The 40475-nt window shown below is 68.0% G+C and carries 28 protein-coding genes and 1 tRNA gene; 6 read left to right on the top strand and 23 right to left on the bottom strand.

Annotated features, from left to right (window positions below):
* Positions 1 to 144 precede the first annotated feature (144 nt).
* The 19 genes from HUA75_RS43060 to HUA75_RS42970 all read right to left on the bottom strand — a co-directional run bounded on the left by HUA75_RS43060 (position 145) and on the right by HUA75_RS42970 (position 24909).
* Positions 145 to 1128: an alpha/beta fold hydrolase gene (locus HUA75_RS43060; RefSeq protein WP_141647914.1), complete on the bottom strand. Its 984-nt coding sequence runs from the start codon at positions 1126 to 1128 to the stop codon at positions 145 to 147.
* A gap of 57 nt (positions 1129 to 1185) precedes the next feature.
* The gene (locus tag HUA75_RS43055) at positions 1186 to 2154 is read right to left on the bottom strand and encodes a nitronate monooxygenase family protein (protein WP_217446537.1); all 969 of its coding nucleotides are present in this window, start codon (positions 2152 to 2154) and stop codon (positions 1186 to 1188) included.
* A 137-nt stretch (positions 2155 to 2291) separates the two neighbouring features.
* The gene (locus tag HUA75_RS43050; protein WP_141647912.1) at positions 2292 to 2843 is read right to left on the bottom strand and encodes a TlpA disulfide reductase family protein; all 552 of its coding nucleotides are present in this window, start codon (positions 2841 to 2843) and stop codon (positions 2292 to 2294) included.
* 116 nt (positions 2844 to 2959) lie between these two features.
* On the bottom strand, positions 2960 to 3349 hold the full coding sequence (locus HUA75_RS43045; RefSeq protein WP_254614770.1) for an HPF/RaiA family ribosome-associated protein: 390 nt from the start codon (positions 3347 to 3349) through the stop codon (positions 2960 to 2962).
* Positions 3350 to 3470: 121 nt separating this feature from the next.
* The gene (locus HUA75_RS43040; protein ID WP_141647911.1) at positions 3471 to 4544 is read right to left on the bottom strand and encodes a hypothetical protein; all 1074 of its coding nucleotides are present in this window, start codon (positions 4542 to 4544) and stop codon (positions 3471 to 3473) included.
* Positions 4545 to 4550: 6 nt separating this feature from the next.
* A complete protein-coding gene (gene tssH / locus HUA75_RS43035; RefSeq protein ID WP_141647910.1) occupies positions 4551 to 7208 on the bottom strand; it encodes a type VI secretion system ATPase TssH in 2658 nt (885 codons plus the stop codon).
* 85 nt (positions 7209 to 7293) lie between these two features.
* Complete coding sequence (gene tssG / locus HUA75_RS43030) at positions 7294 to 8337, bottom strand: type VI secretion system baseplate subunit TssG (RefSeq protein WP_174458798.1); 1044 nt, start codon at positions 8335 to 8337, stop codon at positions 7294 to 7296.
* Complete coding sequence (gene tssF, locus HUA75_RS43025; protein ID WP_174458797.1) at positions 8301 to 10055, bottom strand: type VI secretion system baseplate subunit TssF; 1755 nt, start codon at positions 10053 to 10055, stop codon at positions 8301 to 8303. The genes tssG and tssF overlap by 37 nt, the downstream gene beginning before the upstream one ends.
* A gap of 28 nt (positions 10056 to 10083) precedes the next feature.
* Positions 10084 to 10479, bottom strand: a complete 396-nt coding sequence (tssE, locus tag HUA75_RS43020) for a type VI secretion system baseplate subunit TssE (protein WP_174458796.1) — start codon at positions 10477 to 10479, stop codon at positions 10084 to 10086.
* Positions 10480 to 10553: 74 nt separating this feature from the next.
* Positions 10554 to 11045: a type VI secretion system tube protein TssD gene (tssD, locus tag HUA75_RS43015; protein WP_141647907.1), complete on the bottom strand. Its 492-nt coding sequence runs from the start codon at positions 11043 to 11045 to the stop codon at positions 10554 to 10556.
* A gap of 117 nt (positions 11046 to 11162) precedes the next feature.
* On the bottom strand, positions 11163 to 12647 hold the full coding sequence (gene tssC, locus HUA75_RS43010; protein ID WP_141647906.1) for a type VI secretion system contractile sheath large subunit: 1485 nt from the start codon (positions 12645 to 12647) through the stop codon (positions 11163 to 11165).
* A gap of 24 nt (positions 12648 to 12671) precedes the next feature.
* A complete protein-coding gene (gene tssB / locus HUA75_RS43005) occupies positions 12672 to 13166 on the bottom strand; it encodes a type VI secretion system contractile sheath small subunit (RefSeq protein WP_141647905.1) in 495 nt (164 codons plus the stop codon).
* Positions 13167 to 13248: 82 nt separating this feature from the next.
* Entirely contained in the window at positions 13249 to 15105 is a 1857-nt protein-coding gene (locus HUA75_RS43000) for a TssA family type VI secretion system protein (RefSeq protein WP_174489735.1), read from the bottom strand.
* A 21-nt stretch (positions 15106 to 15126) separates the two neighbouring features.
* Positions 15127 to 16062, bottom strand: a complete 936-nt coding sequence (gene tagF, locus HUA75_RS42995) for a type VI secretion system-associated protein TagF (RefSeq protein WP_174489734.1) — start codon at positions 16060 to 16062, stop codon at positions 15127 to 15129.
* The gene (gene tssM / locus HUA75_RS42990; protein ID WP_141648213.1) at positions 16062 to 19775 is read right to left on the bottom strand and encodes a type VI secretion system membrane subunit TssM; all 3714 of its coding nucleotides are present in this window, start codon (positions 19773 to 19775) and stop codon (positions 16062 to 16064) included. Before tssM ends, tagF begins: the two co-directional genes overlap by 1 nt.
* The gene (locus tag HUA75_RS42985) at positions 19772 to 20503 is read right to left on the bottom strand and encodes a DotU family type IV/VI secretion system protein (protein ID WP_141648214.1); all 732 of its coding nucleotides are present in this window, start codon (positions 20501 to 20503) and stop codon (positions 19772 to 19774) included. Before HUA75_RS42985 ends, tssM begins: the two co-directional genes overlap by 4 nt.
* 15 nt (positions 20504 to 20518) lie before the next feature.
* Complete coding sequence (tssK, locus tag HUA75_RS42980) at positions 20519 to 21886, bottom strand: type VI secretion system baseplate subunit TssK (protein WP_141648215.1); 1368 nt, start codon at positions 21884 to 21886, stop codon at positions 20519 to 20521.
* A complete protein-coding gene (gene tssJ / locus HUA75_RS42975) occupies positions 21883 to 22443 on the bottom strand; it encodes a type VI secretion system lipoprotein TssJ (RefSeq protein WP_141648216.1) in 561 nt (186 codons plus the stop codon). The genes tssK and tssJ overlap by 4 nt, the downstream gene beginning before the upstream one ends.
* A gap of 201 nt (positions 22444 to 22644) precedes the next feature.
* Positions 22645 to 24909 (bottom strand): type VI secretion system Vgr family protein, encoded by a 2265-nt coding sequence (locus HUA75_RS42970; RefSeq protein ID WP_141648217.1) that lies wholly within the window; start codon positions 24907 to 24909, stop codon positions 22645 to 22647.
* A 257-nt stretch (positions 24910 to 25166) separates the two neighbouring features.
* On the opposite strand from HUA75_RS42970, the gene HUA75_RS42965 reads away from it, so the two are divergent.
* The 5 genes from HUA75_RS42965 (at position 25167) to HUA75_RS42945 (ending at position 34412) form a co-directional block, all read left to right on the top strand.
* Entirely contained in the window at positions 25167 to 27062 is a 1896-nt protein-coding gene (locus HUA75_RS42965; protein ID WP_174489733.1) for an OmpA family protein, read from the top strand.
* Positions 27059 to 32227, top strand: coding sequence for an Ig-like domain-containing protein (locus tag HUA75_RS42960; RefSeq protein ID WP_174489732.1), 5169 nt, complete (start codon positions 27059 to 27061; stop codon positions 32225 to 32227). The genes HUA75_RS42965 and HUA75_RS42960 overlap by 4 nt, the downstream gene beginning before the upstream one ends.
* 118 nt (positions 32228 to 32345) lie before the next feature.
* Positions 32346 to 32419, top strand: a tRNA-Arg gene (locus HUA75_RS42955).
* A 330-nt stretch (positions 32420 to 32749) separates the two neighbouring features.
* Positions 32750 to 33867 (top strand): IS3 family transposase gene (locus tag HUA75_RS42950; RefSeq protein WP_174489731.1). Its coding sequence is split into 2 segments (ribosomal slippage): positions 32750 to 33008 and positions 33008 to 33867, totalling 1119 coding nucleotides; the frame shifts between segments, so codons are not numbered across the junction.
* Positions 33868 to 34007: 140 nt separating this feature from the next.
* Entirely contained in the window at positions 34008 to 34412 is a 405-nt protein-coding gene (locus HUA75_RS42945; protein ID WP_174489730.1) for a hypothetical protein, read from the top strand.
* Between the two features lie 1062 nt (positions 34413 to 35474).
* On the opposite strand, the gene HUA75_RS42940 is transcribed toward HUA75_RS42945, so the two are convergent.
* Positions 35475 to 35897 carry a hypothetical protein gene (locus HUA75_RS42940; protein WP_174489729.1) on the bottom strand — a complete coding sequence of 141 codons (423 nt, stop codon included), beginning with the start codon at positions 35895 to 35897 and terminating at the stop codon, positions 35475 to 35477.
* Positions 35898 to 36079: 182 nt separating this feature from the next.
* Between HUA75_RS42940 and HUA75_RS42935 the strand changes: the two genes are divergently transcribed.
* Positions 36080 to 36901, top strand: coding sequence for a hypothetical protein (locus HUA75_RS42935; protein WP_174489728.1), 822 nt, complete (start codon positions 36080 to 36082; stop codon positions 36899 to 36901).
* Positions 36902 to 37081: 180 nt separating this feature from the next.
* Here the strand turns inward: HUA75_RS42935 and HUA75_RS42930 are convergent, their stop codons facing one another.
* The 3 genes from HUA75_RS42930 to HUA75_RS42915 all read right to left on the bottom strand — a co-directional run bounded on the left by HUA75_RS42930 (position 37082) and on the right by HUA75_RS42915 (position 39761).
* Positions 37082 to 37405, bottom strand: a complete 324-nt coding sequence (locus HUA75_RS42930) for a hypothetical protein (RefSeq protein ID WP_174489727.1) — start codon at positions 37403 to 37405, stop codon at positions 37082 to 37084.
* A gap of 42 nt (positions 37406 to 37447) precedes the next feature.
* Complete coding sequence (locus HUA75_RS42925; protein ID WP_174489726.1) at positions 37448 to 37768, bottom strand: hypothetical protein; 321 nt, start codon at positions 37766 to 37768, stop codon at positions 37448 to 37450.
* 1735 nt (positions 37769 to 39503) lie between these two features.
* The gene (locus tag HUA75_RS42915; protein ID WP_174489724.1) at positions 39504 to 39761 is read right to left on the bottom strand and encodes a hypothetical protein; all 258 of its coding nucleotides are present in this window, start codon (positions 39759 to 39761) and stop codon (positions 39504 to 39506) included.
* Positions 39762 to 40475 lie beyond the last annotated feature (714 nt).

Here is a 40475-nt window from a genome sequence, read left to right as displayed (position 1 = left end):
GCTGCGGCGAAGTCACAGACGGTATCCGCGTGCGGTGAAAATCAAGATGAGCAGCTACCCACGGAAGCGTCCCCGCCCGGACCGACGAGCACGCTCCCGCAGGCCCCTACGTCGCGTCCGTCCCTAAAGTGAACGGCATTGGCCCTAGCCCTGCTGTGCGGGCTGGAGCCGTGTCGCGGGCTCGTGGGCCAGCCGGGGCGACGTCTGCTGGAGGAAGTCCCGGACGACGGCCACCGTCTGGATGGGGTCTTCCTCCATGGGCACATGCCCCAGTCCTTCCATCATCACCAGACGGGACTGGGGGATGCGCGACTGGAACTGCCGCGCGTACTTGGGGAGGATCCACTCGTCGCGGCTGCCCCAGAGGATGAGCGTGGGGACCTTTATCTCCGACAGCCGCGCCTCGAGTGACGGGTCCCCGTCCTTCTGGGCGAAGCGTTGCCGGGTGGCCTCGCGATTGCCCTCGCGCAGGAGCATGTCCACGTAGAGGTCCACGGTCTCCGGTGTCACCCGCCGGGGGTCGCCGTACGTGCCCTTCACGGTGCGCTTCACCATGAAGCGCGGGGTCGTCCAGCGGACCACGCGGCTGAGCACGGGCGTCTCGTAGAGCCGCAGGGAGAACGGTATCGGCTCGTCGCGCCGCAGGCCGAAGGCGTCCACCAGGATGAGCCGCTCCACCTTCTCCGGATGGACCACGGTGTAGCGCCAGGCGAGGCCGCCCCCCATGGAGTTTCCGCCCAGCGTGAAGCGCTTGAGCCCCAGGGCCGACACGAAGGCGTCCAGCCAGGCGACCTCCTCCAGCGGACTGTAGCGGTTCTGGGGGTCCGGCCCGGTGAGGCCCTGTCCCGGCAGGTCCATGGTGATGACCCGGTACTCGCGCGTCAGCGCGTCCATCCATCCTTCCCAGGTGTGCAGCGACGCGTTGGAGCCGTGGAGCAGCACGAGGACCGGGCCGGTGCCCTGGTCCCGGTAGTGCGTCCGCAAGCCATCGACGTCGATGAACTTCGACGGCTTGCGTGCGCGTCGTGCCTCGATTTCACCCGCGGGGCGGTCCCGTCGAACCGCCAACGCGAGGGCCGCGCCCCCCGCAAGACCCAGACCGATCGCCCACTTCGCCGCGCGATTCATGAAGCCTCCGAGCGCGCCCGGTCCTCGTCACGAGTCCCGTTCATGCGCGCGCGGAAGCTAGGTCCGTAGACTCAGCCGCAGAAGTACGTCACCGGCCTGTCTGTCCATCTGCTCAAGTATCTGCGCCGCGGTGGGAATGTCTCGAATCAAGCCCGCGGCCTGTCCGACGGGGGTGTGTGCGATGCTGTAATCGCCCGCGGCCAGCGCGGCCTGGAACTTCGCGCGCTCCTCGTCGACGACGGCCAGCAGCTCCTCCTCGCGACCGGACCAGCGCTCCGTCATCGTGTTCTGGAGGGCACGGAAGGTGTAATCCTGTGGCCAGTGCAACCCGCGTAGGATATCGAACACGATGGAGCGGTCCGTCTGGTCTCCTGTCAAACGAACCGCCATCTCCTTGGAGGCGCTGTTCCCCAGCGACTCGCGGCTGGCCCACAGCCGGGAGCCCACCAGCGCGCCGTCCGCTCCCAGTGCCAGGGCCGCCGCCAGGCCTCTCCCGTCGGCGATGCCTCCGGCCGCGAGCAGGAGCGTGTCGGGTGAGCGCGCGGCGAGGATGTCGGCGACCTCGGGGACGAGGGTGATGGTCGCCCGGTTCGTCATGCCATGGCCGCCCGCCTCGCTGCTCTGCGCGACGATGATGTCCGCACCCGCCTCCAGGGCGAGGTCCAACTGGGCGAGTCGCTGAATCTGGCAAATCAGCGCCGCGCCCGACGCCTTGATTTTCGCGGCGTAGGGACGGGGATCTCCAAAAGACAGCATGAAGGCGCGCGGCTTGTGGGAGAGCGCCGCGTCGAGGACCTGGGGATTCTTGTCGAGCGACCAGGTGATGAGGCCGCCGCCCACGACGGCGTCACCGGCGAGGGCATGTTCCCTGGCAATCCAATCGGCGTCGCCGTAGCCCCCGCCAATCAGACCCATCGCACCGGCGCGACTGACGGCTCCCGCCAGGAGTCCGCCGGCCACCAGGGCCATGGGCGCGCAGACGATGGGATACTTCAGCTGGAAGCGTTCGGTGAAACGAGTCTTCATGACGAGGCACCGGGGGTCGGGGACACTGGCGCTCATAGGCCAATGTTGACGAAGCCGACAAAGGCCCCACGGTGCCGGTTGTTTATTGGCTGATACGTCGATGCCGCGCGCGAAATGTCTCGCCCGCCCCAACAGGGCTACAGCATCCACCGCCAGGACAGCCCCGCCAGGGTGGTGTAGCCCACCACGGAGCGCTCGATGCGTCCTTCGGGCGAGAGGAAGAACACCGTGGGGAACATGTTCACCCGCCATGCCTGCTGAAGCGAGTCGTCGCCGAGCAGCACCGGGTAGTCCACCGCGTGCTCTCGCGTGAAGCGTCGCACGGCCTCTTCGTCTTCGTACGCCAGCGCCACGGACACCACGTGCGCCGAGTCTCCCGCGAGCCGCCGCAGTTGCGAGAGGTTGGAGGACTCCGCGCCGCACACGCCGCACCAGGGCGCCCAGAAGGCGAGCACCACGGGTTTGCCGCGCAGCGACTGAAGCGACACCGTCTCGCCTTCGAGCGTGCGCAGCGTGAAGTCCGGCGCTGGAGCGCCCGAGCCTGGAAGGTGTCGCGTCTGCCAGGCGGCCACCGCCACGAAGACGAGCGCGAGCAACACCAGGTCCACGCCCCACCGCACCCACCAGCGCTGACGCGCTCGCGCCCATGCGGCACGCACGTTGGCCAGTGCTCCGGACCCGCTTTGCATCCAAGACCTCCACACACACCGTGCCGCGCGAGCGCCAGGGCTCACGCGGCACTGAATCATCCTGCCACCGTCAGGGCCCCTCCGGGTGGAAGGACCCTGACGCGGCTCAGCTCACGTCAGGAGGGACTTGGCAGCTCCTCGGGTTCCCAGGGCGCGGTCCTCACGCTCTCCCCATCGCTCCGGTGGGTGCGTCCCAGGGACTTGCCCACCGCGTGGCCCGCGCGCTCCAGGGCCCGGTCCACCGCCCCGGCGAAGCTCGCGTCCACGGCCTCCGCCGCGAGCTGCCCGCCCTGCTCGAGCTGGACCGTCACCTTGGCCACCTTGTCCACGCCGCCGCGTGGGCCGTTGATGTCCTCCAAGCGCACCATGACCTCACGAACCCTGTCGGACAGTCTCCCCATCGCGAAGCGCGCGCGGCGCTCCACGTGGTGACGCAGGGTGTCGGTGAGGGTGAAGTGTCGGGCTCGGATTTCGATTCGCATCCTCGGCTCCTTCTGGCCCACCATGGGCCTATCTCCTATCTGCAGGCCCGGGAGTTTCGGCGCCAATAGGAAAAGCCCCGGAGGACCCTCGAAAAAACGAAGGGTTCCGGGGCGGAATGAGGACGCGCGACGCGCTGTTCGCCCTTTACGGGCCGCCGCTCTTCGCCGCGGCCGGAGGCGCCTTCGCGGGCGGAGCCACGGGCTTGCTCGCGTCTCCGGGGGGCGTTGTCGCGGGCGCGGCTTCCGCCGTCGCCGGCTTGTTCTTCGGCGGCATGGGCACCAGCGGCTTCTCTGGCTCGATTTTCGCGCCGATGCGCACCTGCTGCTCCACCATGCGAGACCACAGCGACGCCTTGGTGCTCACCAGCGCGTTGTCCGCGAGCACCAGCGTCCGGGTGTCCTGGGCCCGGCGGTAGATGCGCGGCCCCACGTCCGGCTGCGCCGGGTCCGAGTCGCTCACCTGCACCTGCTCCTGCACGCCGATGCCCGCCTCGCTGAAGGACAGCGATGACGTCAGCTCGAACTTGCGGGTGAGGTTGTTGGGCAGCTTGAAGGTCAGCTCGCGCGACAGCGGGAACCACGCCGCGCCCAGACATGCGCGCTCCGGGTTGGACACCGACTCCGTGAAGAAGCGGTTGCGCCGCAGCGGCATGATGCGCGCGTGCCGGCGGCACACGTCCGTGCCGTCCGTGGTGCAGGCGTCGCCCTCCGCGACGAGGACATCCGTGCCGCCCACGCGCTCCAGCCGCAGCTTCGCGTTCTTCGGCATGGAGCGCAGCGAGCCCAGTGCCTCCACGCGGAAGCCCAGCTCCGTCGTCTCCACCAGCGCCACTGGCCCCAGGGCCTCGCCGTTGGTGAAGCGCCGCGTAATCACCCACGCCAGCCGCTGGCCGGCCTGGAGCGTCTCCAACACCAGGTCCTCCTCGGTGAGCTTCTGCGACGGCGGAAGGGGCAGGGCGTCGGGGCCGGCCTCCACGCACTCGTCGGTGGTCGGGTCCTGCCACCACACGGGCGCGCCCGCGCAGTCCACCGCGGGGTGCGGAGCCGTGCCGGCGTCCTTGTCATAGCCGTGCAGGAGCAGGGCGAACCAGGTGTCCGGCGTGGGGAACGAGCGTGCGTTGGGGCCCGCCTCGGCGAAGCACATCGCCGGCTTGGGCACGCTGGCGCAGCCGGCCAGGAGGGACAGCGCGACACCGCAGACCTGAAGCGTTCGTTTCATGGGTTCTCAGGCCTCGGCGAACCGGAGGTCCCAGTCGCCTTCCGCGGTGAGGGCCACGTGCAGCTTGGGGGGCACCGCGCCGCCCACCAGGTGCTGCAACAATTCGCGGGAGAGTACGGGCATCAGCGAGCCCTGGAGGATCTGCTCCATGTTGCGCGCTCCCATCTCCGACTCCGTGCACCGGCGCGCCAGCTCGTCCAGCAGCTCCGGCGCCAGCGTCGTCTCCACGTCGTGGGCCTCGCGCAGCCGGCCCACCAGCTTGTTCAGCTTCATCTCGGCGATCTGCCGCATGACGTCGCGCTGCACCGGACCGAAGGGCACCACCGTCATGCGCGCCAGCAGCGCGGGCTTGAAGTGCTGGCTCAGCGTGGGACGGATGGCCGTGAGCACCTGCTCCGACGAGGGCTCCAGCCCGTCCTCGAACATCTTCATCACCCGGTCCGAGCCCAGGTTGCTGGTGAGGATGATGACGGTGTTCTTGAAGTCCACCGCGCGGCCCTCTCCGTCCGTCAGCATCCCCTTGTCGAACACCTGGTAGAAGAGGTTCATCACCTCCAGGTCGGCCTTCTCGCACTCGTCCAGCAGCACGACGGAGTAGGGCCGCTGCCGCACCGCTTCCGTGAGCAGGCCGCCCTCGCCGTAGCCCACGTAGCCAGGCGGCGAGCCGATGAGCCGGCTCACCGTGTGCTTCTCCTGGAACTCGCTCATGTTGAGCGTCGTCATGAAGCGCTCGCCGCCGTAGAGCGACTCGGCCAGCGCCAGCGCCGTCTCCGTCTTGCCCACGCCGCTGGGCCCCACGAAGAGCATCACGCCAATCGGCGCGTCCGGGTTGCGGATGCCCGCCTGGGAGATGCGGATGATTTCGCCCACCTTCTTGAGCGCCGCTTCTTGTCCACGCACGCGGGTGCGCAGCCGGTCCTCCAGGTTCAGCACGGCCTCCAACATGTCACCGCGCATCTTCCCCACCGGCACGCCCGTCCAACCCGCGACGACGCGCGCGACGATGTCCGCGTCCACGTCCGAGTGCACCAGCGGAAACTCGCCGCGCGCCGCCGCGAGCGACTTCGCCGCCGCGTCCACCGCTTCCTTGAGCGCCGCGGGCTCGGCACCCGGGGCAGGCTCTCGCAGCGCCTTGCGAGCGTCCATCAGCGCGACGACGGCCGCGCGCTCCGTCTCCCAACGCGCGTGCAGCGAGGCCCGCGAGTCCTGGGTGGCGCGCAGCTTCGCCTCCGCTTCGGCCAGTGCCTCCTGCGCGTCCTCCCCACCTTCACCGTCGGCCAAGTCCCGCTTCAGCGCGTCGCGCTCGCGCTCCAGGCCGGAGATCTCCTGCTCCAGCGCCACCAGCTCCTCGGGCCGCGTGGATAGCTCGATCTTCACGCGGGCAGCCGACGTGTCGAGCAGGTCCACCGCCTTGTCCGGGAGCTGCCGGCCGGAGATGTACCGGCTGGACAGTCGCACGGCCGCGGTGACGGCCTCGTCGCGGATGGTGACGCCGTGGGACGCCTCATACGTGGGGCGCAGGCCGCGCAGCATCAGCTCCGCGTCCGCCTCGCTGGGCTCGTCCACCTTCACCGGCTGGAAGCGCCGCTCCAGCGCCGCGTCCTTCTCGAAGTACTTCTTGTACTCGGCCCACGTCGTCGCGGCGATGGTGCGCAACTCGCCCCGCGCCAGCGCGGGCTTGAGCAGGTTGGCCGCGTCGCTGCCGCCCTGCGAGCCACCCGCGCCGATGATGGTGTGCGCCTCGTCGATGAAGAGGATGATGGGCGTGGGGGACGCCTTCACCTCGGCGATGACGGCCTTGAGCCGGTTCTCGAACTCGCCGCGCACACCCGCGCCGGCCTGGAGCAGGCCCAGGTCCAGGCCAAGCAGGTCCACGTTGCGCAGCGCCTCCGGCACCTCGCCCCGCACAATCGCCCAGGCCATGCCCTCCACGAGCGCCGTCTTGCCCACGCCCGGCTCGCCCACCAGGATGGGGTTGTTCTTCCGGCGGCGGGAGAGGATGTCGACCATCTGCCGGATTTCGCGGTGACGGCCGAAGATGGGGTCGATCTTCCCCTCGCGCACCCGCCCGGTGAAGGACGTCGCGAAGCGCTTGAGCGCCTCGTCACCCCGGCCTCCCGGCGCACCCGCCGCGCCGCCACCCGAACCGCTCGCCGCGCCGTCGGCCGTGGTGACCTCCACGTTCTCCGGCGAGGGCTGCAGCAGCACGTCCAGCGAGCCCAGCAGCTCGTCGCGGGAGATGGCGTCCAGCTCGGGGAAGATTTCCGCGGTGTAGCGCGAGCGGCGGGTGATGAACTGGACGAACAGGTGCCCCGAGCGCAGCCGCGTCGCGCCGTGCTCCACCGAGGCCAGGAGCCACGCCTCCTCGAACCACTGGAAGAGCGTCTCGGAGAAGACGGGCCGCCCCGCGTTGCCGGCGCGCAGGCCCTGCAGGGCGCGCTCCATGCTGGTGGCCAGGTGCCGCTTGTCCACCCCGAAGTGGTGGAGCAGGCGCGCCACGTCCGAGTCCTCGGGCTCCAGCATCTGCGCCAGCATGTGCTCGGGGACGATTTCGTAGAACCGTCCCGCGCTCGCGCGAGCAACCGCCGCTTCCAACAGGCGGGTGGAGGTGGGCGTCAGGCGACGGACAAGCGCTTTCGGATCGACGCGAATGGGAGCCCCCAAGCTGTGACAACGGTGGTCGACGGTATACCGGGCGGCTGTTACGCCGTAAATCCCCGCACCCCGGGGCCGCCCATCCCGGAGTGTCTCATCTCACGACGGGAACACTCAGGTGTGTCTGCTGGCTGGAGCCCAGCCAGGTGTCGCGGCCGAGCTGGCTCGGCTCCTTGCGAGACAGCCGGAACTGCTGACGCACCCCTTCGGTGAGACCCAGCTCCAGATCATACTCCAGCGGGTCCCGGACGAAGAGCGACACCACCTCCCGCACCAGCGGTAGCAGGTCCCCATCCGGCATCAGCCGCTTGTAGGCGCGCGGCGGCAGCGGGCTGATGTGCAGCTGAATCTTCCCCGTCCGGTCGAACGCCTTGCCCCCCAGCAACATGTTGCGGCCGAGCTGATGGTTGGCCCGCCCCAACTGCACCCGCGCGTCGATGTCCACCCAGCGGCCCACGAACTGCCGCACCGACACCTTCGCGCCCTCCAGGTCCTCGTTCAGCACGTCCTGGAGCGCCACCTCCAACTGCTCCGCCGTGCGAGAGCGACTGGCGAGCAGCGGAGCGATGCGCAGGAGGCGCCAGGTCGGCAGGCCTCCCTTGCGGGGCTGCTCGTACGTGTCGAAGCCGCCCAGGGCGAGCAGCCGCCGGGACCACTGGTCCGTGAAGGACGTGTCCGTCTCGCTGGTGATGCGGTACTTCGACTCGATTCGATACAGCAGGGACAGGAGCCGGTGGTGGAACAGGTCCAGGAACTCGCGCCGCACGGGCGCGTCCGGGTCCTCCTGCGCGACTTCCTCGGCGATGTAGTGAGGCAGGGGGCTCACCGCGCCCGTCAGTCCCAGAAAGCGCGTCACCACCTCGAACAAGGGGCGGCGTGAGGACGGGTCCTCCGGCCGCACCGGCACGTAGCGCAGCGTCACCTCGCTGACGTCGCCGGAAGGGAACCCGAGCGACGGGTCATGCCGGAAGCGGATCATCTCCTCGTTGACGGGCCCGGGCCCGCCCACGCGCACCGCGTCCTTGGTGAGCCGCTCCAGGTAGGCCACCAGCGGGAAGAAGCCCACCCGGGGCGCCGCCTCGGCCAGCTTCCGGGCCTCTTCTACAAGAGCGTCTGAGAGCCGTTCCTCGGAAGCCACATGTACTCCGTCTGCGAGGGGTGGAGGCGGATGCTCAGCTCGTTGAAGGAGTTGATGGTGACGTGGGACGCGAGCAGTTCCTCCAGCACGCAGCCGAAGAGGAACGAGTCCCCCACGCCCATGAAGTTCTCCTCGTCCAGGTCCACCCGGGTGCGGTGGCCTCGCAGCGGCGCGCCCTCCAGGAAGCGCGTGACGGGTTTGGTCTCCACCGCGCGGATGGCGTTGATGCGCAGGCGGCTGGCGCGCGCGGCCAGGTTGTCGGTGAGCGAGTGGAAGTTGTACAGGTCCATCAGCCGCCGCAGCGCCGCCGCGTCCGCGAGCGAGTGCTGGTTGATGGCCAGATGGGACAACAGCCGCCAGTGCAGCTCCGCGCCCAGCGGCGCGCGCGCGGGCCGGCTCACCGGGGAGATGTTCTTGAACTTCGCCTGGGTGGGGCTGGCGGACGTGGACTCCGTCAGGTCACCCACTTGGAGGCGCGACGGCAACGTGCGGTTGGTGCACGTCAGGTCGATGGAGAGCGCCTCCTCGGCCCCGAGCACCGGCGCCACGTCGCGCGGGGTCTCCAGGGTGATGTACATGTCGATGCCTTCATCCAACGGCGAGTGCATGCGCCGCAGCCGGTAGAAGGACTGCTCCGCGTCGCCGCCCGCCGTATGGCTGAACTCGAAGAAGGGCCGGTAGCCGCGCCGCTCGTTGCGGCCCGACTGGAGGCCCGTCACCGAATCCACGGAGTACACCTCCGCGTGGTTGGGCGGCAGGTCCGCGGCGCGCAGCAGGTGTTCGCGGTCCAGCGCGTGGTGGAGGACGGGGTTGGCCGGGGCGCTGAAGAGGTTGACCACCGGAGCGCAGTGCAGCCGGAACATCTCCCGGTGGATGCGCGCGTCCAGGGGCGGTGGCCGCTCCAGGTGGAAGGCGATTTCGAACCGGTCCTCACGGACGCTCATCGCCGCCGCGTCCAGGTTCTTCACGTCGAAGAACAGGAACTTCTCCGGCAGCGTCAGGTACTCCTGCAACAGCCGGTAGCCCTCGCTCGCTCGAGGCCACGGCAGCAGGCGGAAGTCGCGCTGGAAGCCCACCGCCTGGAGGGAGCCCGCGGGCAGCTTGATTCCGTCGCCCTGTGAGGACGCGCCGCGCACCCGCACCTGTCCGCAGTAGCGCAAGAGACACAGCAGCACCACGGCGGAGGCGGACAGCTCTCCGTGGATGAACAGGCGCAGGCCCTGCTGGCGGAAGACCTCGGCGCGGCCCTGCTCCGTCGTCTGGAACGACAGCCGCAGCACGGGGGAGGTAATCGACGAGCGGTCCAGCATCGCGTCGGTGAGCTGCACCGGCAGCAGGTCCACGTCCGTCGTGGTGCGGAAGACGCAGCGGGTGCCGTCGATGGGCTGCGAGGCGACCTCCGCCCCGGCGGCCAGCTTCGAGCGGCCGCGCAGCGCGCGCAGGTGCGGGGAGAACTCGACGATGGACGCGGCGGGCAGGGGGCGCAGGTAGTGCGGCAGCAAGAGCTCCGTCAGCCCATGCACCAGCTCTGGCACGTCGTCGTCCACGCGCTCGCGGATGCGCGCCGTCAGGAAGGCGAAGCCCTCCAGCAGCCGCTCCACGTCCGGGTCCGCGCCGCGCTCCACCAGCAGGCCCGCCAGCGACGGGTTGGCCAGCCCGAAGGCCCGCCCCATCTCCCGCAGGTACGTCAGCTCGCTCAGGTAGTACTTGCTGAACATCCTCGCCCTCCGCCCAACACCCCGCGGTTCACCACAGGTCCACGCGCCCGCCCGGGTTCATCTGCGTGTGGAAGCGCACCGTGCCTTTTCGGTTGCGCGTCGCCAGCTGCGCGGTGATGTCGAACCGCAGCGCCGTCGGATCATCCGGGTCCGGCGAGTGGTTCACCACCACGCTCTTCAGTCTCGGCTCGAAGTCCTGGATGGCCGTGCGGATGGACTGCGCCATTCGCGGCACCGCCGATGGGTACGTGTGGACGATGTCGTTCAAGTCCAGGATGCCGAAGGCCGGTGAGGCCACGGACTCACCCTTGCGCGTGTTGAGCAACGCGCGAAGGTGCTCCGCGATGGACTCCACCACGTCGCCGGGTGGGGCGAGCGCGCCATTGCCTTCGGCGATACGTGACAACAAACCTCGGGAGCCCATGCGTGTCTTTTATTGAGGCCACCCCCGGCCGCCCGTGTCGACTGCGCCACGGACGACCGGTGGAGGAGCACGCATCAGCGCTGGGTGTCCCAGGTGTCCTCGTGCGTCTGGCCGCCGTTGCTGTACGTCCAGTTGATGGTGTGGAAGACGATGTTCAGCTCCTCGAGCGGAGGGCTGTTGGAGCTGGTCGGCACGAACGCATCCGGCACGAACTGCTTGATGCTGTTGATGCGCGCCTTCTTGATGGACGTCGTGTAGAACTGCTCGGTCGTCCCGTCGCCAGAGGGGTTCGGGCGGAAGAACTTGAACGTCGCCTCGATGACGGTGTTCTCGCACAGCGCCTTCATCAGCAGCGGCGAGGCCTTGTCGATGCGCTTGCGGATGGTGATGCCCTCGTACTGACGGCGACCCACGGCCAGGCCCGAGCCCGCCTCACGAGCGGTGAACACCTTCTGCTCGTAATAGATGGCCTCGATGGCGCCCTCGCGGCCGAGGCTCGTCTGGGTGCTCTCACCCGCGATGTCCTGCCCGTTTGCCTTCAGGTACACGAAAACTGATTCAGCCATGGAACCAACCTCTTTGCTGTGCGCGCGAAGGCGCGCGGGTGGCCCAGGCTCATTTCGAGCCTGGGAGTGGAGCCCACAGAATAGCTGATCTCAACGACACACGGTGAAGCGGGTCCATCACTCCTTGTCCAACTTACCCACCAAGGACAGGGTGAACGACGCACCCATGTACTTGAAGTGGGGGCGCACCTGCAGGCTGCAGCGATACCAGCCCGGCTGACCTTCCACGTCCTCGACGACGACGCGCGCGGCCTTCAGCGGGCGGCGCGAGCGCACGGCGGGCGCCGGGTCGTCCATGTCGGAGATGTACTGGCTGAGCCAGTGATTCAGCTCACGCTCCAGGTCGGCCTTCTCCTTCCAACTGCCAATCTGTTCGCGCTGCAGCACTTTGATGTAGTGCGCGAGGCGCGTCATGATGAACATGTATGGCAGCTGCGTACCCAGACGGTAGTTCGTCTCCGCGGCCTTGCCCTCCGGGGTGTTGCCGAAGAACTTGGGCTTCTGGGTGGAGTTGGCGCTGAAGAACGCCGCGTTGTCGGAGTCCTTGCGGAACACCAGGCCGATGAAGCCTTCCTCGGACAGCTCGTACTCGCGCCGCTCGGTGAGCATGACCTCGGTGGGAATCTTGGTCTGGATTTCCCCCATGGCCTCGTACTGGTGCAGGGGCAGGTTCTCCACCGCGCCGCCGGACTGGGGACCGATGATGTTCGGGCTCCAGCGGAACTTGGCGAAGGAGTCCGCCACGCGCGACGTCAGCGCGACGGAGGCATGGCCCCACAGGTACTTCTCGTGGCTGCCGACGACGTCCTCGGTGAAGTTGAAAGCCTTCACCGGCACCGTCTTCTCGCCATAAGGCAGACGCAGCAGGAAGCGCGGCAGGGCCAGGCCCACATAGCGCGCGTCCTCGCTCTCGCGGAACGAGTGCCAGCGCGCGTACTGCGGACCCTCGAACAGGGACTTGAGGTCCTTGAGGTCCGGCAGCTTCAGGAAGGTAGGCTCACCGAAGGTCTCCGGCGCGGTGTTGGCGATGAACGGCGCGTGGGCCATGGCGGCCACCGACGCGCACTTGCGCAGAAGCTCCATGTCCTGCGGGCCCACGCCGAAGTCGTAGTTGGCGGAGATGATGCCGTAGGGCTTGCCACCGAAGACGCCGTACTCGTTGGAATACACGAGCTTGTACAGGCCGCTCTTCACGACCTCGGGCGCGTCCTCGAAGTCCTTCTGCAAGTCTTCCTTGGAGACGTTGAGCATCTCCACGCGGGTGTTCTCGCGGAAGTCCACGCGGTCCACCAGGAACTTCAGCGAACGCCAGGACGACTCCAGCTTCTGGAACTCGGAGGCGTGGAGGATTTCATTCACCTGCGACGACAGGCGCTTGTCGATTTCGGCGATCATCGCGTCGACGAGCGCCTTGTCCACACGCTCCTCGGAGCGGTTGGGCGCGAGCATCTCCGTGATGAAGGCTTGCACGCCGCGCTTGGCGACGTCGTAACCCTCGTCCTTGGGCTTGAGCTTCGCCTCGGAGAGGATTTCGTCGAGCAGGGACAGCGAGGCATCGGCGCCGGCAACCGGCGACTTCTGGGTCAGGGTCTCGGTAGGCATGGTGTCTCTGTTCCCCGTAAACGGTTACTTGGACTTTTCCTCGAGCCCCAGTTCCTTGATGAGCGCCTTGCGGCCCTCTTCGTCGGCCAGGAGTGCCTGAAGCTTCTTGCGGAACGCGGGAAGGTTGCCCAGGGGCCCCTTGAGCGCGTTGAGCGCGCTGCGCAGCTCCAGGAGCTTCTTGAGCTCGGGCACCTGATTGACGACGCTCTCGGGCGTGAAGTCCGACAGGTTCTTGAATTGGAGCGAGACATTCATGGTCGCGCCCGCGTCGCTGGACAGCTTGTCAGCGGCGGTGAGGGTGACCTTGAGGTTCTGCTGGGCCATCACCTCGTTGAAGTTGCCCTTGTCCACGTTGATGGGCGCGCGCTGCTCCAGAGGCCTGTCATCCGCCTGGCCCGTGAAGTCCCCCATCATCAGGACCTTCAGGGGCAGCTCCACCTGCTCCTGCGCATTGCCGGTGGCGGGCTTGTAGACGATGTTGACGCGCTCGGTAGGGGCGACGGAACTCTCTTTGCTCATCTGCGGCTCTCTCCTTGAGACCTACGTAGAAATGCGCGGGCGTCGCATGGGGGAGGCTTCGCCGCGGAACAACCTGGGAACGTCAGGGGCCGACGACGCGGAGCGCGGCGGAAGAATCCAGCCGTGCGAGACGACGATAGCGGTTTCGAACTTTTGCTGCCAACCGTCCCCCTTCCTTTTCCTCGACGGTGCGGGTGGCGAGCCACCCCTCGAGACAAGCCGCCGCCAGCGTGGGCTCCCACTGGTCCAACGCATGAGAGGAAACCTCCTCGTCGAGCGCGTCGAAAAGCGCGCGCGCCAGCGGAAGTTGTCCTGCCTGGGCACACAGGCGCGCCAGGGTGAGGCGGGCGACGAAGCGCGCGCGGCCCGTGCCCGCGGCGGCGACATCCGCCTGGAGCCCCGCGACGAGCTCCTGCACGCGGCCCTCGGCCAGCAGCGCCTGGGTTTCCTCCTCGCCCAGGGGCTGCGCGCCGGCGGACTCCCCGTCGAGTGACGGCGGCGGCAGGCGAATGGCTGTCGTCGGGGCGCGGACCGGGGACGCGGTGGTGCGGGGGGCCGCCTGGAGGACCTCGGCGCGCAGCCAGGCGCGCGTGGCCTCGTCGGTGAGGGGAGAGCCGTCGGCGGCGAGCAGGTCCTCCACGCCCGGCATGCGGCGCAGTTGCACACGCAACTCCCGCACCAGCGCGGCGTGGGCCGTGGTGTGTGTTTCACCCAGCCCCTTGAGCGCGGCCGCGCTGAAGCGGTGCGGGCTCAGGGCGAAGCGGTGTTGGGCGACGGCGGACTCGGCCTCGTCGAGCAGCTCGCTCCAGCGCTGGTTGGCTTCCAGGGTCTCCAGCTTGGAGCGCAGCGAGTCCGGTGGCGGCTGAAGCGTCGTGCGGCCGTTGGCACCGGTGCCAGGCGGCCGCGCCAGGTGCAGCCAGACGCCGTTGCGCAGCAGACGGTAGGAGACGGGGTCCGCGCTGCTCGCGTGACGCAGCGCGCTCGCGGCGCCCAGGAGCGCGGCGCCGACGTTGCGCAGGAAGTCGGTGACGGCCTCGGTGCTGGAGAGGTCCGGCTGCGCGGGCAGCGTGGGGAGCGGAGGCACGACGACGGTGCTGGGCGCGGCGACTTTCGGGGACGCGGGGCGCGGGGGCGCGGAAGGCTGGGCGCCGACCTGAGGGGGCGCGGGGCGCGACGGTGCCGACGGCTGCGCGGCCTTCGGGGAAGCGGGCGGCTCGGTCCTCGGGGCCGTGTGAGTGTTCGCGGCTGACGCGGCGTCGGCGTGCGCGGGGTTCGAGGACGACTCCGGGCCCGTCACGGGAGCTGCTGTCGGCGCGCTGTCCACGGGCTCGGCCAAAGCGGCGTCCTGCTGTTGGGGCGCCTCGGGCAGGGGCTCGGGAAGGCCGGCGCGCAGCCGGGCGATGGCGTCCTGAATCGGACCGAAGGCGGGGGTCTGGTCGGCGAAGCGCTCACGCGACAGGGTGGACAGTCGCTTGATGGCGAATGCCAGCGCATCGAGGGACTCGGCGCTCACGCTGGCCTGGTCGATGGTGGGCAGCAGCCTGCCCAGGCGTTCCACGAACCAGCCGACGGCGTTGGCGCGCGCGCGCAGCCGCTTCACCTCCGGAAAGAGGTCGGGCCAGAAGCGCTCCGTCACCTCCGCGAGCAGGGCCGCGCCGGTGGCGGCGCCGTCCATGCCCCGGGTGACGTAGAGGCCATAGGCCAGATACGAGGCGAGCCAGAGGTCCTTGGTGGTGCCCTTGAGCAGCTCGTCGGCGCCGCGAACGACTTCGTCCCAGCGCACGGCGTTGCTGGCGGGGGACTCCAGCTTCGCCACCTCGGCGGTGATGGCCTCGTAGGCGGGGTCGTGCTTCGCCTGCGTTCCGGCGGGCGCGGTGCCGGGCACGGGCTCGACCCAGGGACGGGCGCGCTCACGGAGCTCTTCGAGGGTGGGAGGCATGGTGTGAGGCTTCGTGTGCCCTCAGCGCGACAAGGCGCGCAGGAGCTGGTCGAGGGTGGTGGTGGGGGAGTCGATGACCTGGCGCGCGGAGGCCGTCAGGCCCTTGCGCGCGTTGTCGATGGCGGCGGGACGTTCGGTGCGCAGCGGCCACACCTGGGCGCCGGGGCGGCCGGGCTGGGCGAGCGCGAGGAAGACGGAGGGCGACGCGGAGCCCAGGCTCAAGAGCAGCCGGGGCTTGTCTCCCTCGGACCAGAAGAAGGACGGCGGCTGGTGGGGCCAGCGCAACAGGCGCGAGGACAGCTCCAACCAGGCCACCGGGCCCACGCGCGCCGTCAAAGGGCAGTCCAGCACCACGCCCGCGGCGGACTGCTCGCGTCCGCGCTCACCGATACACGCGGTGAGGAAGGTGTGCAGCGCGTAGTACTGCCCTCCCGCGGGCGAGCCCTCTGTCACGGGGCCCAGCAGGTCGGCGAGGTGGTGCTCCGAAAGGACGCTGTCGCGCAGGCGCTCCGCCACGCTGAAGTCACCCGGGCCCGGCACGGGCAGCGCCGTGGCGCGCTCGGTGAGTCGCGGCACGTCCAGCTCCGCCGCCGCGTGGGCCAGGGCCCCGGCCGCGCGAAGGAAGGGCTGGTAGGCCTCCGGTGTCAGCGCGAAGCGGGGGGCGGTGCTTGCCGAGGGCACCTCGGTGAACACGGCCAGCGGAAAGGCGCGGCCCACGCTGTCCACGCTGGGCGCCATCAGCCCCACCAGCGCCTGCTTCTGGCCTGGGGCGGTGAAGACGAAGTGCGCGGGCTCCGAGGGCAGGTCCATCCGCGCCTTGCGCGCACGCTCCACGCCCGCCTCCATCCACCCGTAGAGGTGGAGGGCCAGCGGCGTGGAGGCGTTGAACCGGATGAACTCCGCCTGGCGTGGCGTCTTTCCCAGCAGGCCGATGCGAGGAGGTTGCTGCACCGCCATCAGGGGGCTCCGCCCGCGGCCACGGCCTCCGGCTCGCAGCCCTTGCCGTTGAGCGCGATGCCCATCGGGACCTTCATGCCGGAGTCCCGGAAGATGCCCATCAGCTTGGACGTGTTGCCCGCCAGCCCGAAGAAGGGGTTGGTCGTGCGCTCCGGCCGGAAGTCGATGGAGACCTGCGCGCCATTCATCTCCTCGATCTCCCACGTCGCGGTGAAGTAGCGCCCGTCCGGGCTGGGTTCGATCTTCTTCACGCGCTCGAGCAGGCGGAACAGGCCCCAGTCGCCCTCGGCCTCCAGCGTGGACTCCGTGGCGCCATCCACGCTCTGCACGAGGATGCGCGCGCCGAGCTTGCCGGCCTGGCCGGGCCAGATCATCGGCTTCCACAGGGTATCGGGACCGTTGCGGTACACCTCGTCCGTGCCGTCGAGCGTGAAGACGATGGACGAAATCTGCGACGCGGCGCCATCCATGGAGACGCCGGGACGGATGCGCACCTGGAAGCGCACCAGCGGGTCCACCATGCCCACCGACTCGCCGCCCGGGAACAGGGTCGCCGCCAGGGCCTGCGTCTTCTCCAGGAAGGTGAGCAGCTCCGGCCGGTAGTTCCCGCTGGCGGACGAGGTGAAGTCCCACTTGCGGCCCGTGGGGACGAGCTGCTCGCTGAGCTGCTCCTTGATGAACTTGCGCAGCTGTCCGTTGTCGGGCCGCAGGAACTCCGCGACTTCGGGCAGCGGCGCATCCTTCTGCGAGCTGGCCGTGAACGGATACATGTCCTTGAAGGCCCGGTTGAACGGCACGGCCACCTGTTCGCACCACAGCTTGCTCTTCTGCTGGGCCTGGCCCTGGGTGAGGACCTGGAGGGTGTCCTTGAAGGGCGGCATCAGCAGTTGATGGAAGATGGCGATGTTGTCCGTCTGCTTGCGGATGAGCATCTCCACGTAGCTACGCGCGGCGTTGCTCTTCTTGGCCAGCTCCGCGCCTTCTCCTGGCTTGTCCTTCGCCGCCAGCATCGCCGAGTGGACGGTGACGAGCTGCTCCTCGTACTCGACGAGCGCCGTCAGCGTCTCCTCGCCGTCGTCCGTCTTGTAGCGCTCCGTGGCGAACCGGATGATGGAGGCAAACTCGCGCGCCACGTCCCGGGGAAGAATCTCCTCTTCGCCGGAGGGCGCGAGCGGGTTGAGCTTCTCCCGGTTCTTCTCGGTGACGGCGTCGTCACCGGAGCCGAAAATCTTCTGCACGGACGCCGTCAGCTTGTTCGTGCTCGTGGCTTCGACCTTGGGGGGGCGTCGCTCAAGCTGGACGTTGTTGACGATGGAGTTGAACAGCCGGCTGTACGGCTTGGGGGTGCCGCGCGTCAGGTTGGTGAGCAGGTCATCCAACTGGACGTCGTCCTTGGGCTCGACCACCTTGATGGCGTTCAGGAAGTCCTTCCACTCCTGGATGTAGGCGGAGAGGTAGTTTGAGTGCAGTACGCGCCGCAACCCCTCCACGTCGCTGCCGACGTCCCGGTCCAGCACCCACGCATCCTGGTCCGAGAACGACTGTTCGAGCTGCTGCTTCACCTCGTTCTCGTAGGCGTTGCGGGTGAAGGCGCCGCGCACCACCATGTTGGCGCTGAACTGCGGCACCGAGCCCATCAATTGCTCCAGCGTGACGTCTCCGTACTGCGCGCGCGTGGTCTCCACGATGCGCGCCAGCTCCAACTTCTCCAGGGGCACCCGGATGAGCGCGCGTCGGGCGCCCACGATGAGGGCGTGCTCCCGAGGGAAGGCGATGCGCTCTTCGCGCGCGGGCTTCTGCTCGTCGGGGAGGGCCTGCTCGGCGCCCAGCATCTTGATGAAGGTGGTGGCGTGGGTGGCGACCGTTCCCTCATCCAGCGCGCTGCCGCGCACGCGCCCCCAGTGCTCGACGATTTGTTGCACGAGCCACCGGCGCTGCGTCTCGTCCAGCTCCGGCTCCTTGGGGTCCCGGGGCGTCGTCACCAACAGGTACATCTTCAGGTCGTCGACGTACTGCTTGAACTCGGACGAGCGCCGCGCGTGCTCCTTGGGGTCCCGGAGCGTGAGCATGTCCGGGCTGCGGGCGAAGCCCTCCAGGCGCTGCTGGATGAGCTCGAACTGCTTGCCCAGCAGCACCCGCCGCAAGGCGGTGTTGTAGAACTCGCGCGCCTGCGGCAGCAGCTTGTGGCCCTGATAGAGGCCGAAGCGCATCCACACCGGAGCGCCTTCTTCCTCGTGCCGTGTCAGCTCCTCCAGGCGTTTGCTGAGCGGTAGCAGGTCCTCGACCCGGCGCACGTCGTCGCGCGGGTCCAGGTTCACGTCGGTGATGGCCTTGGTCACCGCCTCCGCCAGGAAGCGGTTCTGGAAATAGGAGAGGGTGGGCATGGACAACAGCAGCGCCGTGGCCGCCATCGCCGCGCCCGCCAGCACCATGCTCTGCCGGCGCACCCTCGCTTCCTCCAGCGAGCTGCGCACCGCCACCTGCTGGTCCTGGAACATCACCTTCGTGAAGACGTCCCAGAGGAAGTAGCTGCGGCCCTCGGCGGACGCGCCATCCGTCTGCGGCCGCCCGTTGGTCGTGCCGAACATCTCGCCCGCGGACGGGGATACCTTGTCCACCGCGCGCACGTCCTGCGTGCCGCTGTTGAAGTACAGGCCGCGGAAGACGGGCGTGTCCTGGAACACGTTCTCCAGGAAGAGCGGCTGGAGGAACTCGGCCAGATTCTTCCGGAGCGCGTCGAAGCGCTGCGGGAAGCCGTAGATGTTCTCGCGCGTCTCCAGCCGGCGCTCCTGGCCCAGCCGCCTGAGCGAGCGCTGCTCCAGCACGGAGAGCATCTCGTCGAAGCGCTCGCGGAACAGGTCCGTGCTGGCGTCCTTCTGGTGCTCCAGCGGCACGGTGAAGCCCCAGACCTGTCCGCGCTCCACGCGAGACAAGTCGGAGAACATCTCCACGAAGCCCGGCAGCAAATCGCACTTGGTGACCATCACGTAGACGGGCACCAGCATCTTCAGACGTCCGGTGATTTCGTCCAGGCGCTCGCGGATGGTCTGCCCCATCTCGCCCACGGCCTGCGGGTCCGCCGTCATCAGCTCGCTGACGCTGATGGCGACGATGAGTCCGTTGATGGGGCGGCTGGGGCGGTGCTTCACCACCGTGTCCAGGAAGGCCATCCACTCCGGACGGTCCTCCTCGGCGCTGGTGTAGCGGCCCGCCGTGTCGAGGATGACGGCCTCGTTGGTGAGCCACCAGTCGCAGTTGCGAGTGCCACCCACGCCGCGCACGCCACCGCGCGCGGACAGGTAGGGGAACTTCAGGCCGGAGTTGCGCAGCGCGGTGCTCTTGCCCGCGCCCGGAGGGCCGACGATGAGATACCAGGGCAGCACCGCCAGCGCGTCCTTGCCGCCGCGCGCCAGCTTGGACGCCTTGAGCGCGCCCACCGCCTTGGTGAACTCGTCCTGCATCGCCTTGATTTCGGGCTGCAGGTCCGGCCGCACCGTGGCGGCCTGCTCCTCACCTTGGGCCGCGAGCGCGCCCTCCAGCTTCTTGGCGGCGCGGCGCGCGCGGATGCGTTTGACGACCCACACCACGCCCATGGCCAAGAGGCCCGCGAGCGCGGCGACGATGGCGGCCTGGGGCGGGCTGAGCTCCAGGTAGGTCATCAGCGCGAACATGGGCGCGCCGATGCCCAGCAGCGGTAGCAGGTAGGCCATCATTGCGTGCCTCCCGGGTTGGCGCCCGCTTGCGGCGGAGCCAGCGTGCCGGCGACGTTCTTGGCGGCGTGCAGCTCGATGCGGCCCTTGAGCTCGTCCACCTTGTCCTTCAGGAAGAACTGCAGCACGCCGTAGAAGAGCACCGCCACCGCCAGCGAGCCCGCGGACAGGGCCAGCATGGGGGTCTTGCGGCGCTTGGAGAGCAGCGAGTCGGTGGGACGGTCACCGTGGGGTGACAGCACGTCGAAGTCGAACGGACGGGCGCGCTCCAGGTCCTTCTTCACCGTGTCGATGAGCGTCATCAGCTCCAGCTCGCCGCCGCGGATGCGGTAGCGCCCCTGGAAGCCGAAGAGCATGCACAGGTAGTAGACCTGGAGGACCTCGGCGCGGTGAGGGTCCTTGCGCACCAGGTCCAGCCTGGCGAAGAAGCCGTCGCCCGCGATGTTCTCGTTGAAGTAGTGCAGCTGCAGCGGGTTGGTCATCCAGAACTGCCGGTACTCCTCCGGCCGGCTGAGGACGACCTCGTCGATGAGCGCCACCATGGCGTAGGCCATGTCCTGGGCGTCCTGGTGGCTGAAGCCGAGCACGGCGGCGCGCCGCAAGAGCTCGTCCACCACTCCGCGCAGGCGGTGATAGAGCGTCTCGGGCGGAGGAATGGCCGCCGCCTCCGAGCCGCGCAGGTGGATGGCGGCGTCGAAACAGTCCTTCGTGGCTTCCGTCACTCGGTCCATGGGAATCCCTGCGCGTCAGCGATTGGCGGTGGGGACCGCGAGCAGCTCCACGGTCGTTCGGGCCGCGTCGAACGGCTGTGGCAGATAGAGCGCGAGGTTGTGGTCCCTCATCACGTTCTTCCAGTAGCCGTCATTCATCGAGAGGCTGAAGTACACGGTGCCCGGCTGCACCGGGACTTCCGGCGGCGGGCGGTACGTGACGGCCAGCGGCACCCCGGGCGCGGCGGCGCGGACGAGGCCCGGGATGTCATCCCAGCAGGCCACCTTGGTGAGCTTGGGGAACTGCTCGGCGACGACGCGCTCGGGCAAATCGCTCCTCACCGCCAGCAGGAAGGCGCCGCAGCGCTCCAGCCGCTCGTCCTCCAGCTTCCCCCGGAACATGCCGTCCGAGCCCGCGGAGAGGTCCACCGTCAGGCACTGCTCCAGCGCCACCGAGCGCATCAGCTCCGACAGGCGGCGGAACAGCTCCTCGAACGTCGCCCTCAGGTTCGTGAACTGGAAGGACGGCAGCGTCGTGGGGTCCGCGCTGGAGGAGAAGGTGCACAGCTGGCCGGCGCACTGCACCAGCGTGAGGTACAAATCCCGGGGCCGCAGGTTGCCCGCGTCCAGCGCGTGCTGGAGGAAGGGGATGGTGCCGTTGAGGGCGTTGAGCTCCAGGAAGAGCGTCACGTCGCCCGCGGTGAACTCCAGCGCGGACGCGTCCCGGTGCCGGCGGCGCGAGGCGAGCTGGCGCTGCTTGGAGACCATCAGCCGCAAGAGCGTGCGCAGCTCGCCCATGACGTAGGGCGCCGCGTCGATGCGAAGGCAGGGCGGAACGTAGGCGTCCACCACGGCCAGGCTGCCGGACTTGTCCCGCGTCAGCTCGAACAGCTTGATGGCCTCGAAGTCGTCGCGCGGCTCGGTGCCGAACAAGAGCCGCACGTTGCGCTGGCCGAAGCCCACCTGGGAGATGGACGTGGACGCCGTCAGGTCGCTGATGGGCCGCGTGACGGGCGTGTAACGCGGGCTGCCTCCGATGCGCTCCCCGCTGCCGTAGCTCTCCACGCCGCTGCGCTCGCGCGGCACGCCCAGGTACACGTCCAGGGTGCGCTGCGCGGGAGGGAAGTAGCCCTCGGCGGGGCGCGCGGAGGGGGCCTCGGCGTCTCCGGACTCGAAGGACACCGTCAACCCGTCTGGCAGCACGCCGACGAAGTTCGACAACTGCACCTGGCCGGCGCGCAGCGCCTCCTGGTCCAGTTCCATGGCCACCACGCCCCACGGATAGGGTTCCAGGGCCCCCAGCCGGTTCTCCAAGAGCTGCTCGTGATAGAGGTCTTGTTGCTGGAGGTGGTGGGGGCTCATGAACATGCCCTCGGACCACACGACGCGCTGCGCGGACTTCATGCGCCTCTCCGGGGCGACTCTTGGTCGCCGGATTCGGGGTTGTTGTGTCGCTCCGGCGCCACGCTGAGGGGCCGGAACATCAAGTCGATCTGATAGCCCTGGAGCCGGTAGCGGAAGACCTCGTCGTCCTCCTGCGGCGGCCCCTGGTCTCCGGCGGGACGCTCCACGCAGCGCGACTCCTGCACCACGGGCAAGGTCGCCACCGCGCGCCAGGAGTAACCCAGTGGCTGTCGGAACAGGCCCATGGCGAGCACGAAGCGCGCCTTCGGGTCCCGCTGTATCCAGCGCTTCTCCTGCGTACCGGGCGCCACCACCACCTCGGCCACCTGCAGCAGGTCATCCTTCAGCAGCACCTCGGGCTTGCCCCACAAGTCTCGGAAGCCCGCGCGCTCCAGCTTCACGCTGTCCTTGAGCTGGACAATCTGGACCACGGTGGGCAACGAGCGGCCCTTGGAGTCCGGGTTGAGCTGCTCGGCCGCGTCCACCACCACCTGGAACGGTGGCGGTGTCTCACAGGAGAAGGGCACGCGCTTCGCGCAGCCCGCTCCCACGCTCATGCCCAGCGCCTGCGCGGCGACCACACCCCACCGAAGGCACCGGCCGGCCACCCCCGCCGCACCGGCGCCAGTGTGTCCTAGCGCCAAATTCACATTCCTTTTTGAGGGCCCGGCCCCGTCGTCGGTTCCGCGCGAAGCGTAAAGTGCCAGACACAGTGGACCTGTTTCAAGCCACCCCCCCCGGGGTCTGCCTGGACCGGCCTAGTTTTCGGAGATCTTGGAGCCCTTGATGATGACGTCGCCGCTGCCGGTGACTTCAATCTTCGCGCCCTTGATGACGACGTCCCCGTTCTTCTTCACCTGCAACGTGGCGGAGCCGACCTTGAGGGTGAACTGCTCCTCGGCGACCAGGGCGATTTCCTTGGCGGACAGGACGTAGGCGTCCTTGGTGACGTGATTGGATTTGCCACCGACGCTGACCATGAGGTCCTTGTCCACCTTCAGCGTCCGGGACTTGCCAATCTCTTCCGACAGGTCCCCGCCCACCTGCGTGGAGCGGGCGCCCTTGACGGACTCGGACTTCTTCGCGCCAACGACTTCCACCTTGGCGCCGCCCACCTGCTCGGATTTGACGCCGCCCACCAGTTCGTTGAAGGCGGCGCCCACGCTGATGGCGAGCGCTCCGCCCACGGTGAGCATCTTCCCCAGGCCCACCGTCTCCGCCGACGCCAGGCTGACCGACAGGCTCTGGCTGCTGCTGACGCCAATGGACTGGTCACCCTTGACGGACTCGGTGTGATTGCCCGCCACCGTGGTGGAGCGGTTTCCGGTGACGGCCAGGGACTGGTTGCCGCTGATGGTGCTGTCGTCGTCCTTCTTCACCTCGAGGGACTGGTTGCCCTCGATGACGCGGGCGCGGTCCTTCTTCACCAGCAACGTCTCGTTGCCGCGGACCTCCTGCGTCTTGTCGTTCTCCACGACGACGTTGAAGTCCTTCTGCGCGTGCAGATACACGAGCTCCGAGCCCGCCGCGTCCTCGAAGCGCAGCTCGTTGGAGCCGTCACCGCCAGGGCTGGAGCTGGAGCGCAGGGTGCTCTGCGTCTTGCTGCCGGGCAGGTCGATGGGCGGCGGATTCTGCCCGTTGTAGACGCTGCCGGTGACGAGCGGGCGGTCCGGGTCTCCTTCCAGGAACTCCACCACCACTTCGTGGCCGATGCGCGGCAGGTACAGCGCGCCCCAGCCCGGACCCGCCCAGGCCTGGCTGACGCGAATCCAGCAGGAACTCTTGTCGTTGGCCTTGCCCTCGCGGTCCCAGTGGAACTGGACCTTGATGCGGCCATGCTCGTCGGTGTGGATCTCCTCGCCCGCGGGGCCCACGACGCGCGCGGTCTGCGCGCCGGGGATGACGGGGCGGGGCGTCACGCGAGACGGCCGGAAGGGCACGTCCGCGGGCTGGCAGAGGAACTCGTTGCGGTAGCCCTCGCGCGAGCGCAGCGTGGACTGGTCGATGCTCACCGCCTCCGACTGGTGGCCGGTGTGGCGCACGGAGATGGGCAGGTACTTGCGGTTGACGGCGGTGTCGGGGTGCTCGGCCAACTCGAAGACGTGGCCGGGACAGATTCGGCGGCTGTAGCTGGCGCCCGTCACCGTCTGGGTGCGCGCGCGCAATTCCTCCAGGCGCACCTGGGCCAGGTTGCGGCCGGGGCCCGGCTCCTCGTAGCGGCCGGGATAGTCGTAGATCTCCAGCGCCGTCTCGCCGTCGTCCGCCTCCGCCTCCGCGCCCAGCATCTGGGCCGGCCGCAGGAAGTTGTAGTCGCGCAGCGCGACGACGCCGGGCTGGACCTCGGTGCGCGCCACCAGCTCGTGCACGTACTCCTGCGAGGCGATCATGTGCGAGCGCTCGCGGAAGACGAGCTTGGACTCACCCTGCATGGAGGGATTGGCCGACGAGCCGTCTCCCAGGACCATCATGTGTGAGCTCTCGGCGTGCTCGAAGAAGTAGAAGATGCCTTCCTCCTCGAGGAGCCGCGAGACGAAGTCCAGGTCCGACTCGCGGTACTGCACGCAGTAGTCGCGCACCGGGTAGGTTCCAGTGAGGGCCAGGCGGTGTTCGACCTTGGCCTCGTCCAGGACCTTGTGGACGATCTGCGGAACGGTCAGCTCCTGGAAGATGCGGCTCTTGCGGCGGTGGCGCAGCGTCCACAGGCGCGGCACGACGGTGACGCGGTAGCGACGGCGCTCGGGGCCGCTGCCTTCGTCCCAGCGGGTCATCCGCGCGACGACGCCCTGGAAGAAGCGGGCGGTGCCGTCTCCGAGCATCACCGTCAGCCGCGCGTCCTTGCCCAGCAGCAGCTTCTCCTCCACCTCGAGGTCGGGCCGGACGGCGAGGGCGACTTCGACGGTGTAGGGCTGGGAGAGCGTCTCCTCGGCCTCGAAGCCGAGCACCGCCAGCTCCGCGGCCGTGAACGAACCTGCCTCGAATTCGAACTCGGCCTGGTTCGCGAGCAACGCGGCGTTCGCGATCATCAGAGTGCCCCCGGCGCCAGACCCCGCGCGAGCCGCGGGGAGGTGAGTGATGCGCCAGCATGCCACGAATTGACCGGGCGGGAATCCCTGGTCTGAGATTTCAGTGACAGCGTTGTCTCGGCCCTCGCGCGCCGGGCGACCCGATGGGTGCGGGCTGGCCAGAGGAGGGGGGCATCTGGTGTAGAGTGAACGCGGGGGGCCGGCTTGAAACGTGGGACGGCTCCGGGTTACCCACACGCCATTCATCCGGGAGAATCATGAGACGAAGCAGGCTGCTGCGAGGCGTGCTCGCGTTTGCGTTCGCGCTGGCGTCCGCGAGCGCCGGGGCCCAGGACGACGTGCCCCCCGTCCCCAATGCGTCGCCCCTGAGGGGGTTCGACCTGGAGCGGCTGGAGCTGAATCCTGGCGCGGAAGGCGCGCTGCTCGTGGGCCTGGGTGAGCTGCTTCCAGCGGGTGACTTCCGAGCCACGGTCGCGATGCAGTACGCCCACGAGCCGCTGGTGTACATGAACACCGGGAAGAAGCTCGCCGTCGTGGGCAGCCGCGCGACGGCGCACCTGGCCGCGGCCTATGCGCCCTTGAGCTGGTTGCAGGTGGGGTTGCAGGTGCCGCTGGTGGCGTTTCAGGGTGGCAACAGCACCGGGTTGGCGGGTGCGGGCATCCCGGAGCCGCGTGCGCAGACGCTCTCCACGCCGTCACTGAGCGGTCGGGTGGGACTCCTGACGCAAGAGTCGTCGGGCGTGCTGGACCTCGCGGCGGAGCTGGGGGTGGGCGTGCCCCTGGGCAGCGCGGAGGGGTTCTCGCGGGATGACGGCTCGGTGCGGCTGTCGCCCCGGCTGATGCTGGGGCGGCACTTCGGGCGCATCCGCGCGGGCTTGGAGGTCGGCTACGTCCAGCGGGAGAAGATGCTGCTGACCGAGCGCGTGGGCGACCTGGAGGACGAGGTGGGGCACGAGGTGCGCGTGGGCGCGGCGCTCTCCACGACGGGCAAGCGGCTGCGCTGGGAGCTGAACGTGCGCGCGATGCTGCCCCTGACGGACCAGCCCGGCGCGGTGGAGCTCCTGCCGGGGGCGCGCTACCTGGCGAGTCCGTCGCTGGAACTCTTCGCCCTGGCGGGCATGGGCGTGGGCTCGGCCCCGGGGACGCCGCTGTTCCGGCTGATGGTGGGCGGTGCGTTCGGCAAGGTGGTGCCGACGCGCGGGCCCGGTGAGTCGTCGGTGCGCTGCGAGCCGGGGTTGGTGAAGACGCTGACGGACCCCATCCAGGAGTGCCCCGGCTCCGACGAGGATGGGGACGGCATCATCAACAGCGTGGACCGCTGTCCGCTGGTGGCCGGAGACGCGGCGCGCGGAGGCTGCTCGGCGAAGGACTCGGACGGAGATGGCATCGAGGACATGCTCGACGAGTGCCCGGACCAGAACGGCCCCCCCGCGCGCAATGGGTGTCCCATCGAGGACCGGGACAAGGACGAGGTCGAGGACAGCAAGGACAGCTGCCCGGACGACCCGGGACCGGAGGACAACCGCGGCTGCCCGGTGCGTGACTTCGACAAGGACGGCATCGAGAACGACAACGACGAATGCCCCAACGAGCCGGGTCCGCCGGAGCGCAAGGGCTGCCCGGAGATGGACTCGGACAAGGACGGCGTGCCCAACCGGTTGGACAGCTGCGTGAAGGACGTGGGCGCGGCGAACAACCTGGGCTGCCCCGCGAACGTGCCGCCGCTGGTGGAGATCAAGCCGGGCCACCTGGAGCTGTTCGAGCGGATCTACTTCGAGGCCTCGGGCGTGGTCATCCAGAGCCGCTCGCTCGAGCAGCTCAACTGGGTGGCGCGCATCGTGAAGGAACACCCGGAGCTGCCCATGGTGGTGGTGGGCGGGCACACGGACCTGCGCTCGCCCCTGGATGCCAGCCGGCGCCTGTCGCAGGCCCGCGCGGATGCGGTGCGCCAGTACCTCATCAGCAAGGGGGCTCCGGCGGACCGGTTGATGGCCGTGGGCTTCGGGAAGACCAAGCCGAAGGTGTTCCCCGAAAACACGTATCAGGACCGCGAAGAGAACCGCCGCATCGAGTTCAAATTCATCGACCCACAGGAGTCGCGAGGAGCGCTCCCCGCTGACGGGGCCGTGAAGCCAGGAGACGTGCGCCAATGAGAACGCTGCTGACGCGAGCGCTGTTGTGGGGCGTGCTGTTGCTGTGCGGCACCGCGAGCGCGGAACGGGACCGGTTCGGGCTGGGGGGAGGAGGCACGGCGAGGGTCTTCTCCACGGCGGGCTCTTCGCACAAGATCAACAGTCATACGAAGCTCAACGCCAATGCCAACGCGGGGACGGACACGCTGGTGCTGCTCGGGGCGCTCCCGGAGCTCGCCAACACCAACCTGGTGATGGTCATCCAGACCACCGGGTTGAGCCCCGCGCCCGCGCCAGGCACGAGCACTCCGGTGGACTTGTCGGCCGGTGTGGCGCCCACCGTGGGGCAGTGGGAGTTCGCGCAGGTCAAGACAGGGGGCCCCACGTCGACTTCGCTGACGCTCACCGCGCCTCTGGTGCACAGCTACAAGAGCGCGGGCGCGCAGGTGGTCACCGTGCCTCGCTACGGAGCGGTCACCGTCAACGCGAACGTCACCGTCACCGCGGACAAGTGGAACGGGAGCTCGGGCGGCGTGCTGGCGTTCCTGGCCAATGGCCCGCTCATCAACAACGGAACGATTCAAGCAACGGGGCTCGGGCTCCGGGGCGCGGCCTTCGTCGGTGACGCGAACGGCGGTTGCTCGGGCTCGGACCCGGGCAATACGGGACGCCGGGGAGAGGACGTGGTTCCCGACCAGGAGGACTCGGCCGACAACTCCACGAATGGTGGAGGCGGAGGCCCCTGTCGCGGTGGTGGCGGCGGTGGCGGTGGCAATGGTGGGCCCGGTGGCGTGGGAGGGCAGAACGAGGGGGACAACCCGGGGGGCGATGGCGGCGCGGCGCTCAGTGGTTCGTCCCTGAGCTTCCTCACGTTTGGTGGTGGCGGAGGCAGTGGGCATGCCCAGAGCGCCCTGACGACGGGGGCAGGTGGCCAAGGCGGCGGCATCATCTTCATCCGCGCCACTTCGCTCTCGGGGACTGGAAGCATCCTGGCCCATGGGGAGAGCGCCCTGGCGACCACGGGAACGAATGTCGGCCATGGTGGTGGAGCCGGTGGCACCCTGCACCTGCGCTTCACGGGCAGCGGGACGTGTGACCCGAACAAGGTCAGCGCGGCGGGTGGCAATGGCGCTGTCGGCGTGGCCGGGCCCGGAGGCGGAGGTGGCGGAGGGCGCGTGTTCTTCCAGGCTTCAGGAGGGGCCTCCTGCATCCCCACCACTCCCTCGGGCATGGCGGGAACCCAGGGCACGGCCCCTGGGGCCACCACCGATGGCGCGATGCCCAATGACGCGGCCACCGCGCTGAATCATGCGGGCACCGTCACCCTCATGGACACGGCCTTCACCACGCCCGGCGTTCCGGGGCTCACCCCGCTGCCGCCGCCTGGTCGGACGAAAAATCCCTTGCTGAGGGGAACGACGGATCAGGGCTTGTCAGAGGTCATCCTCTACGAAGTCACCAACACGACCCCGAACCTCACGTACACGTATTGGGGGAGGACGGCATCGGACAGCCTCAAGGACTTCGTCTACTCGTTCGTGCCTCCGAGCAGCACCCCTGGCACGGCCTATCGCGTCGCGGCGCAAGCCGGGTTCCTCGGTGCCTACAGCGCCATCGGCACGGAGTTCAACTTCACCTTCGACAACGTCCCTCCAACGACGACGCTCACGCCCAATGGGGTCCCTCCGATCTCCAGCGCCACGGTCGCGAACTTCACCTTCACCTCGACGGAGACGTCCGACTATCGCTGTGCGCTGGACAGTACGCCGCCGCTGGGGGATGCGGCCTTCGGTCCATGCCCGCCCTCGTATTCGTCCGGCGCGCTCGGCAACGGGGACCACCGGCTGACGGTCTACGCCATCGATCAAGCGGGCAATCAGGACCCGAACCCGAAGAGCTACACCTGGAAGGTGGACACCTCCGTCCCCAACACCGCCATCACGGGGGGGCCCGTTGCCAGTCCCCCAGGCGCGCCGACGAGCTCGAAGACCGCGGTCTTCACCTTCACGGGTGGGGTCACGTATCAGTGCTCGCTGGACGTTGGCCCGGCCACGGCCTGCGGTCCGACCCAGACCTATACGAACCTGGACGAAGGTGCCCACACGCTGGAGGTGACGGCCTACAGCGCGGCGGGGACGCCGGACCCGAGCCCCGCGTCGCGCGCGTGGCGCGTGGACACCCTCGCTCCCGACACATCCTTCACCGCGGTGCCCGCGGCCGACAGCAACTCGTCGAGCGCGCTCTTCGACTATCAGAGCCCGGATGACTCCACGGCGACGTTCCAGTGCTCCGTCGACGGCGTCACCTTCACCTCGACGCCATGTCCTGGGACGGGGTCAGGCAGTCGCACGTTCACCGGGCTGACGTCCGGCCCCCAGCAGTTCCACGTGCGCGCGATCGATGCCGCGGGCAACGTGGACCCGTCGCCCATCAGTCACGCATGGCGGGTGGACCTCGCGGCCCCCTCGTCCATCCAGGTGACGTCCCCGAGCGCGGGCGCGGTGCGCGAGCTCACGCCGACAATCGCCGGGACGACGGAGGCGGGAGCACGCGTGGTGGTCACCGTGCGGTTGACGAGTTCGGGCACCACGCTGCAGACCTTGACCACGGTGGCCAGCAGTCCCTCGGGAAATTGGAGTGTCGTGCCCGCCGCGCTGGACCAGGAGCGCTACATCCTTCGCGCTCGGGCGACCGATGCGGCGGGGAACTTCGTGGAGTCCTCGGACGTGGGCATCACCGTGGACACGGTGGCGCCCGCGCGCCCCGTGCTCAATCCAGATATCCTGGGCGAGCACTACACCGCTGTGCCCATCACTCTGGACGGTGTGCTCGAGTCCACGGTGGGGCTCAACCCCAACACCGAAGTGACGGTGTATGTGGATGACTCGGTGGTGTTGCCGCCGGCCACGGTGAATGCGTCAGGGGCCTGGTCGGTGACGTATTCACCGTCGCCCGCGGATGATGGCTTCCACTGGGTTCGCGCCATGTCGAAGGACCCGGCGGGCAACGTCAGCGCGTTCTCCGGCACGCTCACGTTCCATGTGGACCGGAAGGACCCGGCGAAGCCCATCGTGGCGCCGCTCGGCACGTATGTGAACACCCAGTATCCCGTGTTGACTGGTACCGCGGAGTTGGGAACCTCGGTGCAGGTCTATTTCGGACCGCTGCCGGAGCCCGTCACGGTGAGCGTGGGACCTGGCGGCCAGTGGACCTACCTGCGCACCACGCCGCTGAATGAGGGGCCCAACACGGTGTTCGTCCGCTCGACGGATGGTGCGGGGCGCTTCATGGACTCGGACCCGGTGTCGTTCATCGTGGACGTGACGAAGCCGGAGACGACCATCCTCGAAGCTCCGGACCTTCGTGTCGGTGACACCACGGCCGAGTTCCGACTCGCGTGGCCTGAAGCGCTGACCTACGAGTGTCGGCACATCTACAAAACGGAAGAAGAGGAACCGGGGCATCCGGAGGACGATGAGCAGGTATTCACCCCGTGCGAGCGTCCTCCTCCGGGGCCGGAAGTGGATGAGAGCTTCATCCAGAAGTCCAACCTGCGTGACGGTTCTCAGACGCTGCTGATTCGCGCCGTGGATGCGGCGGGCAACCGGGACGACTCGCCGGCGTCCCACACGTGGAGCATCAGCACCGGCGCGGTGGATACCTTGATCCTCGAGGGCCCCGTTGCTGACGGAGGACTCACCAACAAGGCGGAGGCCATCTTCTCGCTGTGGTCGAACAAGGGCGTGGTGGACTTCGAGTGCAAGCTCGAGAAGTCCATCAACCCGGACAACCCTCCCCCGGACTTCGCTCCGTGTCCCAAGGGGCCTGGTGACGACTACGATGTCGCCCGTTACGAAGGTCTGCCGGACAATATCTACACGCTCTCGGTTCGCGCTGTCTTCGCGGGGGAGCGGGATGGCATTCCAGCCTCTCTCCGCTGGAAAGTGGATCGCACGGCTCCGACGGCTCCCTCGGTGACGGCTCCCAGGGCCAACCACCCCACCAACCAGGAGAAGCCTGGCATCCAGGGCGAGACCCCGGAGGAGGGGACCATCACGCTCTACAAGGATGGTGTGTTCTGGGGGACTGCTAAAGCCACGGGCGCGACATGGAGCTTCACGCCCCCGTTCGACTTGCTCAGCGGTCAGTACATCATCACCGCCACGCTCACCGACCTGGCGACGAATCTGGGACCGGTCTCCGCGCCCTACACCCTGATCGTGGATGTCGATGAACCCGTGGTGTCGATTCTCTCGGGACCTCCCACGTTGACGAACGTGCCGGGCTACACCTTCCAATTCGAGACGTCGGAGGTGCTGGAGACGTATGAATGCGCGCTCGACACGCCGCTTTTCACGCCCTGTTCGAGCCCGCTGACCCGGCCCAATATCGGCGATGGGGCCCACACACTGACGATCAGGGGCAAGGACATCGCGGGGAACCTCACGCTCGAGCGTTTGTATGTGACGCATTCGTGGACCAGCGATACGAAAACGCCGGACACCAGCATCGAGACGAAGCCGAAGGAACTCTCCAACTCCGTGGAAGCGGTCTTCTCGTTTGGGTCGTTCCAGGACAAAGACGAGCTGGAGATGCAGTACTTCTGCAGCCTGGATGGGGCGGACTTCGTGAGCTGCAACCCCGCGGAGTACCGGCTGACGGGACTGGGCCGGGAGGATGCGGAAGAGACTGAGTATGTCCTGCGGGTGAAGACGCGGGATCCGGCGAGCAACGAGGACCCCACTCCCGCCGAGTTCCGCTGGAAGGTGGACCTGAAGGCCCCTGGGGCGCCCTCGCTGTCCGTTCCTCGGGTGAACGACATCCTGTCGGTGCGGACGCCCACGTTCCAGGGCGACGCGGATGCCGGGACGATGGTCTCCGTCCTGGTGGATGGCGTGAAGACCGGTGAGGTCCGGGCGGACGCGAGCGGTGACTGGCGCTTCGTTCCGCGCGTCGATCTGGACTACGGCAGCCATACGGTGACGCTGGTGGCGACGGATGACGCGGGGAACGTTTCGGTGCAGTCCTCCGTGGTCAACTTCGTGCTGGATCCGTCGCTGGAGATTGACGCCCGAGGCGGTGGCTTGAGCTGTGCCTCGGCGGGCGAGGGAGGGGGCTCATCGCTCGTCCTCCTGGGCCTGGGGGCGCTGGTCCTGCTGGTGGGCCGGCGTCGCAGGGCGAGCTGAGGCGCCTGGGCGGGCGGGGGACCCCTGCGGTGGGGTGTTCTCCCGTCAGCCCTGGGCGGAATGCGGGCTTGCGTCGGCCGGGGAGTTCGGCTACTTGTGCCCTCGCTGTAGCGGTTCTGCGCGATTAGCTCAGCTGGATAGAGCGTTGGCCTCCGGAGCCAAAGGCCACAGGTTCGAATCCTGTATCGCGCGCAGAGGGAAGTGCCCGGGATGCTTGGGGATTTTTCCCGAGCATCTCGGGCCCTGACCCCCGCTCCGGTACCCCTCCCACCTGTTGCCCACTTGAGTCGCTCTCTGACCGCCAATCTGGTCAGGGGGAGAGCGGTGACGCATGTGCCATATGCGGTGGAGGGTGTGCGATGAGCCGCCCTTCTTCCGGGCCTGGCTCGGCCGACACGCATCCTGAGTGCCAAGGCTCTTCTGCTGGCGGCGTTCTCCGGCTGGCTGAGTGACATGCCCTGCGGTTTTCGGACCACCTGAAGCTTGAGAGGATGCCGTCTCCGGACATCACGGAGGCAGGCAGTGAAGAAGAGTCGGTTCAGCGAAGAGCAGATGGTCGCCATTCTGCGAGAGGCGGAGCGGTCGTCCGTGCCGGAGACCGCGAAGAAGCATGGAGTGAGCGAGCCCACAGTCTACGCGTGGCGCAAGCGCTTCGGGGGCATGGACGCCAACGACACGAAGAGGCTGAAGCAGTTGGAGGCGGAGAATGCCCGGTTGAAGAAGCTGCTGGCTGAGCGGGACTTGGACATCGAGGTGTTGAAGGAAATCCAAGCAAAAAAATGGTGAGCGCCCCCGCGCGAAGACAGCAGGTGGAGTATGCCCGCGCCCGGGGGCTGTCCACCCGGCGAGCATGCAGGCTGTTGCGGGTGGCGCGCTCGGCCCTGGGGTACGTGTCGCAGAAGGGACAGCGGGAGAGGCCTGTCGTGGAGCGGATGCGCGAGCTCGCCCTGCAGTACCCGAGGTACGGATACCGTCGCATCCGCATCTTCTTGGGGCGGGACGGTCACCGCATGTGTCCAGACAGGGCGTATCGGCTCTGGCGCAAGGAGGGCCTGCAGGTGCCGCGCAAACGGCCCAGGCGGAGAGTGGCGGCCAGTCGCCCGCGTCCATTGCCTGCGACGGGGCCCAACCAGGTGTGGGCCTACGACTTCGTCTTCGACGGCTGCGCCAACGGACAGCAGCTCAAATGCCTCACGGTGGTGGACGAGTGGACGCGCGAGTGCCTTGCCATCGACGTCGCGGGCGCCATCCGCTCCGGACGGGTAGTCGAGGTGCTGTCGAAGCTGGTGAGTCAAAGAGGGGCACCCAGGCACATGCGCAGTGACAACGGGCCGGAGTTCGTCGCCTCCGCCATCCTGCGGTGGGCCGCGGAGGCGCACATCGAGCTGGCGCACATCGCGCCGGGCAAGCCCTGGCAGAACGGCACCGACGAGAGTTTCAACGGACGCTTTCGCGACGAGTGCCTCAGCATGGAATGGTTTCGTTCCAGGGTAGAGGCAAAGGTTGTCATCGAGGCGTGGCGGCAGCACTACAACCTGGTCCGGCCACACTCGAGCCTCGGCTACCTCACGCCTCTGGAATTTCGACGGCAGTGCGAAGCAGTGGTACCCACCCCATCCCGGCCGGCACCTCTCTCGTAATCAGTGGTCCGAAGGACCCAGGCAGGTCAGTTCGGCGACTTGGGAGCTTCAGCCAGGCGGGGTGCTCTACGACGGCAGCAGGCGGCAGCGGTGGGGAGGGTAGAGTTGGGAAGGCCTGCCTCTTAACACGGATAGACAGAATGGAAATCGAAGAGATTCGGCGCAGGATGCTGACCAGCAAAGGGAAAGTATGCGTCGTCGATGTTTCCGAGTCCTCTTCGTTCCCTGGCTATATCCGGACGATTGGGATTCGTGCTGAGTCAGTCGTTGACATTGACTACGAGCAATGGGGGTATGACGAAGGGGGCGCCTACTTCACCGCCAAGTATCCTTCGCTCGACGACGCAGTCTCCGCTGTAGAGCAATTTCTTGGTACGAAGTATGGGGATTGGCCCTCGTTGCCGGCATACCCGGAATGTGCCGTTGGGCAGGCCGCTGAAGGGCACGCGCACCTTACGATGGCCATCGCCACGGGGACTGTGCCCCTCCCGGCTGGTGCCGCGTGGCGCCTCGGCGCAGGCTACTGGAGCAAGTTCAGGACGTAGTTACGTGGCACCACAGAGATGCAGTCCAGCCGAATCCGAGAAGCTGGCGCGCCCTTGGCGCTGTCGTCCTCAAGGTGCTGGGCGAGCCGTTCCAGCCAGACGGGTTCCCTACAACGGAATCAACAGGCAACCGCGCGTACACTTGGCTCTGCCTGGGGTAGGCGTGCCTCCCTGTCTGGAATGACGCAGTGGGAGTTGAATGGAATACAGGGCTTGGTGAGTAGCGTCAGGCGAATCACAGTGGTGGCGCTTGTAATGGCATTCTCCTGGGGGCTGGATAGTTATTGGTCCGCAGTCCTTCAAAAGGAGCACCGCGTCATGTCGAAGTGGCGATTCGCGTTTTCTTGCCTCGTTGTGGCGGGCATTGCCCTCACTTCAGGCCCGGCCCGTGCTGCTGGTTGGGTTCCGTGCGGTAGTTTGAGTCAGTTTGCGAGCGATAAGTGTACGCTCCCTGGCTATCCGCCTGCACAGTACGACTATGGCATGGTGGTCAACTCTGATGAGCCCCTTCGCGTCACCTGCACCTACTGGACCTATGGGCAGAGAATCTACAATTCTGAGCCCTTCTTCGCATACAGCGATGACCCGACGACGGGGCAGCACTGGGGCGGGTTCGTGTTCTATCGGAATACGCTGGCGGCTGACGATGATGTCTGTACCAGAGGAACCTGGCGCCAAAAGTACTGGTATCTAGAGGGCTTGAACAAGATTACGCTTCCGGCGGGACATGGATGCATGGACTGGGGAGTCTGGTGTCGAGCCAAGTGATGTGATTCCTGTCTCTCGACTTGGCCACACCATCGAAGGTTGATTTCTGATTTGAGTGAAGTCTCCGTCAGGGGCTTGCTTGTTCGCGTGTCGCGGCGGGGTGGATGTTCATCCATCCCACTCAGTGTCGCCATCGGGTTGTGGCGGGGCATGTTGCCGCCCTCGCCCACAGCCGATGCCCGGAAGTGACCGAATCCAAGTCGACGACGAAGCCGTCGAAGAAGCGGAAGCGCTCGAGGAGTGTCGTTCGGGCTTGGGATGCCCGGAGCCGCTCTCCCCACGTGGACGGGGAGATCACTCGATGATCGGGAAGGCCAGCCGCGGAGGGCCGGGCTCGAAGGCGAACTCGACGTTCGCTTTCGCCGTGGTGGCTAGGAAGTCGTCGGCGAGCTTCACTGTGGGCGCCTGGGCCTCGAGCTGACGCTGCTGCTCGGCGCGCTGCGCCGCCTGGCGCTCGTTCTCCTTGGCGAAATCGGCAGCGAGGCGGCTCCCTTGTGGGGTGTGCGGAAGGGTGCATCCGCTGAACGCCAGCCATCGGTTGGTTGCCGGACATCTCCTTGCGAGCTGCCGCCCCAGGAGGCGCTGGATGCCGGGTCCTTGCTCGGCGACGTGGAGCGCGTCTCTGGCGAAACCAGGAGACAGGACTACGGGTGGGAGCATGTCGACGATGGAACCACCCGGACGCGGCTTTCCCTCCCCGGCAGCGGCGGAGTCCACGAGCTGCTGCTCTGACGAGGGCACGACGTCCCCGCCAGACTCAAGCTGCGGTATGACAACCTGGGCGACCTGGTGGAACAGTTGAACTCCACCACCACGCCCGCGATGCGGTCGACGTCATCCACGCGCATGCGGGGATGTCCCAACCCCCGTGACTACCACGAAGGAGTGGTGGACAGCCTGTGAGCCGAGACGACGAGAAGACCGCGCCGGCCGCGCCCCAGCGACAGGGGCCTCAGCGGCTGGCGGACCTGATGCGCAAGGCCATGTCCCAGGCCCGTGAGCAGCCTTCGGCGGGGCTGGTCCAGCTCGAGGCTGACTGGAAGCGGCGGGAGGTGGAGTTGCGGCAGGCCGAGGCGGCGGAGAGGGTTCGGCTCGAGGTCGCCCATGCCGACGCGTGGCCGCTGCACCTGAAGCTGTGCGCCGCCCCATCGGAGGCAGTGGAAGTCCTCACCGGGGATAAGGTGTTGGAGACGGCTGCCCTCCGCGCGGCGCGGCTCGTGCTACAGGAGGGGCTGCGCACGCTGCTGCTGTCTGGCGGCACCGGAGTGGGGAAGACAGCCGGGGCGTGCCACCTCTTCCACTCCGCGGTGCGCCACGAGACGCGCGGTGGCCAGCGTCTGCCCGAGTGGGACGCGTCCGCCGGGCTCTTCGTGCGCTGGTCGCAGCTGAAGCGCGTCAGCGAGGATGAGGCGGAGGACGACCAGCTTCTCCAGCGAGCCACCCGGGTGCGCGTTCTGGTGCTGGACGACGTCGATGGGTTGCCGGGCGAGGAGTTGGGCCGGCGCGACCGGGAACTCCTCGAGGAGTTGGTGGACAGGCGGGACAGGCCCGGCATGGTGACGGCGTACACCACCCACCTTTCGGTGCAGCGGAGGGAAGGCGGGCCCTCGGACTTCGCCACACACGTCGGCGCCCGCGTCGTCTCCCGCATGAGCCGCCCGGGGACGTTCCACCTGGCCGACTGCGGAAACCGGGACCTGCGCCGGGGCGCAAAGCCGTAACGCAGTCCCTGTGCGCGCTGGGCAGGGGCGATAGCGGCCTTGTCCTCCTGGGTCGCGGCGGCTCTGGCCTGTCGCTGGCGCACCAGCGGGGGCTGCGCGAGTACTCGCGGCGTCACGCGAGAGCGTCCAGGACGTGGGCTGTGGGCGTCGTGCTGGAGGTTCCCTGTGAAGAGCCCTTGCTCAATCTCTGTCTGGGAGGAGCGAGCCAGTACGCACGTATTCCCCCTTGTCGGTGTGAATGGCGATGAGCCCGCAGGTCGCACACGTCATTTCGACCTTGAGAGGTGGCTGTGGCATGCCCCGCCTGACCCGACTGGAGTCGGGCCCCCAGATGGAGTCAGGGTCGCTCTCGCCGCCGCAGGCAATGCAGCGGAGAGAATCGAGCAGGGCCTTCCTCTCCTTCTCGTAGCCGCGATTCTCGATACCGATGAGGGCGAACAGCAGGAGGATGCCGACGCCGGTGAGCGCCAGCCACAGCGTGAAGGCATACAGAAAGTCGTACATGGGCACTTCCTGGCTGGCCGGTTCTCTGTCCGGCTTCGCGACTCAGTCCGCGGGAGACGCACGGTACGTGCGCTTCGGCTCCCCCGTCTCAGTGAAGACGGCGGTGAGTCCGCACGCGGCGCACGTCGCCTGGACCAGGGCTGGAAGCTCTGAGATGGACGCGCCGTGTGAAGGAGTCGTTCGCGGCGGAGCAGACCGGGCAACCGACGGGGGGGCGAACTCCCCACCGCACTCCGGACATCGAAGCGGTTGGACCCAGCGTTGGAGTCGCAGTTGTTCGCGCCGCTCCGAGAAGATGATGCCCACGAGGACGATGACGGTACCGCTCAAGGTGATGCCCAACCACAGCGGGAATGCATCCATGCCGACCCCCTGACGAACTCACCGTATCAGGGCTTCTACCTGGTCTGCCTGCGGAGGTCGGAATGATGCGCTCCCGCGTCGACATGTGCAGGTGAAGCGCGTTGATGGCCAGGGCCAGGCGACGCAGCATCTCGGCCAGGCGGAATCCGGCACCACGGCATTCGGAGTCAGTGGTGACCAGGTGGAGGCGGAATGACCAGCCCGGAGGTGCCATCCGCGACTTCACGGGTCGGCGGTGTCCGGGCGGGTCGTGCGGTGTGCTACGGCGTCCAGCGAACTCGCTTCGGGCCGCCCTGGTCTACGCACCTTCGGTGTGCAAATGTGAGGCAATTGCCACATAGTTGTTGAGAGTCCCACAGGGTGTCGTTGCAGCAGCGGACGCCGCAGGTGTACCAGCCCGGAACGCAGGCCTCCACGACCTCAAGTGGGCACGCGAGTTCGGCTCCAGGTACGGCGCTCTCGATGGACATCTCCTCGTGGGCGATGGCATCGGATGACTCTGGCGCCTCGGGGAGAGGGCCTCCGCACGCCATCACCCACACGAATCCAACCCACAACGCACAACGACGCAGTCCCACGGTAGCCATGGTTGCCTCCGCTTCGGTTTGCGTCCGCCTGTCGACCAGGAGTTTGGACGCAATTCAAGAGCATCACGACAAGTCCGAGAACTCCATGTGGCGGGATGTGAGTAGTTGCTCCAGTCAACTATTTGTCGCCTGCCGTTGTGCTTCGCCACGTTCGTGCCTGATGGTCGGCGGATGCTCCCGTCAGCACGGTGGCACCAGGTGCTGCCTCCGTGGATTGACGGTCGGCGTGGAATCCATGGTGGCGCGGCATGCGCCGCCTGCCGCTGAGGGAATCCAGGCGAAGTCCTCGACCCGCCGCGCCACGAACTCCACCATGGCGATTTTCTCCGTGTCCGCGGTGTAGTGGAGCCCAGGGTCCAGGTCTCTGACGCGGCGACGTGCATGGTTTCTCCGTCGAGCCAGGGGGCCCTTCTCTTTGGCTCGGAGCCGCGCCCGGAAGGGCATCGCGGCCTTCCCGATGGGCGGCATGGTGTTGGACCCGTTCGGGGGCAGCGGTTCCGCGCTTCAGCTCGGCCGGCGCGCCGAGGGCGTTGAACTCGAGGAGCGCTCGTTCGAGGTGGTCGCCCGGAGGCATGAAGCGGCGGGGCGCGAGGGGGTGACGAATGCCGCTTGCTGGCGAGCGATCCGGCTCCAGGACATGGGCCAGCTCTTCAATAGTACTTCGCGCAGACGTCCCAGTTGGCCATGTAGCACTCACCCTTGTAGATGCGACCGACGCCGTGAGGGCACTTCCCCGGCTCCGATGACTTCACCTTCACCCAGCACCCAGGGCGCCGCTCCAGGTCAGAGGCAAAGTCGTCGCTTGACCATGGTGCGATGGCTTGCCCCTCCACCGTGTCGCCGCGAAGCACAACAAAGGCCACGGCGCCTCCGGCAAGGAGGAGGGCAACTGCAAGCGCGAACACCCTCTGCCGATTCATGACTCCCCTGGGGGGACGCCGGCAAGGATACTGCGGTTCGGTGGACGGCGCTGCCTTGCCGCCGCTACTGCTGGGTCTGTCGACGACCTGGAGGCGCCGACCGGTGTGTCCACCCTCACGGGCTGGTACGCGCGGGCGGAGGGCGGCTACAGCCCCTCGCCGACCTTGGGCTGTTCGGATTCGCCGAGGCCGCCGCCCGCGAGCGCGTGGCGGGCGTCGGTGCGCGGTTCACGTACGGCTGGGGGTGGGCGTAGGGCGCGGGAAAGTGGGTGGGGCAATCCGATGCTTGCACTTCACTGGCTCGACGAGCAGTTCGTCGCAATAGGGGTGGTCCTCGTCCTCTCCCGGCGCGCCTACGGGGGGCTGCTCGCCCTCTCCCTGCTCGATCTCGTCGAGCTGTGGGTTTGGCAGGTCTTGTGTGCCGTCGATGCCCCCACCGCAGCCGAGCAAGCCAAGTACGAACAGGCTACTGGTCATGCGCTTCATGCGTCCTCCTTTACGGGTGCAATACAATTGCAGATTGTGTCACGCGCAGAGTGGTGGCGGCTAGGGCTTGAGGCCCGGTATCACGCTCGAAGTTGTAGTCCTACCCGAAGCGCAACGAGTTCCTCCACGCATCTCTCCAGTCCCGCCAGGGGAAGTCCTTCACGTTCGTCGTTCCCTCCAAAGCATGGGTGGTCCGCCCGCGCCGGCATCACCTCCTCGGAGCCCTGGGCCGCCTGGTGTGGGCTGTCGTCCATGAGGAGCGAACCACGGTCAATGAGACAGCGCTGGCAGACGTCGCCCACATGCTGAACGTGGAGGTGTCGTCCGCCAGCGAGAAGGCCGGCCCGCCTGCCGCAGAGGCATCACGGCGTTTCTATGGCGCGCCCCCTGCGGCGCTGTCACATGGTGCGTGCTCAATCGCTACATCCCATCGCAGCGGTTGAATTGCCTCAAGCTCCGTTATTCTGGTGGCATCCGGAGGCGCGCCGAGGGACGGGTGCCCGGATTGCGTCCGGCTGATTCCTCGGTCTGGGGCACGCCATCCCACCTTCCGGAGCCGTGTACGCCGTGAAGGGGCGATGCTTCTCGACAGAGGGCCGTCATGGAAGCCTTGTGGTGTGGCCTGCACAGGGCCTGGGAGGACGTCGCCTCCCTGGAGACGACGGCGTCCGGCGGGCCCGTCCGCCCGGCTATGATGGTGCCCGGAGGTGTCGC

Origin of the sequence: Myxococcus sp. CA040A (assembly GCF_013336725.1) — a bacterium.
In the GTDB taxonomy this organism is placed as follows: Bacteria; Myxococcota; Myxococcia; order Myxococcales; family Myxococcaceae; genus Myxococcus; species Myxococcus llanfairpwllgwyngyllgogerychwyrndrobwllllantysiliogogogochensis.
Note: the sequence above shows the minus strand (reverse complement) of the source record. Positions and strands in the feature narration are given on the sequence as shown.

Coding starts and splice junctions, on each gene's coding strand:
- HUA75_RS43060 (WP_141647914.1), bottom strand. CDS start 1,128: ATGAATCGCGCGGCGAAGTGGGCGATCGGTCTGGGTCTTGCGGGGGGC.
- HUA75_RS43055 (WP_217446537.1), bottom strand. CDS start 2,154: ATGAAGACTCGTTTCACCGAACGCTTCCAGCTGAAGTATCCCATCGTC.
- HUA75_RS43050 (WP_141647912.1), bottom strand. CDS start 2,843: ATGCAAAGCGGGTCCGGAGCACTGGCCAACGTGCGTGCCGCATGGGCG.
- HUA75_RS43045 (WP_254614770.1), bottom strand. CDS start 3,349: ATGGTGGGCCAGAAGGAGCCGAGGATGCGAATCGAAATCCGAGCCCGA.
- HUA75_RS43040 (WP_141647911.1), bottom strand. CDS start 4,544: ATGAAACGAACGCTTCAGGTCTGCGGTGTCGCGCTGTCCCTCCTGGCC.
- tssF (WP_174458797.1), bottom strand. CDS start 10,055: ATGTTCAGCAAGTACTACCTGAGCGAGCTGACGTACCTGCGGGAGATG.
- tssE (WP_174458796.1), bottom strand. CDS start 10,479: ATGGGCTCCCGAGGTTTGTTGTCACGTATCGCCGAAGGCAATGGCGCG.
- tssD (WP_141647907.1), bottom strand. CDS start 11,045: ATGGCTGAATCAGTTTTCGTGTACCTGAAGGCAAACGGGCAGGACATC.
- tssC (WP_141647906.1), bottom strand. CDS start 12,647: ATGCCTACCGAGACCCTGACCCAGAAGTCGCCGGTTGCCGGCGCCGAT.
- tssB (WP_141647905.1), bottom strand. CDS start 13,166: ATGAGCAAAGAGAGTTCCGTCGCCCCTACCGAGCGCGTCAACATCGTC.
- HUA75_RS43000 (WP_174489735.1), bottom strand. CDS start 15,105: ATGCCTCCCACCCTCGAAGAGCTCCGTGAGCGCGCCCGTCCCTGGGTC.
- tagF (WP_174489734.1), bottom strand. CDS start 16,062: ATGGCGGTGCAGCAACCTCCTCGCATCGGCCTGCTGGGAAAGACGCCA.
- tssM (WP_141648213.1), bottom strand. CDS start 19,775: ATGATGGCCTACCTGCTACCGCTGCTGGGCATCGGCGCGCCCATGTTC.
- HUA75_RS42985 (WP_141648214.1), bottom strand. CDS start 20,503: ATGGACCGAGTGACGGAAGCCACGAAGGACTGTTTCGACGCCGCCATC.
- tssK (WP_141648215.1), bottom strand. CDS start 21,886: ATGAAGTCCGCGCAGCGCGTCGTGTGGTCCGAGGGCATGTTCATGAGC.
- tssJ (WP_141648216.1), bottom strand. CDS start 22,443: ATGAGCGTGGGAGCGGGCTGCGCGAAGCGCGTGCCCTTCTCCTGTGAG.
- HUA75_RS42970 (WP_141648217.1), bottom strand. CDS start 24,909: ATGATCGCGAACGCCGCGTTGCTCGCGAACCAGGCCGAGTTCGAATTC.
- HUA75_RS42965 (WP_174489733.1), top strand. CDS start 25,167: ATGAGACGAAGCAGGCTGCTGCGAGGCGTGCTCGCGTTTGCGTTCGCG.
- HUA75_RS42960 (WP_174489732.1), top strand. CDS start 27,059: ATGAGAACGCTGCTGACGCGAGCGCTGTTGTGGGGCGTGCTGTTGCTG.
- HUA75_RS42945 (WP_174489730.1), top strand. CDS start 34,008: ATGGAAATCGAAGAGATTCGGCGCAGGATGCTGACCAGCAAAGGGAAA.
- HUA75_RS42930 (WP_174489727.1), bottom strand. CDS start 37,405: ATGTACGACTTTCTGTATGCCTTCACGCTGTGGCTGGCGCTCACCGGC.
- HUA75_RS42925 (WP_174489726.1), bottom strand. CDS start 37,768: ATGGATGCATTCCCGCTGTGGTTGGGCATCACCTTGAGCGGTACCGTC.
- HUA75_RS42915 (WP_174489724.1), bottom strand. CDS start 39,761: ATGAAGCGCATGACCAGTAGCCTGTTCGTACTTGGCTTGCTCGGCTGC.